This window comes from Pseudomonas sp. GM_Psu_1, assembly GCF_026544185.1.
GTDB classification, from domain to species: domain Bacteria; phylum Pseudomonadota; class Gammaproteobacteria; order Pseudomonadales; family Pseudomonadaceae; genus Chryseomonas; species Chryseomonas oryzihabitans.
In genome coordinates this window covers 115,020-172,425 of record NZ_JALNUX010000009.1, presented here as the reverse complement: position 1 = coordinate 172,425, position 57,406 = coordinate 115,020, and the positions used below count along the sequence as shown (strand labels likewise).

The window sequence follows — 57,406 nt, the reverse complement described above, 5'->3', positions numbered from 1 at the left end:
CTTTGATCCGAGCTGGCGCCTGGATGAAACCTACGTCAAGGTGCGGGGCAAGTGGACCTACCTGTACCGGGCAGTCGACAAGCGGGGCGACACGATCGATTTCTACCTGTCGCCGACCCGCAGCGCCAAGGCAGCGAAGCGGTTCCTGGGCAAGGCCCTGCGAGGCCTGAAGCACTGGGAAAAGCCTGCCACGCTCAATACCGACAAAGCGCCGAGCTATGGTGCAGCGATCACCGAATTGAAGCGCGAAGGAAAGCTGGACCGGGAGACGGCCCACCGGCAGGTGAAGTATCTCAATAACGTGATCGAGGCCGATCACGGAAAGCTCAAGATACTGATCAAGCCGGTGCGCGGTTTCAAATCGATCCCCACGGCCTATGCCACGATCAAGGGATTCGAAGTCATGCGAGCCCTGCGCAAAGGACAGGCTCGCCCCTGGTGCCTGCAGCCCGGCATCAGGGGCGAGGTGCGCCTTGTGGAGAGAGCTTTTGGCATTGGGCCCTCGGCGCTGACGGAGGCCATGGGCATGCTCAACCACCATTTCGCAGCAGCCGCCTGATCGGCGCAGAGCGACAGCCTACCTCTGACTGCCGCCAATCTTTGCAACAGAGCCCATGCCACCGATATTCAGAACCGCTTTGGCTATCGTCATTTCACCGATCCGGGCATCGGCTTTCGCTTGAGCCGCTGGCTGTATGCCCTCTGCTGGACGGGCACCGACCGGCCGGGAGTGCTGTTTGAGCGAGCCACCTCGTGGCTGTTCACACAGAAAGTCCTCCTGCCTGGTGTGTCTCAACTAGAGCGCTTTATCGCCCAGTTGCGCAGTCGGGTCGAAGAACGCCTCTGGTTTACGCTGGGCCGCAGCGTGACTGAGGAACAGCGATTGCAACTGCAAGACTTGCTGACGGTGGCCGAAGGCAACCGCAGCTCCCGGCTGGATCAATTGCGCTCCGGCCCGGTCATGGTCAGTGGCCCCGCGTTGATTCGGGCACTGCGCCGGCTCGATGACGTGCGCGGCATCGGCATCACCTTGCCGGCGGCGGCGCACATCCCTCCCAGCCGTATCGCCGCCCTGGCCCGCTTCGCCAACACGGCCAAGGTCACCGCGATTAATCGGCTGCCGGCGTCGCGGCGGATGGCGACACTGGTGGCCTTCGCACTCTGCCTGGAGGCGACTGCGCACGACGACGCACTGGAAGTCCTGGAGGCCTTGCTGCGCGACCTGTTCAGCAACGCGGAGAAGGCCGACAAGAAAGCCCGCATGCGCAGCCTGAAAGACCTGGATCGGTCGGCCGCGACGCTCGCCGCCGCGTGCAAGGTCGTGCTGGACAGCTCGATCAGCGATGACAACGTGCGCGCCCGGCTGTTCAACGACCTGCCGAGGACCACCCTGGAAAAGGCCCTGGAAGAGGTCAACGCGCTGATCCGCCCGGTAGATGACGTCTATTTTCTTGCATTGGAAGCGCGCTACCGCAGCGTGCGCCGCTTCCTGCCCGACCTGCTCAAGCACATCCGCTTCGGCTTCAGCCCGGCCGGCAAGGGCGTGGCGGCTAGTCTGGAGTGGCTGCAACTGAACCTGCCGCGCCGGAAGCCAGAGGATGACGCGCCGCAGGAGATCGTGGCCAAGGCTTGGCAGAAGCACATCACCCGCGAAGATGGCTCCCTCGACATGGGTGCCTATGTGTTCTGCACGCTCGATGCGCTGCGCACGGCCCTGCGCCGCCGCGATGTCTTCGTCTCGCCCAGTTGGCGCTATGCCGACCCGCGCCTTGGCCTGCTCGACGGTGCCGAATGGCTGGCGGCGCGACCGATCATCTGCCGGTCACTGGGCCTGACCATCGACGCCAAAACCACCCTGGACGCCTTGTCCGTCGAGCTGGATGCAACCTGGCTGGCAGTAGCCGCGCGCCTGCCCGACAACCCGGCGATTCAACTGAGCGAGAACACCGAGGGCAAGACCGAACTGTCGCTCGGGGCGCTGGACAAGCTGGACGAGCCCTGCTCGTTGCTGCAACTGCGGGCGGCCGTGTCTGACCTGATGCCGCGTGTCGATCTGCCGGAAATCCTCTTGGAAATCGCCGCCCGCACTGGCTTTTCCGAGGCCTTCACCCATGTCTCCGAACGCAATGCACGCGCCGACAACCTGGTCACCAGCCTCTGCGCGGTGCTGTTGGGCGGGGCCTGCAACACCGGCCTGGAGCCCTTGATCCGCACCGACAACCCGGCGCTGCGCCGTGACCGGCTGTCCTGGGTCAGCCAGAATTATATCCGCGACGACACCCTGTCAGCGGCTAACGCCATCCTGGTCGGAGCGCAAAGCCAACTGGAACTGGCCCAAGTCTGGGGTGGCGGCGAGGTCGCCTCCGCCGATGGCATGCGCTTCGTCGTACCGGTGCGCACCGTGCATGCCGGCCCCAATCCGAAGTATTTCGGCACCGGCCGGGGTGTCACCTGGTACAACCTGATTTCCGACCAATTCTCCGGCCTCAACGCCATCACCGTGCCCGGCACGCTGCGCGACAGCCTGGTGTTGCTGGCGGTCGTGCTGGAACAGCAGACCGAGTTGCAGCCGACGCAAATCATGACCGACACCGGGGCCTACAGCGATGTGGTGTTCGGGCTCTTCCGCCTACTTGGCTACCACTTCAGTCCGCGGCTGGCCGATGTCGGCGGTACCCGCTTCTGGCGCACGCGCCCGGACGCGGACTACGGCAAGCTCAACGGGCTGGCCCGCCAGTCGGTCAAACTCGACCTGATCGCCGAGCACTGGGACGACCTGCTGCGCCTGGCCGGCTCGCTCAAACTCGGCCGGGTGCCGGCGACTGGCATCATGCGCACGCTGCAAACGGGAGATAGACCCACCCGGCTGGCCCAGGCGCTGGCCGAATTCGGGCGGATCGAAAAGACTCTGCACACGTTGACCTATATCGACGACGAGTCCAAGCGCCGCGCCACCCTGACCCAGTTGAACCGAGGCGAAGGCCGGCACAGCCTGGCCCGCGCCGTGTTCCACGGCAAACGCGGCGAGCTCCGCCAGCGCTACCGCGAAGGCCAGGAAGACCAGCTCGGTGCTCTGGGCCTGGTGGTGAACATCATCGTGCTGTGGAACACCCTCTACATGACGGCGGCCGTGGAACGGCTCAAGCAGCACGGCTATCCAGTGCTGGAAGAGGATTTGGCCCGGCTATCGCCGCTGATCTACGAGCACATCAACATGCTCGGGCGGTATTCCTTTGCGGTACCGGAAGAAGTTGCGCGCGGCGAGCTGCGGCCACTGCGTAATCCAGACGACGACCTGTGATCCCCCTAAACGCTATGAGCAACACCCAAGCTGCTGCTGGATCGGCGGGCACTTCACCGAGCCGAACGAACAGAAAACGCAGCAATCCCCTGGGTTGGGGCGCAGCAGCGCCTTGCAGTTGCTGCACTCGTAATAGAACTGGCAGGCGTCCGTGGGCATGGTTTCCGGCTTGGCGAAGCCGCAGCGCGGGCAAGTCAGCACGGACTCAAGGACAATGGCGCTCATCGTGACCTCACTTCTGCACTGTGGAGGGGTATCCCGCGTTCGCGGTCGCCTCAGTCAGTGCCTCGGGCTGGGCCTTATCGGGATCGTAGGTGACGGTCGCCGTCTTCTGGTCGAAATTGACCTGGACGTCACTCACGCCGGACACCTTCTCCAGCGACTTCTTGACCGTGATCGGACAGAGTCCGCACGTCATGTTCTGCACGTCGAGCGTGACGGTTTTCGGGGGAGCCGCCAGCGCCACGAAGGGCAAGGCGAAAAGCACGGCGATCAGCAGTTTGCGCATGGTTAATCTCCTTCAGTAGAACAGCGGGGCGAGCCACGGCACGGCCAATAGGCCGAGCAGCAGCACGCTGACGATCCAGAACACGAGTCGCTGTCGCACGAGCGTGCGCGGATCGGCGCAGGGTGTACCTGGCGTACAAACCTGTGGCACCAGGTAGAGCTTGCGGAATGCCAATCCCAGGAACAGTAGAGTCAACCCGATGAAGAGGGGGCGTAGTGGCTCCATCATGGTCAGAGCGCCCACCCACGTACCGCCGACACCGAGTGCCAACAGCACCAGTGGCCCGACACAGCACACCGACGCACCGATGGCGGTCAGCGAACTCGCGACCAGCGAGCCTTTCCCGGTGAGTTGCATCCCCATTCCCATCTCCTGAGCCTGATTGCCTAGGTGCTATTCTAAACTCCGTACCAAAGTACGGAATCAAGGAGAAAGTGATGGCCACAGAGCTGACCATTGGCAAGCTGGCAGACGCCGCCGGGGTGAACGTCGAGACGATCCGCTACTACCAGCGACGCGGGCTGCTGGATGAACCAGCCAAACCCTTGGGTGGCCATCGGCGCTATCCGGTGGACATGGTGAAGCGACTGCGTTTCATCAAGCGGGCTCAGGCGCTGGGTTTCACGCTCTCGGAAGTCGGTGGACTGCTGACGCTGGATGAGTCGTGCGCCTGTGCCGAAACGCGAGCACGGGCTGCACGCAAGCTCGCGTTGATCGAGCAGAAGATGGCCGACTTGGTCGTCATGCAGCAACTGTTAGGCGAACTGGTGCAGCAATGTGATGCGGGAGACGGCGGAACGATCTGCCCGATCATCGAGGCACTGATCAGAGAGTAATGCCTGGCGGGTGAGCTGGAGATCGGAAAGCCCCTTTACGGTGGGATTCAGAGCTTACGTTGGTTTTTGGTTCCATTGCTCCCCAAACCCCATGGTCAACGACCTGCTGCGCAGCTACATCGGTCGCGACGGCGATCGGGTGTTCACCGCGCTGGAGCTTTCCCGCCCGGGCGAGACCTCAGTCTTCGGCATGCTCCCGGACGGTGGCCACGCCACGGTCGAGGAGGCCGAGCTGTGCCTGGCCCACCGCGTCAGCCACGCCATCCTGAGCCAACCGGTGGCACCGCTGCTGCTGGCCAACCTGCGCGATCTGCAGATGGTGCGCTTCAGCCAGCCGGCCGAAGGTGACGCCTGGTTCGCCGAGCAGTGCCGCATCGATCCGGAGACGGGCCTAGCGCGCTGGATGACGGTACCACTGCACAGCCGTTACGCCTTCGCCGGCTGGCAGGGAGTCCTTGCCGCGCAGCACCTGGTGCGCGCCGGCGGCTTCGAGGCCTACCACTACACGGTCGATCAGCTGCTGCAGTTCACCGCCAATCTCACCGTGCGCCTGATCGATCTGTCGGACTTGGCCACGGGCGCCGACGCGGCGCGCATTGCCATGTACGCGGCCAAGCGCGTGGCGCGTGAGATGGTCGCGCCGCCAGAGCGGTCGCTACCGGAGTTGTTCGCCCTGGGCGCCGACGCGCCCAGCCGAATACTCAACCATTCCCAGCAGGTCGAGGTGCAACGCGTCGTTGGTGCTGCAGCGCGCAATCGGTACCCACTCACCGGAGGCTTGGTGTGCCTGAAGAACGACGGCGCGGCCGCGGGCGCTTATGGCGAGCTTATAGCCACCGTCCTGCTGCAGATGCCGGCCGTGCTGAACAACATCGGTGAGCTGTCTGCCCAGGCCGCCGCCGGCGTGATCGACGCGCTCCAGGCGCAAGCCTGCGATCGGGGCCGCCTGCAGGTCCCGATCGGGCCGTTCGACGCCGGCGCTGACATCACCCAGGCCATCTCGCGGATCCAGGAGATGGCTAAGCCCGACGACCCCTTTGACGTCAGCGCCGGCGCCCTGGCGCAGCTGCGCGTTGGCCAACGTGTGTTTGTCGGCGACGCCGGCCCGTCTGCGCCCTGGAACGACAGCTTCCAGTGGGCAGAGGTGGTGTCTTGCGAGGCGCAAGGCGTCATCCTGCGCGAGCACGGACTCTATGTGAGCGATCTGCTGATCACCGATCGGGACGGCTATCTCGACGAGCGCCGCCGGCGAATCATCGGTCACGACCTGACGCCGGCATGGGCATCCGCCAGCGAAGCCTTCGCGCGGTTCCGATCGGAAGCGGAGTACCGGCGGCCGGCGCTGCGTCTCGAGGCGGGCGATCGCGTGTTCTACCGGATCCTGTCGGGTAAAGGTTGGGGTGAGGTGGTGGCCAGCGAGCCTGGCTACTACGAGGTGCAGCCGCTGCTGACGCCTGGCCAGCCTATTCGCTTCACCTTGCGGGGTGCCGCCTTCCAGGGCTCGGGCTTCATCGTCGGCGTCGACTTCCAGCTGTTCGACCAAGCGCGGATTCTAGAAGACTTTCCACGCGCCTTCGCAGAGCGCGAGATGCTGAGCCTGACGGCGCTACGTGCATCTGCACCTCGTATGGATCCAGGGTTATGTCATAGGACTGTGCTACGGGACCTTGAAAGCCCGATGCAATTGAGGAGTGCCTGTCCAAAGCGGTAACCGCACGCTTCTCAGACTTAATGCAATGATCCGCTGGCTGGTGATGCCGGCCAGCCGAGCCCCGGGACCTAACACTTAATCAATCGGTATTGTCGTTTTGAATCCTTCGAAGCTAACCCACAAAAAGCCATTTTTGAAATTTAAATGTGCTGTAACCTCGGAATTGCCGTCATATCCCTCAGCTTTAAGTACCTGCTCGATTGGGTCAATTTGCGCGTAAATTTGCTTTTGCAATCCATTGACCAACTGCCTCTCACGATCAGCTTCAATAACTCCATTAATCCATATTCCATTTGCAGCGTAACCTCCCCCCACTGGGAACAAAAGAGTACCGTCGGACAGTGATGTGATCACATTCAAACCAGCAGCTCTTAGCTTCGCTCGATCTTCGTCACTGTACGTATGAGCTAGGGATATATTTTCTCCCTGCACCTGCGCCCGTTGAGTAAGATGCGGCCAATTGGAATGCATAATTTCAATGACTGAGCTGTCAGACCAAGCGCCATGCTCGTAGATGCCTATAGCATGGAATGCCTCAGCGGTAGGAAATCCAAAAACAACTGGCCCGGTCCGCTCTATGAAGTTAGGGTTTTTTGGATGGGGCGCTTGCCCGAGATGAAGATGATAGACTCCCCAGTCTAATAACAGCGGGTCTTTACCCATAACATCTTCAATCCTCAGACTTAAATGCGGAGAGAGATCGATGCCGCTTTCAATCTTGGTTACGAGTGCGGCCCAACCCGCTTGATATTTAGCCGGGCATGCGAACGACGAAGAAAGTTCTACTGTGCGTGGTCGGGGCTCAATACGACGTTTACCAGCGTGAAAAAAAAGTATAGCAAGCTTTTCAGGCTCTACGGCAGAAATATCCATAGCCCAATCATCCTGCATTATGCGCCGCAATTCAGCAGTCCAATCTGCCTCAAAATCTGCTTTGATTATCATTGTCGCATAGCTCCAAAATTAAACTAACCTTCGACAAAAAATTCGATACCATTATTATATTAACACTCTATCAGTGCTAAAAACGGAACGTTTGCTAGGCTTGCAAAAACCCAACGAATGCATTTTCCTGAGGGTGCCGACCTTAAGCTCACGATGCTATTAAGCTAGCAGCAACTTTAGTAATTAACGAGTGCATTGGGCCGATCAGGATCTGAAAGTGTGAAGCTCCCGCCCAAGAATAGTGAGCGCTAGTGCAAAAACCGACAAAGCTATCGAGAAGCCGGGGTTAGAAATGACATCCTACCCCCAGCCGATGAGCGCTGAGCCCGCGTTAGATTTCCCACATGAACGGTGGTATTTCTTCGTCGTGGAGAAAAGCAGCATTTTTCATCAGCGTATCCGCCGGCATGAGCCTGAAAAATAGGCCGCCGCTGAAGCTAATTGAGCGTTCGACAAGCGTGCGTAGGCGACCGAGATTTTCAACCTGAATTGCTGTAAAGCTACTCCGCCGTCGGGCGAGCTCCGTCATTGAATGCGAATTAAGATAGCGGAAGTAGCGTCCAAATATGCCTGCGATCACGTCTGATAGCTGCACGCCGATTTCCAGAGGGGATTTTATGAAGCTGTAGTCTAGGCGGCGATCACCATCGCGAATCTCGAATACTTTAAGATACTTCTGGATTTCGGTTTCTTCGTCGAAAACGTGGACAGCGTTCTTAAAAGTGTATATCGGGTGCATAAACCAGTTTCCGAGACCCTCTACAAGTTCGCCTGCCGCATTGTCGTGAAGGAAAACCAACTCTAGATCTCGACAACGTGCTGCTTTTCTCAAAGTATGTTTGAGAAGAAACGTTGCACCATTTCTGTTCGACGGCAAGTGACTTAAAACAAAGCTTTCCACGTCGACAAGAAAATCGCGGACGTCTTCGCGCTGGACATTCGGAAACCCATACCGATGCATTAATCCGAGAAATTTTGGTGTATCCTGCAGCACCGCGAAGTGCAACTCACCCTTTAGCTCCTGATGTATAGCATTTATGTCAAAGCTATGTTCAGCTTGGAGCGACTCGATGATGTCTAGGATAGAAAAATATAAAGGATCCAGAGCTGAGTGATGAATCATCATCTCCTGATCAATCAGCCACTGAAGCAAGGTCGAGACCTCAGATTGCGCGAGCGTAAACTCATAGCGGTCGCAATCTTTTTCGCCCTTCGCAAGGTGCTTCAACTTCACCTCAGGTGCGTTATCCTGAATGCCTAGGGCTTTCCTCAGATCGCGCCAGCCTTCAATTTTTACGCCAGTTTTTAGCGCGATGCCTCCCAGCACGAATGGATGGTTAGGCTCGTTTAACCCATCCTCGTCAAGCCGGAACTTGCGGAAATTGTTCGTTTCATCGTAGAAGAGCTGGAAGTGCGTGTCCTGGTTTTTCTCGGCAGGACGGCCCCGCCGCATTTTATCGGCTTGAAGAATATGTACCATGTGAGCTTTCCCTGCATTAGTTACTAGCGAGTTCTTAAATAGCGCACGTTTAAATTGGAAAATTAGTGCCGTAGAGACGCTACTTTGTTTCGACAGCCTAAGTCGGTGAAACCTGACGTGCGTTGAGATAGCAAAGACGGACGGAAGGTCCATTTCATCGTCGTATTCCTGCCGGCACTGGCCCTTGTCAGCCAGACGCTGCAGGCCTGGGTCAGCAACGCGCCGCTGGACCTGGCAAACGTCCTGTGCGTCTGCAGCGACGGGAGCGTGGCCACGGTAGAGGAGTCCGACGACTTCCTGGACAAGTTGCCAGTGCCAGTCACCACACAACCAGCGGAGATTACGTCCGCGGAGATGAGCTGCTGGTCTTCTGCACCTATGCAAGCGCCCCCACCCTCGCTGCCAGCCTGCCCCAGGGGTACACGTTCGACTTCGGCATCTTCGATGAGGCGCACAAGACCGCGGGCGAAGCAGGCCGCCGCAACAGCTTCGCAGGCCTCGACCATCCCACGCTGAGCATCCGCAAACGTCTGTTCATGAACGCTACGCCGCTGGCGATCGACAGGGGCATCATCTGCGACTTCAGGGTGATCATCTCTGTCGAGTCGACGACGACCTGCTGTCCCAAGCGCTTGACGATGAAGGGCGCCGCTACGTTGTGTATGCCCAGGAGCTGCTGCGTGCGATAGAGGAGGTCAGCGCTCGCAAGGCCTTCGTGTTCTATTCCCGCATCGCCCAGTCCAAACGGTTCGCGATAGCGCTGCGCGCGGTGGCGGCCGGCGGCGACTTCTGGGCCAACCATATCGACGGATCCCTACCGTCCTGGCAACGCACCCGCTTGCTGCACCAGTACGGTCGATCGACGAAGGGCGCGCTTTCCTGCGTACGATGCCTGGCCGAGGGCGTCGACGTGCCCGATACCGACCTCGCAGCTTTCATGCACCAGCGCGAAAGCCATATCGATATCGTCCAGGCACTAGGCCGCGTCGTGGGCAAGGCGCGAGGCGCGAGGCAAGCTTCACGACTATGTCTTCATCCCTTTGCGCTTGCGGCGCAAGAGCGGCGAGTTGTTGGTGCAGGCGTAGCGCGGAGCGACATGTCGACCATCTGGCGCACGCTCGCTGCGATCGCTGAGCAGGATGACGTCATGCTCAACGAGGTGCATCGCGCCGCTATCGAGAGCGGCGAGACTGGTGCCACTTCCCGCCCGGGGTGGTTCAGCAAGCTTCATGTGGTTGGCCCGGCGCCAACGGGTGGGCCGACTCACTCCGTGATGTGCTGTCGACCGAGATCGTTGGTCGCATAGCCGGTAGCTGGCCCCATTACTTCGGGCTGCTCAAGGCCTTCGCCGCCGACCGAGGGCACGCCAGGGTGCCGCGCTCCTATCGCACGCCGGCAGGGCATACCCTTGGGGCCTGGTGCTACCGCCAACGCGCCCTGCACCGACTCAACAGGTTGCCTCCGGAGCGTGTCGCTGAGCTCGAGGCTATCGGATTTGATTTCGACCCACGGGCCCGAGCGTGGGAGCAGGGCTTCAAGGCGCTCCAATCTTGGAAAGCGGAGACCGGTAACGCGAGCCCGGGCGGTGACGCAGTCGGTACCGACGGCTTCGCGGTAGGGCAGTGGTGCTCCGAGCAACGGCGTTCGCACCGCCTAAACCGGCTTTCTCGCGACCAGATCAAGCGGCTCGAGGCCCTGGGCTTCGTCTTCAACCTCCTGGACGAAGCATGGGAAAAGCGCTTCCGGGCGCTTGTTACGTTCAAGGACCAACACGGTCATCTGCGCGTTGGCCAGCAGCAGGTATTGGTCGATGGTACTGACCTGGCTGACTGGTGCCGGTACCAGCGCACGCGCCAGCTCGACCCTGATCGTCGATCGAGGCTTGAGGCGATCAGCTTTGACTTTGGCCAGGACCTCTTCGATTCGAGGCGGCAAGCAGCCTATGAAGCGCTGCAGCAATACAGCAGGACCCACGGAACCACCGATGTGCCGCTCAGCTTGGTGCTTGCCGACGGCACCGCGCTTGGCAATTGGGTCAGCCTGCAGCGGCTGCGCAAGGGGGAGAGGCGTCTCGACGCCCATCGCATCAAATTGCTCGATGATATCGGCTTTACCTGGGACACCTACGAAGCCGCGTTCGCGCAAGGAGTCGCTCACTTGGAGGCTTTCAAGGCTTCCAAAGGTCACTGCGACGTACCAGTCTCGTTCGTAGCTGAAGACGGGTACAAGCTCGGCCAGTGGTGCGCGCGCCAGCGTACACGGCTCAAGGCGGCAACCGAGTCTAATGAGCGACGGCGGCTGGTCAACCTCGGGCTCTCGATGGATCCGCTCGAGGACAGCTGGAGGGTGCATTTCGAGGAAGCGGCGAAATTCGTACGGGCGCGCGGAGCGTCGTCGATACCGGTGAAGCTCGCCGCCACGAATGGCCTGAAGGTGGGCGCATGGTGGTCACGACAGAAGACTCTTGCGCGGACCGGCAAGCTTGAGCCGGGTAAACGCGCGCAGCTCGAGTGTCTGGGCTTGAAGCTCGACGCCTAGACGCGCCGCGCGCAGGCACGCGTGCACATCCTGTCGATAGTCGGTGTTTATACGCCATTTAAGACTGCCGCGTGGACTGCCTACGGCCCTGGTAGTAACGTGCCCCGCTAAAGCCAGACTAAATACAGCGGAGGTAGGGATGGCGTCTGCAGCGCATGATTATCAGCACTTCGTGCATTGGTTGCATCGGGAGGGTGCTGGTACGCCAGAAGATGTCCGGCGGTTTGCCCGGCTGGTGTTAGAGAATTTTGATCGGGTAAGCGCCACTGTACGCAGCAGGAGCCAGCGCTCCGTGCTTTTAGCGGAGCTGGCGCGGCAAGCCCTATCTACCACCGACCCACGCCAACCGGAGTTGGAAGCTGTAGGGGGCAGATCCGAGTGGAGATGGCAGCGGCTATCGCAGCTTTCCCTTGGGCCTTTTCGAGGTTTTCGCAACAGCGAAGCCTTCGAAATAGCACGTCGGATAGTGCTGTTTTACGGTCCTAACGGCAGCGGCAAGACCAGTCTATGCGAGGCGCTTGAGTACGCGCTTCTCGGCGCTGTAGACGAAGGCACGCACAAGCGCATCGACGCTAACCGGTACCTTTGTAACATTCATGAAGGTCGGTTTGCGCCGCCCCTCCTAGAGGCTACAGGAATAGATGGCACACGCATTACCGTTGAGCCTGATGCTGACGCGTATCAGTTTTGTTTCATCGAAAAGAATAGGATCGACTCCTTTTCGAGGATCGCCGCAAAGACGCCAGGACAAAAGACTGAGCTGATCGCGGCGTTATTCGGTATGGATGATTTCGCCGAATTCGTAAGCCACTTTAACGACGCCATCGACGGTCAGCTTGCGCTGAACGCAGTACAGAGCGGCGAGCTAGCGCGAAAACGGCAGGCGATCGCACAAGATGAGCAAGTGCTCGCTGGTGAGATTCGACAAATCCTTGAGTTTGACGCAGAGGAACAGGAGTACGCACGGCTTTACGGAAGCGGACGCAGTTATGCGGAGTTGCAGCAAGCGGTGGGAAACGACGCTGTGCCAGGCCGGCTACAGACTGTAACCGAATTACTCGATCAGCCTGTCCCTCAATTGTACGGCATACGAGAACAAGATCTTCTGGGAGCATTTCATGCAGCGGATGAGGCTCACAATCTCGTTGAGCAGCTGACCAGAGAAATTGCGCAGTATCGAGATGGGTCAGCTTACCAAGACCTCTACAATGCCGTGCTTAATGTGCATAACCTATCGCCCGATTGCTGCCCCGCGTGCGATACCGCCATCGTCGGTGTCGGCCACGTCCAGACTAATCCCTTTGCAAAAGCCCAGCGAGAACTAGATCAGCTACGCGAGCTGACGGTCCTGCGCCAGCGCCACCAGGCGGCGCTCGAACAGCGGCGAGCAGCATCGGACAGACTGCTGACGTTTCTCACCAATTTCGCTCAACGGGTTGGAGCGAACGTCCACAGTGAGGTTGAGCTGTTTCGATATTTGGCTAACCCTGGTCATGTGCAGAACACGGCTTGGTGGCAGATCCAGTATACCCCGGTGCCAGGCGGTATCTCGCTGGCTCAGCAGGCGGTCAACTATGCACGTCAGCTGGAGCAACTGGATATTGCCACCCAGCAGAGGCTTCAACAGCGGCAGGAGCTGATAGCTGAGAGAAATGGTCTGTTAAATGCGCGGATCGTATTGACCGAGCACGCAACTCGACGCCAGCAAGCGAACGTCGTCATTACCCAAGCCCGGCAACGAGTCGCCCAGTTTGAGCAAGACAACGCTGGGCTGATCGCAGCGGTTGCGCAGGAGGAAGCCCGCATTGCTGCAGAACGGCAAATCCAAGAGGCATACAACGAATTTCTGAGGCTTTTACGTCAGTACCGGACAGAACTTCCCAGAACACTAATGGCCGGCCTGAACACCCTTGCTCTCGAGCTCTATAACGAATTCAACGTCCGCGATCCTGAGGCCGATAAGCTTGCGACGCTTGATCTGCCAGTAAGTGCGGAAGGGCGAATTATGCTGACGTTCCGAGGCAACCCGGGAAGCCCAGTCGACGCGCTTCAAGTATTGAGTGAGGGCCACGTCCGGTGCCTAGGCTTGGCCATCCTTCTGGCCAAAGCGCTCAACATTCGCGCCCCCGCAATCGTCTTTGACGACGCTATCAACGCCATCGATCACGAGCATAGACAGGGAATTCGTGAAGCGCTGTTCCAGAGCGAGCGGTTCGCCAATACCCAAGTCATCGTGACGTGCCACAGCAACGAGTTCATCAAAGACATTCAGAACCACGTCGATGGTAGCCAGTGGGTTTCCTATACGTTCCGCCATCACAGCGGCGATTATCACCCTCGCGTCGTGCGAGGTGGTCCTCCACTGGCCTATCTTATGAATGCTCGGGCAGCTGTAGACCGCGGCGACCACCGAGCGGCTTTGCAGCCCTGTAGACAGGCATGGGAGATGCTTGCCAACAGAATTTGGAGATGGCTCGGCCAGTGCGAGCTTGGATCAATCAGCGTCAAATTGGGATCTGCGACTGATCAACCGTCCCTACGTAACGTCAGCGAAGCCCTACGTGCGCGACTGAACGGGGCCGATACGTTCCAACATGACGACAAGGCGCCCGTTCTACACGCGCTTGGCGAACTTCTGGGCATACCCAGACCTACGCTGATGTGGCAGTACCTGAACAAAGGCACTCATGAAGAGCAGGACCGCGAAGACTTCGATGAACAGGTCGTCGAGCAACTGGTCCAGCTATTAGAAGGGGTCAACGCCTTGCGGCTGCGCGCCCGTTGATCACTCGTCGGCGCGCACCTGGTGACTAAGGCTCGTTCGTGCCAGGCACCACCCGGAAGGCACGGCGGCGCGCGTCGGCAAGCATATCGCTAGCCCTTTTGCTCAGATACTCGACGTCATCGGCGGCTTGTTTGGCGCCTGAGCCGTCGCCTTTGGGTAGATCCCTTTCTGCTAACCGAGCTATTGCATCCGCGCCTGCACGAAGCGCCTTCGCATGATCGAGATCGGGGTCACCAGTACCCATGCGACCCTTCCACTGCCTACGATGGTCAATTTCCTGCTGGGCGTCTGCAATAGCTTTCCGCATCTGCCGCCGCGCCTCATCGACTCCGGTTTGCTCACCAGCGTCGACACAGCTCTCGAAAGCTTTCGCCGATGCGATGAGCTCCTCGATCAGGGGGATGAGAAGGCCTCGATTTCTATCGGTCATTTAACTTCCGGGGGCATTGTATGAATGGAGATGCGGGTATCAGGCTTCGCGAACGAGCTCGCCAGCGTCCTCGTGCCGCAGCATGACCTGGTGCAGGCTGTTGATATGCTCGGCAGCCCGATCGCCCCGTGCCACGTGGCCAAGAACGATTTCGCTGGTACGGGTGAATCGATGGCCAATTCGGACGGTATAGGAGCGGAGGATCCAGCTGAAGAATCCTGGGTAGTAGGAGGCGGCTTCAACATCGCGCCATTTGACTCCCCAGATCGCACGCTGCCACGGGAGAACCCCACGGAACATCCAGACGCCGGCTTCATTCGTGTACAGGTGCACGCTGCGCAGATAGAGGATCTTGTAGATGGTAGCTCCGATCGCGAAAAGCAGGCCAGCGATGGCCAGCCCAATCACCGTGTGCCGACTCGGATCGGTCGACACGCTATTCCAGACCGAAGCGCTGACAACAAAGCCGGCCACCAGGATAGCGACAAAGGCTATCGCAGTCTTGGCGTAGGGCACCCATGACAGGCGATACACCTCATAGTCCATTGTGTCGCCGTAGGAGCGTTCGGTGCCTTCCATGTGAGTGCAGCTCCTCGTGTCGGAACATCAGAATGTTGGAACGTATTTTAGCTAGCCGACCTGGCGCGTGTAGCGATGGGGCGCGCTTTTCCGAACGTTGAAGTTTGAAGGCTTCTATCAGTCGGCGAGATGAACTCGCAGGCACGACGCGACTCACCGCAACATTGCCCATGGATCGCTGAGGCGAGCCGCACAGCTCCTGACACATGCTGATATCCGGTATTATGTTACTGTATCGGTCCATTCGCATATTTTTGCAGGACGCAGTCATGGTCGACTCACGCCGCGAAGCACCGCTGTTAGGGAAAGTTATCGTCCAGTGCGCACCTGAAAAAGCCTCCGGGTGCATGGTGCTTCAGGCGGGGCTTGTCCGGCGTAGTGCCACCGAGTCCTATCCCGCGTGGATGCCGATTGACGATGATGACCGCGTGGCAAAGGCAGCTATCGAGGGTCGCCGTTACTATTTCCTCACGGTGAAATCCCAGGCCGTCCGCATCGACTATCTCGCGTCGACGCTCAGCACCTGGGCGTCGAACTTGGCGGTTCAGCATTCGATACGCCACCCTGAGCTCACGCCCGATATCTGTGGCGTCTACGGCGCGCGAGATGCCTGCCAGCTGGCAGCGCGGTCACCGCGACTTTCGTTCCACGAGATGCAGCATCGCGGCGTGGAGCGCAATGGTCCCGGTCAGGCTGATGCGGAGGCGATGTTGGCGCTGGCGCAAGCCGGACGTGCCGACATAACTCCGGCTCACCTACAGCTGCTGCAGGAGCTCCGATATGGACTCAATGGCCACTCTCGGCCCGATGCAGCTACGGTGCTAGCAGATCTCGCCGCCAGCTACCCAGAGCTCACCACCTCGAGCGTCTGTTGGAAGCGTGAGGTTGCCGTCACGCGGGAACTTACCAGGCAGATCACCGAGCAGATGGCCCGGGCAAGCGACTGGGAGAGGTGCAGCGACAATGGTCGGTACCTGGCGCAGTGCGAGGCCGATACCCTTGGAGCCAAGCTCGCCGAGCGGGTGGCGGCGCTGCGCCTGGAAGGTGTCCAGAACGTCTACAGGACGGCCAAGGCAATCTGTGGCCCGAATGCCCATGTACCGCTGCCGCAATGCGGGCTGACCATCGAACGGAGCGCCAGCGCGACCTGCGTTTTCCTGACGCGCACTATCACCCTACCTGAGTACGGGGACCACCCAGTGTTGGTTTCGCACCAGGTGGCATGGATCCGCAATCCTTTCTCAAGGGACGCCCTCAGGCGCGATCTCCAGTCTACGATCGACGACCATAGTTGCCGGATCGTTGAAGAGATGTCTGCAGCAATTGAGCTTCTCGCCCAGCGTTGGCGTATCAGCTTCGACGCGGCTAGTCAGCTGCAGCGCAACAAGACCAGCGGGCAGAGGTTCGTGGTCGCTACGCTGCATCCAGCAGAGGGTGCCGAGGGCACGCCTCAACCACTCGCGCTGCAGGTGTTCCTCGACACTCCTCGAGCAGTTCTCTACGACGGCGACTTCTCGCCGGCAGCGCAACAACTGAAGACCATCGAGGCGCCGAGTTTCGCGGAGCTATTCATGCGCCTGCCTTCGGACGTTGGCCTGACACCTGCAGCCGCAGCGTCGACGCCCATCAAGATAGTGGGCGGCATCAGCTTGTCGATTGGCCAGGCCACGACAAGATCCTCGATGGCTTCCCACGTAACAGCAATGCCAAGACTTGGCTAAGGTTTCTCATGACCCAGTACACACACGGGATCATCGTGCAGGTAAAGGGCCTCGGGGTACCTGTGCTTGCACCATCCACCAGCAACCGCGAGGGTGTAGAGGTGCGCTGGTCCAGCGACCCGAGCGTGCCCAGGGACTGCCCGGCACACGTGCTGCTCGGTACTAAGACCGCAAGCAAATTCATCCAGCACACGATCGACCCCGACTACCACTCTGCCGATCACCTGACGCTAACGCCCGTCCGTATCCCCAATGGTCAAAAGTGGCTGACGAAAGCGGAATGCATCGAAGCGGGGGTCAGTGCTGAACACTGGTCAATCGTTCGGATGGCCATGGTGATCTCTGGCAAGTCCGCTACCGGTGCCATCCTCGCGGACTACGACTGGTTGGGTACCCGGGACGAATTCGACGCCGGCGGGTGCACGCGGGACGCTCACCGGCGAGCAAGAGAGCTTGGCATCTCTCAGCCCGCCTTTTTCTCGGTAGAGGAGAGCGGCCACGTGCTGCGTGCGGCGGAGTATTTCAATCGCTACAACCTCGAGATGAGGCCGTCCGCCCGCGTTGCGCACGTGGTCTGGAGCAAAACCGAGGACGCAATTCTTGGAACGGACTTCTCCGGTGTGACGCACGACCAGGCACTGCAGTATCTGGCGGATATCCAGCAGGCCTGCAGGCAAAGGCGCGACTTCGATCTCGCGATCTCTATGCCTGCCGCGGATATTCGGGCTCCCGAAAATCGGACCCTCCAGGTGAATCGGGCAGAACAGCGCTGGCATGGCGCGCAGGAGGAGCTGGAACCGGAGGCCGACCTTGCCGTGCGCCCGGCAGGGCCGCGGCTCCACTGACCACGACAGTACATCGCACAAGGAATCGCCCGGTGACAGCTGAAGCCCCACGCCTAACGGAGATCGACATTCCGAGCGCCGCATTGAGTCCGACTTCCGTGCTCTACCAGCGTCACGATGGCCAGCGCCGCCGTTGGATCGAAGCGCCGTCACCTCGCGACCGCGAGCTACTCAAGGCGGAGGGGTGGACCGAGGTACGCACACCGGTGTTCGCGTGGGGCGCAATAGGCCGCGCGGCCGGCCTAAGACCGGTCTTCGGCAGCCAGCATGGCCAGATCCAGCGCTCCTTCATAGACTCGCCGCCCACCTGGTGGCTGGAGGAGCGCGCAGCAACGCTCGGCCTGGACACCGACTCCGTCGAAACCGTAAGAGCGCTGATCGACGTCTGGGCCGTTGAACGTAGCTCCAGTGAGGAGATGGCACAGGTCCTGGTGCCTGCCTTGCGACGTGCGCGCCCGGATGAAGCATCCGTCCTGGGTGATGATGAAATCGCTGCTGCTATCCGCGGTTGGGCACCGGGCTTGCTCGATTATGCCCAGGGCCTGCACCCTGTACCTTCGGCCGGAAGCGCCATGCTTGGCCAGCAAGCCATCATGCACGCCGGCGAAGTACGTGCGCTCCTAGAACAGCGCTACGGTGCGCCAGTGATCGATGCTCTCGCCAGTGCGGGGCGCCTACGGATCGTGCAGACCACGGCGGATTTGCCTGAGTGGATCCGGAGCACTCATGACCGCGCTCAGTTGGATCTAGTGTCGGGCCTCACTACCGGTGGCCAGGTGACCTTGATCGCTGACAAGCTGACCCCCTCGAGCTGCAGTGGCGTCTTCCTCCATGAAATGGGCGAGCACGCGAGTCTTGAGACGATGCTGGGCCCGGACTATCTCCGTTTGGTTCGACACTTCAATCGGTTGCTGGCGCAGCAAGACAGCTACGCCACGTGGGCCGCGCTCCGGGTGCCGGCGTCCACTCCGCAGCGGCATATCCCCAGCGAGCGACTGGCCTACCTCATTGAACGAGTCGCAAACGAGCAGGAGCCGCCGGCGAGTGGTCGGGAGGGCTTTAACCTTGGCCAGCAGTGTCTGGCGCAGTTGCGATCATGGTTCTTCCAGACACCCGCCGCCCGCTGGCTGGATGAGCACGCGCCAGGATCGTTCACCCTCGCGCCGGCGGACTTCGCGAGTCTGGCCAATCAGGCTATTCGATTCGCGGCAGCCCAGGCTGACAGCACCATCACGAACGATGCCAATCCGTGGGCGTCTTCACTCGACGCCGGCCACCTCTCCGACCTCTTTAGCCTCCCAGCGGAGTCGCGAAGCGCTGCGCTGGAGGACATGGACGCCGCGCAGTCCGTTGGCTATCTCTACGTGCTGACCCTGGCCGGTGCGCCAGCTGTCATGGACAACTTCGAGGCCCTGTGGCCCCGCCTGGTAGCGATGGCAACGGATCCACACCACGAGCTGCTACACCAGACGATCACCGATCTGGTGATGCAGGTGGACGGCATGCGGGCACGCGCAGAGCGCCAGGCGACACTGGAGCGCACAGGGTCCGTCAGCTGGATCGATCCCGCGGCCGGTGCCGGACCGCGGCAGGCCCGGTTGCGCCAGGTAACGCTCAACGGGGCGGACAGCAACGTGATTCACCTGGCGACGGTGACCATTACGTCGGGCGAAGTGCGCCGGCAGCACGCTATTGAACCTGCAGCTGCACTTGCGAGCGGAAGTCGCTGGTCCGTCCCGCTGTCAGCTACGGCCGCCGAAGCGCTGATGGAGGCCACGACTGTCGCCGCTGGCGATCAACGTGATGTCAGCAGCGCTGAATTTCGCCAGTGGTTCGCGAACAGTCAGGTCGTAGACGCCCGTGGCCAGCCGCTGCGGCTATTCCACGGTACCGCAGCGCGCTTCGAGACGTTCTCAGCAGCGGCAATTCGTACTGAGCTCAATGACCGATACCATGGCGAAGGCTTCTTCTTCACCGCTCAGCCCGATATCGCCGGCCAGTACGCCACCGCCAGCCGGAATCAGACCATGCGCCAGGACCAGGCCTTCGCGGCGGTAGCGCGCGAGTATCCCCCGGAGATCTCGCAGCTGTTCCAGCGCTGCGTCCACGTCGGTCGGTGGGATTGCTGGCCGGAAGATTTCGAGCGAACCCAGGAGCTGCTGCAGCTAGCTCGCCGACACCATCTGGATCTGGACTCGCTGCTGGATGTCGCGGCCTACGTCGAGGGGGCACGGGACGACGACCAGGACGCCGGCCAGGAGGTATTCAAGCTGCTCACCGGGCAACACGACGAGATGCCGGAGTGGGTCAGGGATGAGGCGGTGAAGCTTCGCATTGCGGACGCGCTGCCGAATCCCAGCATCGTCCCCGTGTATCTGCGAGCTGAGCGTGTTCTGCATACCTCCAGTTCGGACGATGCCAGGATGGCACGGGCGCGGGGATACGACGCCGTGTGCTACACCGGCCCCGATACCGTTGGCGGCGAGCCTGAGTGGATCGTCTATGAGCCTGACCAGATTCGCTCCGCTATCCAGTATCCGGACGCCGCGAAGCGGCAGACGGTGCTCACCCGCGCGAAGCAGGATCGCGAGGATGCCTTAGCGTATCTGCGGTCCGGCGCACTGAAGAGCCGCCAGGATCACTTCGATGCGTGGTTCCGCAACAGCAAGGTCCGTGGCGATGACGGCAAGCCTCTGGTGGTCTATCACGGCACTACGCCTTGGGAACACGAGGGCAGGAGCCTCGGCGACATCTTCGCCTTCGACAGAATGGCCTCGGTCAATATCGTGCGCCGGGCGCATAGCATCGATACGGTGGGGAGTTGGTTCTCAACGAACCCTGGGAAGGGCGGGGCGGAGATGTACGGCCGAGCAATCTATCCGGTCCATCTCTCGATCCAGAACCCCCAGGAGACCACCTTCCACCTCATGCTCCGCCGTGCGCGGCTGCTGCACAACGGTGTGGATGACGGCCGACGGGTTGGCCAAGCCGAGGTCGCGGCCTACCGAGCCTGGCTGAAGGAATGCGGTAAGGACGGGATCAAGATCGTCCACGACGCCGGCTCGCACTCAACCGAGTTTGCCGATCAGGATGCCTGGATCGCGCTAGAGCCCGAGCAAATCAAATCGGCGATCGGTAACGTAGGGCTCTACAGCTCGACGGACCCGGATATCCGCTTCCGCCAGGCCTATCACGGGTCGCCCCACCTCTTCGACTCCTTCAGCCTGGATAAAATGGGGAGCGGGGAGGGGTCGCAGGCGTTTGGCTGGGGACTGTACTTCGCCGAGGAGCGTGCGGTAGCGGAGTTCTATCGAAACGTGCTCACGCTGGAGCGCGGCTTCACCTACCGCGGCGAAGCAGGCCTGCGCCGCGATGAGGTCTTGGATAGAGTCACCCGCGACTATCGCAAAGGCTATTTCGATAGTGTTATCACCGCTGCGGGCATCGCCGATCGCGTAATGGACCAACTCGTCTGGGCACCGAATGAAGGGGCGCCTAGACGTTACACTGAAGGATCGGAGCGGCTGGCCTGCTACCGCGCGCTCGTCAACGACATCACCCGCCCGCCGGGGGCGGGGTATTTGTATGAGGTGCAGATCCCGGACGATGATGAGCTGCTGCTCGGAGATCAGCCGCTAGCCCTGCAGTCGGCGCAGGTGCTGGCTGCGTTTGCTAGGCCCGATGGAAGCCTGGGTGCCTATGAAGGCCTCACCGGGCTCGAGGCTTACCGCCGGCTTGCAGCATCCGTTGGCGGGCCGCGCGCGGCGTCTGAAATGCTCAATAGCCTCGGGGTCCGCGGTCTCAAGTATCTTGACGCTGTGCACCGGGGCCTGAACGCTGGCACCAGCAACTTCGTCATTTGGGATGAGTCGGCGATAGCGATCACCCGGCACGCGTTGGAAAACCTGTCAGCGTCTGGAAGCCATGTGTCGGAAGCTACGCCGGCGGATGGTATCTCTCTCACCGCACCTATCGCGTCGACGTATGCTTCAATAGCTGGCGCAGCGCTGCCTTATCTGCAGACTACACAGCCACCTTATGATGGGCAGGCCTCAAGTAGGTGTGATACGGGCACCCAGCTAGCACCTTGATCTACGACCGGATTGGAACGACTGAACATGAGTGAACCAGGGATCCACCTCTTTCGGGAGCTTACGCTTACGTCACCAGCCGGTGTCGGCGCGCTGAAAGAGGCCCTTGTTGCGAGCGCAGAGCGGCCGTGGAAACACGCAATCAAGGACGAAGATCAGCTTTACCGCGCGTACCCCCGTGATATCACCGTAGCCCTCTTCACGCGCGAAGAGTCCGAAGGCGTTGAGCCGTGCATGTTGACGCTTCTTCAGGATCTCGACAGCCTGAAGCTTACGAACATCCTCCCGCGCAAAATTCCTGAGCTAGGTCCAGCTAGGTACAACCGTCTAATCGACGACTTCGTGGTGAAAGTCGTCATACCTGCTCGGGAAAAATTCAGTATTCAGGTGAAGCTTGGCGATGAGTTTTTGTCGCTAGAAACGTTATTGGGCGAGGGACCAGCATCTGCACTCAGAGCGTTCTCAAGTGGAGCTAATAAGTCGACAGGGTCTACACACCCGCTTGATCGGAAGCGTTGGTTCGACTTCCTGCTGGCTGTGCACCGATCGCCCACGACTCCGGATCTTGAGCAGATTCTGAGGTGGCTGGTTGAATCGGAAGGTTGGCCTGACGAGACCGCCGTTGAACTGATACGTGAATGCCAGTTCGGATTGGACCTACTAAAGCATCGGACCAAGCGCATCTCATGAGCCTGACCGAAGAGCAGGTTTCTGATATCGCCAAATCGGGGAAGCCGGTGCTATGCGTAGACACCTGCATACTGCTGGACATCATTCGCGACCTTACCGCGGACACCACTACCGCTAGCAATGCGAACGCAGCCAAAAGCCTTCTTTGCTCCGCATCCGGACACGGCCTGGTTGTACTCCTCGCCGAACGTGTCTGGCTTGAGCTAAGCCGGAATCGCCCTGGCGTTGAAGAGCTGGCGAACAAGACGCTGAAGAGGTTCATCAAGGCTGCGAAGCGCATGCACGAGGTTGCACAGATATTCGGTGCGCAAGGCCTTTTGCAAGCATCTCACCTGCAGGGTCATGTAGAGCGAACTCAAACTGTGCTGGACGGATGGATCCAAGCAGCAGTTCTGATCCCGGAAACTGCCGGCGTTATGGCACGCGGAGCTGTCCGAAGTACGACTCGGCGTACCCCAGCCAAGATCGGAAAAGACTCGATCTCAGATTGTGTCGTTATTGAAGCGTACCTAGAGGCAGCTAGCATGTTGCGGCAAGCTGGCCAGATCCAGCCCATCGTCTTTGTGTCATCAAATACCACGGACTTCACCGACAGATCCGGTGCAGTGCCTTACGACCTCGCGCAGGACCTGAGCGCGGTACGGCTGGAATACCAGCCAAATCTAGGCGCGGCTAAGCATGCCTTAGGGCTGTAAACAGGATATTGCGGTGGGTTTCTCTACATTGGGGCTCGCCTTCCCATAGGCGAGTTCCAGCTATCAACCACCGGCATCACCGCATGTTCTTGACGACCGATTTCTTGAATTCCTCGCCCCGCATATCGTAGATCGCCGTGGTCGATAGGCTGGCGTGGCCAAGCACCTTCTGCGCAGCGATGTCGCCGTGCTCAGCGATCACCGAGGTGCCGACGGTGCGCCGGGCATCGTGTGGCTTGACCAGGAACGGCAAGCCGGCTGCCTCAGACCGTTGCCGCAGCAGGAAATAGACCGAGCGGCCGGTGAGGGCGGTCTCGCCTACCTTGCCAGCCTTGCTGATGCGACTGAACAGATAGCCGGTCCGGGAGCGTAGCCTTGCGTAGCGGGCTGCTTGCCACTGCTCGAGATAGGGAAGCGACCAGGCGGCAAGGTACTTCCGGACGCGTAGGTTCCCCTTGGCCACCACGTCGACATAGCCCTCGTCCAAGTTCAGGTCCTCGCACCGGATCACAGCCGCCTCCGCCCGCCGCATCCCGCTACCGAATAGCACGGCAATAAGGGCGGCATCACGGACGCCTTGCAGACGCTCGTCGTCCAGGCAATTCTTGATCAGCTGCTCGCGGTACCGCAGCTCGACGAAGCGGCCCCGGCCAATCATGTTCTTGCCGCGGGGCAGCTTGACCGCCTTGATTCGCATCATGTCTTTCTCGGAGATCAACTCGGAGAGAAAGCACGCATTGCACATGGCACGCATGGCGTGCATGTAGAGCACGATGGTGTTTCGCGCGAGACCCTGCCCAGTCCACACGTCCCTAGCGATACCGAGGTGAACGTCTCGCAGGACCTCCCAGGGAAGCTCGTCCAGTGGCTCATCTTCCGGGAACCCAACGGCCGCTGCGACCTGCGCCAACGCATAGCGCATCGTCACGGCGCTGCTGCCCTGAAAGCCGCTCATGAAGCGCCGATAGGGCGTGAGCATGTTCGCCCGCGCAATAGAGGAGGCGGGAGGTACCGCTACCAGTTCAGTCATGACTTCTCCTTAAGGAACTCGCGCGCGATCCGGCGCTTAAGCAGGTCGATGTCACCGCCAAGTGCGCGCAGCGATAGATGCCCCTCTTGCTCCAACACCTCCCCATCATCGGCAGCCTCGGCCCCGTCCGAAATGTCCACGCTTAGAAAGGTTCGGTCGTCTGCGAGCTCGAGGCTCCCACCGCCAAATAGGTGCCGCCGCATCACCACCGTTCGCTCCTTGCTTCTATGCAGCCAGCGGATGATCTTGACGACCTCGCCCATGGCCTCACGATCCGTCGGACCAGCAATAGGCATCATGTGGCCGTTCGACAACACGGGTACGACCGCCACATCGGCTAGCTCGTAAAATCTCGAGTCAGGCCCCGGTGTCGCGAGCGTCGCCAACGCCAGACAGGGTCCAGATGGTTCACCCCAGGCCTGCATCCGACCAAAAAAGCGATGCGTTTCTTCGCGCTCGTCTTTTTCCACTACGAGGTGATGGGCGCCCCATGATTTGGGTCGGCATAGCAGAAGACCATAACGACGACGATCGCCGAAGACGTCAGCAGATTTAAGGGCCATCGCAAGGCTCACAACCGTGGGCTTGTCGACGGTCAGTCGAGCGTAGTCAATCGCGCTGATGCCAGGTGCGATCTCGAAAGAAGCCAGTGCGACTCGGAGCGAATCGAATTGGCCCCTCAACCTGGCCTCGGCAGACGGATCATACCGATCAAGCCCGGCTTTCTCGCACAGCGCCAGAAGAAGCGACAGTAGCCGCTCCTTTTTGACCCGGGGCGCCTGCGGCTCAGTCGGCGTTCCTGAACGTGAGGGCGGTGTCGCGCGAGCAGGGGCAAACTCAGGCAGCAATTTCAGCACCTGGGTATCGTCCGGCCGAACGACCTCACCGCCGACGCGTTCGCGGGGCTGCGAGCTTGATCGCTCCTGTTTGATGAGGCCGCAGTCGACGTGGTGCGCTTGACTGGTGTGGTTGTTCCGCAGAACCAGGCGACCATTTCCGCGCAGCTGGACGTTCAGCAGTGGATGTGGCGATGCGCATTCGCAGGCGAACCAGCGGCCTTCCGCGCGGACAGCGCGTAAGAGTCGAGCTGCCATCGGTACCTCATCGGGCTTGAGCGTCCCGGCGACATGACCGAAAACCAGGTCGCGCTCGAAGGCTGCCAGCTTACGGACAGGCCGGCCGTTTTTTTCCACAATCCACATGCCGCTCGATCTCCAAACCAGGGCCGATGCCGCGCGCCGCGCCGCCGGCAACTCCGTCAGCACCCCAAGATGCAAGCCTGCCACCCTGCTCCGCTGCTGTCCAGGTTACTTCCCCAAACATACATTTAGGGAAGTAATGTGGATGTGGATTCTGTCTAAATGCCTAGGCCTAACGTCACTGCATTGGAAGCTCCGATCTCGAACCTTTTTGTCCAGCTGCATCCAGCAACAGCCATCTGAGATTCCTCCAGCTCCTGGCAGCGGACGGAGGTTGCCCCCCAGAGATACAACGAGCAATAGTTGACGGTTCTAGCAGAGATAGACCAGCGCGCCGCATCGCGCTGCGATCTGATACCAATCCGATAACTAACCCGCATCGCTCGATAAGGTACAAACCCGAGTGACGGATATCGAAGTCAGTCGAATTCAAGCGCTTCACCATTTCCGCTATAGGTGATTACCAGCGCATGAGAAGCGACGGCAAGTTCATCAGTTAATGCATTGTACTCGCTTATTACAAATTTCCTCCCATGCGTACAAGCGCACATTGACTGCATCACATCACCTATAGTTAGGGGGCCTACAGCTTCTAAAAGGCTTATCAGATGGCTATTATTCCAAGTTATCGAACTCCGAACGTTTGCCCGCATGAACCGGTAAGCGTCATCGTGCCATACGCAGGCGGAGACTTCATCTGGCATGCATGATGGCTGTGCAAAATATGGGTATTCGCTATAAAACATTTCCCAGATAGCAAAATCTGGCCAGTATCTATTCTGCCTCTGCAGTTGAGAACTAAAACGCGAAGAACTAATGAATTTTTTAAAGCTATCCCAATACTTTTTGCCTAGCGAAAGAGAAGGCCACTTTGCCTCGAAAATGCCTATTTTGAAATGCGTATCACTTTTTAAAATGATGCATGCATCAGCCCCAAAGTGACGTTCAGGCCTTGGCTTTAGAACCTGAATCTGAGCACTCAGGCCGGGAATATTCCGTGACTCTATATCTCTACGAAAAATGCCCGTAAACTGAGATGTATAGTCATTTTCTCCAGCGATCAATCCCCTCACTAATTCGCCACGGACATGCTTGTCGGCTGCCATACCGCAGTCCGATATGATTTTTGTAATCTGCCTGGGAAACAGCATTTAATTTATCCTTCTATAGTACCCACTAACATGACCTACACAGTGCTGAGTGAACATTGACACAGTGCGCTACGATGTAGAAAATAGCAACCCATTGATTATGACTAGAGTAAGCTATGACGATATGTTCTGCGCTTGTCAAATAATGGCTATTGCTGGTGTTAGCTGATCATCGTAGATCACAGTAATGAGCCCAAGACGTAGGAATTTGGCGCTGCTTTAGCATACTGCAGCAATGGTCAGCATCCCCACCTACAATCGGGTCTAACAGCATCTTGGCAGCAGCAACGATAGCCTTATCTACGCGCACATAATAATCACGCGCAATTATCATAGCAACGCGGTGTACGACTTCAGCGCCGCCCGCTGATAATTGCGTCATAAAATAATAATCAAAGTCATCATTGCGGTAGCACACCGCGCAATCTATAACAGCTAGATCCTCCAGGTTAAGTTGATTACCGTAACTTGCCCCTGTCAACCTTGCCTGAGTGGATTTCGAAGAGCCTGGTGTGCAGGACTGCGAGAGTTTCTTGAGAGAGAATGCTCCCCACGCAAGATCGCCAACTTTAGTATCTATTAAGGCAGAGTGCGATGGTGATAGCACCCCCTGAGATTTAGATAGTGAATAAACGTGCGATTGACGGGAATTTAAAGTCTGTCCAATAGCGATTTTCTGCGCTGGTTCAGAGATAAATCTCTGCACATCTATCTTAAATTTTTCCCCAGAACTTCGTCTCATAGTCTCAGTCGCATCAGCGCATGCGCCTATGTCTACATCGAATTCTGTTAACGCCTGCTTCATTGCGAGAAAATATTGGTGACCCTCTGTGCTGTTAGCGGCCAAAATCTGCTGCCTGCGCCTACGAAGTGAAGAGTCGACAAACAATGACGCACGTCTTATTCTCGTTAACGCATTTTTCAAAATCAGCTCTTTTTGGAAACTTTCAGCAAGCATATTTAGGCCGTCTTCGTTAGCGTCTCGATAAATCGTTCGGCTTCAGCCAGGTAGTTTTTCAGCTGTGACCACGAAGAGCTGCTGTCTATTTGCGAAGCTTCATCTTTGTCAAACCATGCTTGCACACTAAGCGCGTTCGTATGGATCTCGCTTAGTTGAACAGCGAGTTGCAATGCCAAGTCAGTTGGGAGGCCTTGCCAGATGTCGTGAGTTGGCGCTGACAACAGGTTCGCCTGCTCCACCAAGCGCGAGCATCGCGTGTGCAGGTCTGGGGCGTCCTTCATCGGCGTGCTCGAGGTGGAAAATCCGCTCACAGGAAGTCTCTGGTCAGTTCTCAGGGCGAACCGCCGACGAACGCGCACCGGCCCGGAAGCCGTTTTGCGGTGGCATCGCGACCTGCCCAAAGCGGAGTTTCGCAGGACTCTGGGCGGCGATTCCCGCAGTTCGGCTTGTCGTCGTACCAGCAGCAGTGGCGCTAGAGTACACGGTAAAATATCATCTATAAATACCGTTTCTTCCCAGGTTAGACCAATGGCTTTCGACCCAAACGACCCAGCTGTACAGAAGGCGCTCAAAGCCATGGAGGTGGGCCGCATCTACTTCCAGCAGCACCTCAAGGACGCGCCGGCGCAGGACTACCTGGGCACCCGGGATCTTTCCGTTGGAACGTGCCGAATCTTCGAGCTGGGCTTTGCGCCGGCGGCGTGGCGCGGCCTCGTCGATCACTACACGCATCAAACCGTCCGTGCAGCCGCGGTGGATGCCGGCCTGCTTCACCGAGCCGACTCAGGCATGTTGAACGACTTTTTCCGCGGCCGTCTGATGTTCCCCGTCCGCAATACAGCCGGTCAGCTGGTCGGCTACGGTGGGCGGGTCCTAGATCAAGCTACCGGGTCCGGCCCGAAGTACATCAACACACCGGAGACGGTCCTCTTCGACAAGAGCGCCCTCCTCTACGGCGCCTACCAGAACCAGGGCGAGATTCGGCGCTCAGGCGAGGCCCTGATCGTCGAGGGGTACATGGACGTAATCCGGCTGGCCAGCGCCGGCCTGCAGCTCGGCCTTGCACCCATGGGTACCGCGCTGACCGACCAACAACTAGAGCTGGCAAAGGAGCTTGGCGCGAAGCGTCTTTGGTTATGTTTCGACGGCGACAAAGCCGGCACCCGGGCAGCGGTCCGGGCCGTCCAGGTCGTCATGGATAGCCAAGATTCCGAGCTGGAAGTGCGCGTAATGCAGTTGCCGCCCGGAGAGGATCCGGACAGCTACGTGCGCCAACACGGTCCAGAGCGCTTCCGAGCCGAGATGAATCGTGCCCATGACCTGGCCATGTTCATCCACCAGGTATGCATGACTGGATTGTCGGAAAAACCTGGCATTGAGGATCGCGCCCTCTATCTGCATAAGCTCGAGGAGTACACCAGCAAAGCGCAGCCCGCGCTGCTGCTGAAGCTGCTCTCCAAGGCGAGCACCTTTTCCGGGCTGCCTATCTCATCGATGAATCTCACCGACGCCACTCGTGCCAAGCTCGCAGCCATAAGCGAATGGGATCCTCTGGTAGCCCACGCGGCTCGATGGATGGCGCACTCCCCTAACGCCGTGCAGATCGCACAGCGCTTTGCCACGCTACGCCTGGAAAGCGCTGGCTTGGGCGAGCTCAGGACCATGGCAGGTGCCCTGGCCGAACAGCGCCGGTCGGACACGATGCTGGAGGCATTCGCCCGGGCGAGCGGGCCCCTGCTGAAGCGTGAGATGGCAGACCTCCAAAGCCGGTGGACTACCTGGTTGCAGGAGAAACACGCAGAAGCGCGGTTTTCCAACGGGCAGTTGCAACGGACCATCACGGGAGTGTCGGCCAGCGAGACTGTCTCGGCCAAGCAAAGGCCTGGGCTATCCGCACCGTAGGCTCGTCTGAGGCCCCAGCTCCGCTCGCAACGCTAAGGCGTCCTTTCTCTGCAGTAGCCAAGGAGAAGAAGGTAGCGTCCCGGGCCGAATGCTGAACTCGAGGACCTCATGTCGCGGGTTTCCCTGGTAATTCATGCCCAGCTCGACAAGGCAGCGAGCCTTCGAGTGGCCATAGTTCGGCATCTCGCTGTATAGGAAGAGCAGGCCGTCATCGGTGTCTATCAGCGCCCTCCTCCAGATCACCACGTCTCTATGCAGGGCCACGTGACACGGCGCTGCAGAGCTCGGCACCGGTTGGCCGAGAGAACCTAGCAACTCATCCAAGAGAATTGTGCCGAGCGAGCCCCGCCGGCACGCGACTCGGAACGCTCCCATGCGTCGCACCCACTCCAAGCGCACCGTAGTCCGTCCGTCGCTGGCGCCCACGCTGACCTGGACCGGGTGTGTGCAGTTCTGCCTCGCGTGCTCCACCAGGCTGCGAACTTCACGGTCGTGGAGAGCCATCTCTAGCAGACGCGGGGGATGGTCGCGGTCTCCCGCGTCGAGAAGGTTTGCGCAAAACATGCGACGCCCTTAAAATTATCCGTACAAGCACATTATATCGGATATTTTTCCGCTACTCCCAGGGGCCCGTATGCACCAGTATCCCGGAGACTCGTTCTCCAAGGTGTCAGCCATGCTGGAGATGGCCGCCTACCACCATGGCGCTATCGCCTTTTCCGTCGATGAACGCGTATGGCCGCTCAGCGCCGCGCTCGATTCGGCCGGCCCTCTCACCTGGGCCCTGCTCCTGCACAGCTACGCGCTGCTGAACCTGATTGAGCCGAACCAGAACACCGGTGGCATGGACGGGCTACCGCTGACCATCGTCGACGACGAAGACGCGCCGCTCGGAAAGGACGTAATGCTCCAGCCTGGCGGCAAGCCCATGGCGTACACGATCTACCTGCTGGATAGCTGCCTGGAGCACTGCATCCATGTGGGCATGCGTGATCTCGGCTACTCGCCCCAGGAATGGAGCGCGCTGCCCGAGGAGCAAAAGATCATTCCGATGATGCCCTACTTCGCCGACCTCCAGAATCGCTGGATCAATGAGCGCTTGGAGACGGGGTCAGCCGCCGAGCGCGTGCAGGTCTGGCCCCATCTGCTCGACGCCGAGACGCTCCAGCACGAAATGAAGCATCAACCCACCGAGGAACAAAGCCATGTCCTCCGATTCCCTTCGGCGCGGTAACCAACGTCCGCAGTCGATCGCGTTGGACGATTTCCTTCGCGATGGCGCAGCGTTCCCAAGCGGCTCCCTTACCGACGACGAGCTGGCCACCCGCCTCGCACCAGGTCCCCAAACCGACTACCCACGCTCGGTTTCGGTTGAGGAGACGCTGGCGCGCCACCTGCCGCCGAATGATCCCAACGCGCCAGAGCGCTCGAGCGTCGACACCGCAGTGAAGACCGCGGCCCACAGCGTCAAGGTGCTGGCCCCGATCCTTTCGCGCGTGCTGCAGTGGGTTGACCCGGGCGATACCGATCAACTGACCAAGGTCATGGGTACCGTACTCGGTCGTATCCGTGACGATGCACAAGTCATCACCCGTGCGTTCGGCGTGCCGGACGAAGAGTGTCCGGCCTGGCTGACATCGCAGATCAGTGGCGCCCTGCTCCCGTGCATGTTGAATGCCCTGGAGCGGAACAATGGGCTGATCCTCGACGCCGGCGATAAGCGTTACCTCGCGCCCCTGCAAGCTCTTGCTGAACGTGCGCAGGAGGCTGGGCTGGCCTCGCCGCTGATGCCGGTATCGACCGACTGGAAGATCATCCAAGGCCTGTCTCTGGCCACCGCTGACGTCATGACCGAGTACCACGCCTTCTCGTACTTCCACGAGGATCCGGCGAGCGTCGCTCAGATGGTCACCGACTACCTCTCAGAGCGTGTCGTGGATGGCACCCTTGCGGAGGCGACGGCCAGGTGGTCGCTGACCGAGGAGGAGCGCGGGTACCTCGGCACAACCCTGCTTTCGCAGGCGGGCAAGATGCTCGCCCGCTGCTGGACCCAGGGTATGGCCGAGACCATGGAATACGTCCGCCAGCTGCCGGCGGCCCAGCGCCGAGAGATCATCGTCAGCGGCTACCCCCTGGACCCGGTCTTCGATTCCTTTGAGCGCCTTTATCGCGGCCTTGAGGTATCGACGGACAGCGCTCTCCGCGCACAGAGCCCACACCGCGAAGTCGCGCCTGAGGCAGTGGAGACCAAGACCCATGCTCCGCGGCCGTATTAGCACTGGCGCGTTGGTACGGCGTTGCCTGGTGCTCGCCCTGGGCCTGCTTACGGTGCCATTAGCCTGGTCGTCCTCCACTGCGCCCAGGGCGGGGCTTGTGCCGCTCTCCGCCTCGTGCCTGCTCGACGTGTCCAGGGCCTTTCGAGTGCATCCGGATATCCTACTGGCCGTGCTGATCGTCGAGGGCGGCACGGTAGGCAAGGACAGCCGCCCGAACCAGAACGGGTCGACCGACATTGGGCCGTTCCAGATCAATACGGTGCATCTGCAACGCCTGGCGGCGATGGGTATCTCCCGCGAAGAGCTCCGCAACAACGGATGCACAAACGCCAAGGTCGCAGCTTGGCTCGTCACTCAGGCGGTCGCCGATCAGCCCATCTCCACGCCGGAGGAATATCTCACCGCTCTGGCGAACTATCACTCGCGTTCACAAGACAAGAACGCGATATATCGACGCAAACTCGAAAAGGCGTTTGAACTACTTTACTCTGCGGATACGCGCCGATGAACGATTCGGATAAGCCAAGTAACTTTCTGCAAGACCTGTTCGTCTTCACCTTCGCCACGAGCATTATAGTATTTGGCCTATGGTGGATAGCGCGGCCAGCGATAATGTGGGCCAGCTTCTGGACTTCATACCATCTCTTCGGCGTATATCAGCACCTCTCGTTCTTGATGACCAGCAATGAGCTACAGAGCATTGTGGTCGCACGTAATGCAATCAAGACGATCAATCCCTCGCAATATGGCATCAAGGCGCTGATCATGCTCATGGAGCAGCACGGCTATGTCTGGCGCGCGGTTGCGATTCCGTTGATGCTCGCGCTGGGATTCAGGGAAAGTCGCAAAATCGTCCGTTTCAAGTACAACAGAAACATCAAGGACGTGTACGACCTGATAGCAATTCAGGCCAAGCATTTCCCCGCATCCGCCATTGTTCACAAAAAGAACATCCTGAAGATGCATCCCCATATCGGGCCGTGGGCGACCTATGTATTGCCAATCGATTTCGCCCTCGACAATAAAATACTCTGGACAAGGAAGGCACTGGTCGACCCGGACGAAACACCGGATGAGACGAAGATGATTGCAATCCCAGCGTTTTCTCCCGATGAGAAACTGCTGAAGATCACCGCCAAGCGCTCGAAGCTTCCGCACTATCGCTATGTCGCTTTCAGCCTGGATCGCGCTGAGAAAGCGTTCACTGCTCAACTGGGGCCGCTGTGGCGGGGTGTCGACGCGCTTCCTCCGCTTGAGAAGGCGCTATACGCAATCTTTATCACGCAGGGAAACGGTGAGCTGGCGGAGGCCTGGGCGATGATCGAGCAGGTCGCCTTCAGTTGGGTAGAGGGCAGCTACGATGGCAACGGCAAGCTGGTCACTCCTCACAGGGCCAACACCGCCGGCGTCGACAAGCTCATCGCCAAGTACGGTGCGCACCCAAGGATCACCGAGATCACCCAGCGCCACGCCCACACCTACAACGTCCTTGCCGAACTGATGACCTGGGCACGGTCAGCCGGCCGCCTGATGCACGCCAACCTCCTGTGGATGCGTCCGGTCAACAAGGACCTCTATTTCCTGCTCGCAAGCCAGGACGGCCAGTGCCCATTCTGGGAAGTGGCGGGCCTATGGGCACACTCCCAGATCGAGAAGCTGCAGGGGAAAGCGATCACGGTCCCGATGGTGGCCGGTGCGGTCATCGAGTTCCGCAAGGTCATGTCCATCGAGCATTGGATAGATCCCGGCGAACACTCAGAGGAAGCCCAGAAACGTCGCGTTCGTGAAGCGAATGACCTGCTCCGAGCGGAGCAGGAGGAAGCGGCCCGCGGCAACAAGCCAGGCCCGCCCCGCAAAGCCGCGCAGGCGACGCAGCCGCCAGTTCAGACCCCGTATGAGCGGGTAGGCAAAGACGATGAGACCTAACGTGAAACCGCGCCTGTCCTGTCGAAGCGGGGCTGCCCGCCGTCCTCAACAAACGCTTGCCGTGCTGGCAGCTATCCCCATGCCGCGTTGTGCAGGTGTCTATGAGTAGGATCGTTGATTCCCGGTTTGAGATCGACACGCAAAGGACGGTCATCGACCCGCGTTCGTTATGGCGCAAGGGATGGGATGGACTTGCCCACCCCCGGATCCTTCCTGCCTGGTCCGTCGTGTCCACGGCGTCGATCCTGGTGTGGCCGGCCACAATTGCGCCTTGCGCTGCGGTGTTTTCCATTCTGTGGGCGGCATTGGTAATTCCCAAGGACGTGCTGCCCATTCATCTCCCACTGGCGGCCAACAAACCCGACTTGAATGACCCGAAACCCGGGCTCAACAACGGCTACTACAAGGCGCGCGGGAGCTTCTACGCAGGCAGGCTGCTGAAAGGCGGCATCGAAGTGTGGATGAGCTTTAAGACGCTCACGCAGCATTGGTGGCTGCTCGGCACCACGGGGGCCGGTAAGACCGAGCGGATCGTCTCCTGGGTCGTCAACTTCCTTGCGGTCGGGTCAGCGGTTGCTTTCCAGGACGCCAAGGCAGCACCGAAAGCGATGATCCAGATGGCCACACACTGCCGGATCTTCGGTCGAGATCTGGATTTCCGCGTGACGAACTACATCACCGGCCTGCAGGAAGGTAAGGGCGATCCTGCCGAACGACGTTCGAATGACGCGGCCATCTTCTCCAAGGGCAGTGCTGAGTCGAAGACGCAGCTGCTGGTCTCGCTGATGCCGCCTTCGCAGGGCGATAACAAGCTGTTCCAGGAGCGAGCCATCGCCCTGGTCGCCAGCATCATGCCGGCGCTGACAGACCTGGCAATGCTGGGCCGCATCCAGATCGACCCAGGCGTTGTTCGCGACTATCTCGCCTTCAACAAATTCGTCGAGCTATTCACCGACAACCACATCGGCAAGCGCAGTCGGGACGCGCTGAAGGCATACCTGGAGTCCCTCGCCGGCTACGATCGCAAAAAGCCGGTGAGCCAGCAGCCTGATGAGGTGACGCGCCAGTTCGGCTTTGCCCAGGCCTACTTCACCCGCTCTCTCGCCTCGCTGTCGGACACCTACGGGCACATCTACCTGGTTGGCCAGGGCGAGATCGAGTACCAGGACGCCGTGCTCAATGGTCGGATCCTACTCACCCTCCTGCCCTCGATGGAAAAGTCGGGCGAGGAGCTCGCGAACCTGGGCAAGATCGTCCAGACCGCGGCGCGCAACGGCATGGTGGTTGGCCTGGGCACCGTCTTCGAAGGCTCGGTGAACGACATCGTGCATCGCCTGCCGACGAACTCCGAGATCCCCTACGGCATCGCGAACGACGAAAACGCCTACATGGTCGCGGAAGGCCAGGAGATGGCAAATGCCCAAGGGCGCGGGTTGGGTTTCGCAATCCTGACCGGAACGCAGGATCTTCCCGGTATGCTGGAGCGTGAGAAGAAAACGACGCTGCAGATTATCGCGAACTCCGCGACCAAGGAGTTCATGTACCTCGATGACGAAGAAACCACCGAATTCGCCATCAAGATGGGCGGCAAGGCCCGCTTCATCGCCCGAAGCCAGTACGAGCGTTACGGCGACTTGGGAAACATCTATGCCACCGGCAAGGGCACCCTTGAGGAGCGCGATCGGCTGACCCGAACGGCGCTGCAGAGCCAGGAAATGGGCCAGGCGATGATGCTGTACAAGGGCAAGCTGAGGGAGACGCAGGTTTTTAACCACGGCATCGCGGAGAAGCATAAGGACCCGCTATACCGGTACCTCGATGACTGGTTCATGATGCGGCTCGCGAAGGTCAAGATCCCGACCGAGGACGAGATGGCCTATCTCATGAAGCATTCACCCCGGCGTGAGTGGGAAGACCTCGCACTGATGCTGCGCGACGATGCCCGCCACATGCTGAGGGAGATGAACCTCTACTTCTCCTCTCAGCTCGCTATCAGGCGGATTGCCGAACACTACGTTGCCGACGCAGAGATGACAGCGCTATTGGGTCCCAACCTGGTGGCAAGCGAGCTACTTTCAGACGTGATCGAACCGGCCGAAGGCCTGCTGGCCATCGCAACCGAACAGCCGATCCGGAACACCCGCGACACCCTCGCGGCCTTTGCCGCTATTGCGAGGATGAGCCGGTCGGGCGAAGTCGCCGTTGCCAAGCTTGGCGATCTCGCCGGGCTGGACGCGTTCGCTATGGATCCTGATCCGGTCGGCCGTGATGACCACGGCACGGACGACAGCTACCAGGGCGGCGGCTCCAGCGGGCGCGGTGGTTCGCAGCCGGCGACGCCGATGCCCGCGGAGGAGGAGGACATTCTCGCGGCCTTCCTCGACACACCTGATCCCTGGCCGGTAGAGCCGGCGGGCAGTCCAGCACCAGTTGCGCCGATCGGATACGAAACCGAGACGTCCTTCATCGAGCCCGAGCACCGCGCTGCTCCCCAGCCGGCACGACCGATGTCCGACGTCGCTATGGCTGTCGCCGCGAACCTCGAGAACATGCCGTGGATGGCGACCGCGATCGAGTATGGCGAAGTCAGGCAGACGTTCCTGCAGGCGGAAACCCTGTTCAACGGCGGGGATGAGCGCCTTGCGGCCGAAGTCGCTGATCGGGAGATGGCAGCCCTGTCGAAGGCCCTGGTCTACCCGCAGACTCAGCTTCAGCCCAAGAGCAAGGCGATGGATGTGCTCAAGGGCCTTTTGGAGTGAGCCAAGGGCCACGCCACATGGCCTTCCACTTGATGTCCGTTGCGCGGTAGGTCGGCCTGCGTAGCGAGCCTCGAGAGCGGCCTTGCGTCCAGCAGAGCGACGCGCCGTCTGGTGACTCCAGGCTCGAGCTGCGGGGCCTAAATCTTGTGATGACGGCCCCTGCCCCCTCATGCCACCTTTCAGCGAAAAATGAAGCTGAAGACCGTCATCGCTATCAGGCCGCCCAGCAACACCAGCACCTGTTTGATCAGGCGGCGATTGCTGAGCATTTTTACGAGGCCCTGGACGCCACGCTCTGCCCAGGGCGCTGGCGAGCGGCCTTGGGTGATGACATTGGCGAACTGCACAGCGCCCGCCACGGTACCCAGCGCTAACGCCGGCCCCAGTAAGGGTAGCCCCCGAGCCCAGATGTAGACCAGCGAAGCGGGCAACAGACTGGGAAAGATGTGGCGGAGCACCAAGACACCACTTCCTCTGCGCCTCATCCACTTTGGTAACAGCCAGGCACTCAGCCTGACGTCCACATGAGTGGCAGCGCGGGAGATCAAAGTCCATACGCGCATCAACCAGTAGCCAGGTATCGCGACCAAAGCGAGCATGAACAGCGGTGCGAAGAACAGGAATCCGGTGTCGAAAGATGCCCTGTGTGGATCCAACGCTGTGGCCAGGCAGATCGCGCAGGACAACAGCGCCCACACGTAGAGATAACCCCAGCCCCAGTACCCTTTCGGCATCCAGGCACGCCAGCCCGTGAAATAATCACGCTCAAGCATGGCGGGCAGTATCGGGTACCTGGCGATGTCGTACGCGAGATCCGCACAGGCTTGCCAATCGTCCGGCGTGAAACGGTCCGCCCATTGCCGCCGGTGGCAATCATCAAGGTCACCGAGCAGGAACCAGGCCGCCCGCTGGCTCGTTGTTTCTGCAGGCTGAGCAAGCTGCTCCCGCACGGTGGCTTCCAGAGCGTATGCGTGGCATCGATCATCCAGCGCCACCCAACGCCCGGCGCTGCAGGGCAGATGCCCGCGGCCATCGTTCCAACCGCATAGTGCACATATCCGATCGAAGAAAGCGGGTGTCCAGTCCCAACTCTCCTCGAGCAGATCAAACAGTCGGGCCTGGAACTGGCTGCGGCGGTCGAGCGGCTTCAACCACTCGCTGTCCATTTCGGCGCTGAGCTGCCGATATGCCTCGATTTCTTGGCCTTGGGCCAGCAACTGTTCAACCAGACCCATTACCTCGCCCGTCACCTGCTCGGCGAGCAGCATGGCTTCCCGCGCCTGTAGATAGGACGGCTGCGCCAGCGTCAACCAATGTAGGTTGGTCCGCGCCCAGTTGAGGCTTTGCAGGTCTCGGCTTGCCAGGCAGTGCTGGAGCAGCTGAAGCTGGAAGGCACTGTCGATACCCTGGCGCCGGGCCGTTTCCCAACCCTCGTCCAGATCACCCTTCAACAGCGCCGCAACACGCGAGTGGGGCTCGGGCGCGCCAGCGGCTGGCTGGAGCGCCCTGGGTACGACCGCTGTATCCGCCATCCCAGGCTGGTCGATCGACGCAGGGGCGGTAGGGCCACCTTCCACTGGAAGAACCGCTGGTTCCTCTGCCGGACCGTCCTCATCTCCTTCGAGCCAGTCTGGTCGGCGGACCTCCTCCAGGGCATGCTCGTACGCCTGTCGCAGACACTGGAACGCCTCGGGATCGGTATCCGGGCGATGGGTCTTCAGCAGCTTTGCATAGGCGCGCTTGATCTCGCGCTCAGTGACGGCCTGGGTAAGCTCCGAGAGGTCGAGTTGCATGGTCGGTTTCAGCGTTGTCGTTCAAGGTGGTCAAGGCGCTCCAGCAACGCCCCTCGCGCTTCACGAATGGCGCGCTCATCCTGCCCATCCAGCACGCGTTGGAACTCCTGCGCGAGACTGCCGACGTAGCTCCGCAGGTCTCCCAGGCTTTCCTGATACAGGCGCTCCAGCCTCGCCACCAGGAGGCTGTTGGCCTGCTGATCGCGCGGATGCACCTTCAAAGCGGATAGCACCTTCAGGCGCTCCGCGATCTCCTCTGCACTCAGAACACCAGGATTGTTCTCGATCACCAGGCTATGGCGGGCTCCCGTGAGCGGGATGTGCGCTTCGGCTTCCAGAATGCCGTTGTTGTCATAGGTGAATCGCACTTCGACACTGACCTCCCCAGCTCGACGCGGCGGAATGGGCACGTCGAGCTCACCCAGGAAAATGTTGTGCTTCACCAGGCGGGCCTCGCCTTGGAAAATACGCAGCGTCACGTGAGTCTGTTCGTTCTCGATGGTACCGACCGTCTTGACCCGGCTGACCGGCACCACGCTGTTGCGCTCGATGATGGGCAGATAGATCCCATAGTCGCGGCGCAGCTCGTCTCCCGAGGTCGTCTCGATACCCAACGTATAGGGACAGACGTCGGTGAGCACTACCTCTTCCAGCGAGGCATGCCGCGCCTTGAGCGCCGCCTGGATAGCAGCACCCTGGGCCACGACCTCGTCTGGATTCAACTGCATCGCCGGAATGCGCCCGAACAGGCCGGCCACCAGCCGGCGCACCACCGGCATGCGTGTGGTACCGCCCACCAGCAGGACCTCATCCAGGTCGGCCGCGTGGATGCGCGCATCGCGCAACGCCCGCTCGATGGGGGCGCGTAGGCGCTCCAGCAGCGGCTGATAAAGGGCCGCAGCGCTGTCCTGGTGGAATTCTAAAGCCCACTCGCGCTCGTTCTCTCGCACGGAGAAGGTCGCCCGCGGCTGTTGCCCGAGCTGATGACGGATCCGTTGCGCCTCACGACGAAGGCGCTGCGCCAGCGCCCCGCTGAAAGCATCGGGCAATCCCTCGGCCGCCGGCGACGCAAGGAAGTGGGTCACCACGAGGTCGTCGAAATCCTCCCCACCCAGGAAGTTGTCGCCGGCGCTGGCGCGGACTTCCATCACGCCTTCGAACAGCTCGAGGACCGACACGTCGAAGGTCCCGCCGCCTAGGTCAAATACCAGGAAGGTGGTTTCCTGCTTGTGGTGCAGGCCATACGCGAGTGCCGCCGCGGTCGGCTCGTTGATCAGCTTTTCCACCTTGAGGCCTGCCAGCTCGCCGGCAATGCGGGTAGCTTTGCGCTGAGCATCGCTGAAGTAGGCCGGGACGCTGATCACCGCTTCGGTAACCGACTCACCCAGGAAACGCTCGGCGTCCTCCTTGAGACTGCGAAGCACCAGCGCAGAAAGCTCTTCGGCGCGATAGGGTCGATGACCCAGCAAGGTCTCTTGAGCACTGCCCATGTAGCGCTTGAATAGCGCGGTGGTCATCTGCGGGTGCGTCTGCAGGCGCTCGCGAGCGATGTCACCGACCACAAGTTGGCCACTGTCGTCCAAGCCAACGACACTCGGTGTCAGCACCTTACCCAAGGCATTGGGGATCAGTTGGGCGGTCTCACCGCGCCAGACTGCCGCAAGGCTATTGGTGGTCCCAAGGTCAATGCCGATGATCATGCTCGCTCCTTGCGCTGCGCGCCCCGTTACCCAAGCGTTGCGAAGCGCGTATTAGACCGACTACGGGTGGGAGCGTAAAGAATCACATGGCCGTAGTGGGGGCTGCCTTGCCCCACGGTGCCTGGAAATACTGCAGGGTATCCTGGTCAAACAGAGTGCCGCGAGACTCGTGGCCACATCCGGTAGGTTGATACAGGGGGCCCTTAGCTATGTGCAGTCACTACGAGGCGCCATCTCCGGCGCGGCTGAAGAGCGCATTTGCCGCCACGCCACCTGACCAGTACCAGACCGACCTGTGGCCGCTCTACATGGGGCCGTTCATTCGCCTCAACACTGCGGAAGCGCAAGACGAGGGTGCTGGTGAATACGACCTCGCGGTCGGGCAATTCGGCCTGCTGCCCGGCTGGGCAAAGGACCGGAAGCTTGGGCGTCACACCTACAACTGCCGATCAGAAACAGCGGCGACGAAGAACTCGTTTCGGTCAGCCTGGAAGAACGCGCAACACTGCATCATCCCGGCAGCGGCGATCTATGAACCGGACTGGCGCAGCGGCAAGGCGGTACCGACACGAATAGAGCGGGCCGATGGCGGCCTGATGGCCATTGCCGGGCTGTGGGAGGAATGGAGTGACTCTGATGGCAAGGGCCGCTTCAGCTTCACGATGCTCACGGTGAACGCCGATGATCACCCCTTCATGCGTAACTACCATCGCCCGGAAGATGAGAAGCGCATGCTCGCGATTTTGCCCAACGGCGCGATCAAGGATTGGCTCACCGCGCCGGCGGACACGGCCATGAGCTTCATGCGGCAGTACCCGGCCGACCGGCTCACCCAGCGCTAGCACTACGTGCCACTCCCGTTGACGACAGCATGCCCGATCAGCCGCTGCGCTTTATTGCAGCACGCTGATGGACGGCTGTAGAGCGGGCGCCCTAGCCCCAAAGTCCAGCGGCTAGTGTCCCTCTCCGATTAGGCTGACCATGCGTTGTCCGGCAGCGCCGCGCCGGATGCTGACGCAGTGCAAAAGGTACGCCCCACACCACTGATCAATTAAGCGCGCGATAAGCGATAAGGCGGTCTACTGCGCACTATTGGCGGTATTTGTCTGGCGAGCTATCCCTTCATCGGATCAGCCGAACGAATGACACGCCGTCCGCATCTGGTGATGCATGCGTTTCCTCAAGCGGTGGCCGCGATGTGCCTGGTAGTGATTGCTGAAGATGAGCCGCTTCTCGTGGAGATGCTGACGGAGATATTCGAATCCGAAGGCCTCGACGTCACTGCCTTCGCGTCGGCGGACGATGCCTGGCGGCATCTGCAAACAGTGGGGCAGGCGCCGGATCTATTGTTCACCGATGTGCGAATGCCTGGAGCCATGGATGGGTTGGCCCTGGCCAAGCAGGTGATGGCGCGCTGGCCAGCCGCTCTGATTGTTGTGTCGTCCGGCAATGTGTCGGCGGCACCGGAGCTACCGAAGGCCTCGTTCCTCCCTAAGCCGTGGTCGTTCAATCAGCTGACCACCCTGTGTCGCAACGTCCAGGCTCTCCACCAGCGCGGGGACTAGCCTGCGTGCTGAACAGCTCGGAGTCCTACGGAACCGGGGCCGTGGAGCGTCGACAGCAGTTGCTTGACCGTCTGGCCTGGCTGCCGCGTAGTGCCTATCGCCGCGCGCCACCGCTGACGAGGGTGACCCAGGCTCTGACAGGCGCTCCATGCCCACGCCTGCTGCTGCAGATCGTCAAGCTCAGACCAAGCTACATCGTGGCCGTCGGCCGAGTCGGCGTGCAGCCGCTTTGCCTGGGCGGTCACGGCAAGCAAAAACTGAATGTGCTGCTCCGGAGAGAACGTCATGCCGGCGGGCCCTTATTTTTGCGGTGATGACGCCTACTACCGGACTGGCGGCCGAACCGAGACGGTCTACAGTAGTACGATGACCTTAAGGAGGCGTTATGGCAGACCTTGAGTTTCTTCCCCAGCAAGCCCGGCTGCGCTGGGTCGCGCTGATCGAGCAGATGGCCGTCATGGGCCTTGGCCACCTGGTTCGCCTCTATGGGCAGCTGGAGGGATACATCCTGGCTCTGCTCGATGTCGGTTCGATTACCGCGCCACAGCACCGGCATCTCGCCCACCTGGCTGGAGAGTGGTTCGTACAGTGCCGGGCCGAATTCCTCAAGCGCAAGCAGAAGCCGCGGCGGCGCATAGCGGGAGCGGTTCGTGCTAGGATCGATGACAGCCAAAGTAGGCTCGAACACGCCTGAGCCGACCTATTTGCTGGGCAGTACAGGGGCGAAAGCAGCCCTTCGAAAGCGGTGCAGATTGATTTGGGGCAGGTGTTCTTCGCGCAGCGACCTGCTATCAGGCGCTCGTATGCGGAATGCCTCTTTCGGTACCGCTCAGCTCAGATCTAGCCGTCAGCGCCGGTGCGTAGACTCGAACGCCATCCGAGCAATTCTCCTTCCAGCTTTCCACGACCCGACTTCCATACTGCAGCCGCCACGCCGCCAGGCGCGCAGCGCTGTCACCGATGTCTTCCAAGACTTCGCCCGTGCTGGGATGGCGATACTGGACCGCGATTCGCCGGCGTGCCGCAAGGTTGGTGGACCGTACGATGCCCAGGGCTTCAACCCGGCCTATCTTGTACTCGGCCAAGAGTTGCAGCAGGCGCTGCTCGAACTCGAGATCCCGCTGGAGCGCCGGATCCTCGGCGAGGCGCTTTCGCTGCTCCAGCAGCGTCACCAGCTGCGCCTCCGCTTGCCGGTACCGCTGTAGCAACGTCATTGCGGCAGCTCCAAGGACACCCGCGCGCAGCGCTGGCTCAGCCCCAGGTGCTCGAGGTATTCGTTGAATACCTCCGGGTTGGCTGCCTTAAGCCCACTCACGTTACGGCTGATCATCGTCGGCAATGCCTTGGCTAGGTAGAGATTGCACTCATAGAGAAACTGGCTCGCCAGATCCGCGCTGTTGCGCAGCGACCTCGGCTTTCCGGAAAGCCCGGCGCGCCACCATTGGATGAGCCCCAGGTCCTCAGGGCATAGCATCCACAGCTGATGACGAGCGCGAGTCATGCCGACGTAGAACAGCCGGCGCTCGTCCTCGATACGCGCTTCTTCGCGCTCAGGCGGTGGTGGACGTTTGGGCTGGTGGGGAAATCCGCCCTGGTAGAGCCCGATCATGATCACCACCGGCCACTCGAGGCCTTTCGATCTGTGTAGCGTCGTGATCAGCAGCGCGTCGGTGGCCTCCTTGGCGCGGTCTGAGAAGGACTGCAGGTCGGCGATGTGCTGCAGGAAGCCATCGACTCCCCGGCTCTCGTTTGCGCCCACATACCGCAGGAAGGCATCGAGCAGTTCCTGCTGGTCTTCGGCGTCGCTATCGTTCTTGGCGAACTTCTTGATCGCCCCGATCAGGCCGAGGCTGTCGACCAGCTCCGTTGCCAGGTCGAGCGGCGACAGCGCACGCCCATGCTGCGCCGAACCTCGCACGCGCCGGTACAGCTTCCCCCGGTTCAGGATCCGCTCGCTCAAGATGCCCTCTTGCTGTTGCAGCCCGGTACGCACGAAGTGCATGAACCCCTCCATGCCGTCGGGGGCCTGCAGCACCGCCTTGCATAGGGCTTTGCATCCCTCAAAGGACAGGCCGATCGGCGGGACGTCCAGGGTACGCCGCAGCTCCATCACCGACCCCATATCCGGCTCGCCGGCGTAGGGCCTGGCTACGAGCTGCCCGGCGGCCACCCGCATCCAGCCAAGGAGCCCAGCCACCCACCGGTTGTTGAGGACCGACTTGTCGTCGCCGCCCTCGAGGCGAAACGGTACCCCTGCTCGCAGCAGCGCGAATTGGCTGGCTGCCGACCGGGCGTAGGTCCGCACGAGTACGGCAACATCGTTGAGCTGGTAGCCTCGCTCTCGCGCCACGCCGGCGAGCTTCAGCAGCGAAGAGCCGTCGGATCGCTCCCACTCAACATCCACGCAGGTATCAGGCGTTTGCTCGTGTGAGATACAAAACTTGGCGGTCCGATCCAGGTTGTGGGAGATGACGTAATTGGCGGCGCAGCTAAGCATCGCGCCGTATCGCCGCGTACGGGTGAGGCGATAGTGAAGCCCGCCGGGAAAATCCCGATCGAAGTCCTTGATGATGTAGCTCGGCTTGGCACCGCGCCAGGTGAAGATCGTCTGGTCGTCGTCGCCGACGCACATGACGCGCGCCCGGGTACCGGCGATGAAGCGGATCAGCGCCTGCTGACTCTCCCCGATGTCCTGGTACTCATCCAGGATCACGTGCTGATACTTGCCGGCGATGAAGTTGGCCGCCTCATCGTTCGTCTTCAAAATCATCACAGGGTCGTAGATCAGATCGGAAAAGAATCTGAGCTTCTTTGCGGTCCGGACCTTTTCATAGACCGCGAACATTGGGACGAACCAGCTGTAGTGGGCCTCCCAGTCACCGGCGGCCCAGACCTCTTCTGGCGGCAACAAGTCGCCCTTCACCCGATCGACAAACTGCAGGAAGACATCGGCTACCAGGCGCGGGTACTTGTAGCCATGTTGCTTGCAGCTGTCCCAGACGACGTTCGTCGCCAGCTTCTGCGCATCGTAGGCGTTCGCGGAGAACGTCCAGCGTTCGGCAAAGCCGCGCTTGGCCAGGCGCGCCAGCGTCTCGGTACCGAGCCCGTGAAAGGTGAGCGATGCAGGACTATTCCTTCTTCCCAGTCGAGTGATCAGCCGCCGCTGAAACTCTTTCGACGCCTCGCTCCCAAACATCACTGCGCAGATGTCACTGGGGTTCGTGCGCTTCGCCTCGACGAGAAAGGCAATGCGCTCGACCAGGGTGTACGACTTGCCGGAACCGGCGACCGCCACGACGTTGGCATGTCGGTCGACCGGGTGGTTGATGATTGCGGCCTGCTCTGGAGACGCGGACACAGCGTTACCCTCTTCAGCCGGCCGGGCTTATTGGCACATCGTGGTGACTTGGATGCGACCACAGTCGGTGTTGTCCAGCACGCGCCAGCCATAGCCTTGGAAGTACGCGGCGACGTGGGGGGTCCAGGTCGTAGACGACGTGTTGTCGGCATAGGCGTTGAAGGCCGACATTGCACTGCCTTCGTTGTAGTTGCAGACGGTCACCGGCGCGACGTAGATAGCGGGCGCTTTGGTGCTCGGGCAATTGGGTTTGGTCACCGCGGTGCCGCCCCGGACAATGTCCATCTTGATCGCGGCCTCGACGACCATCAGCGGGCTTTGCACACTGGTGGATCCGAACAGGGGCGCAGTATTGCCGCCGCTGAAGCGCTGGTAGTTCGAGGAGACACCCAGGTCGTCGCGGAGCTGCACCTGCCCTTGATAGCTGGAGTTGCCGAAGCGCTCCCAATGCCACTCTTCTGCTTTTGCGTGAGCAACGTCGATGATGGCCACCAGGGTCAGCACTGCGCCGATGAATCGCTTCATGGTCATTCCACCTTCGGGCATAGCGAGAGAAAGTTCGGACGACGTTTGGGCTTCATGTCGTTGTAAGCCTTGAGCGGCGGAGCGCACTCAGCCAGGTCCTTGCCCATCGGGTTACTGAGGCAGATCAACATCTGGCACGCGAGCGCCGGATCACCGGACATGATCGAGCTGGAGTCGCCCTCGTTCGAGTTGCCGGACGAGCTGCTGTCCTCATCGGCTGCGATCGCGATCGATGCTCCGAATATCAGGACGAATGCCAGAGACGCTTCAAATTTCATTGCAGACTTCCGCTCTTTAACCACGTCGTGAAGGGCCCGCTGATCCGCGCGATCGAGTCATGCACCTTCTTCGCGTACTTGCGCTGGCGCTCTAGCTGAGCAGGCGTCTTGGGGTTTTCGCCGGTGTGGTAGCACCCGACCGCAAGCCAAAACGACTGATCGAACTTGTTCATGCACCGGCGGATGATCCATCCAGCGGTCCAGATGTTTTTACAGGCGTCTGTACGCAACGCTTCCGCGTCCACGCCGACGGCCTTGGTCTTGTCCAGCCAGGCTGAATTGATCTGGCTGACGCCGTAATCACGCGACCCGTTGGCATTGAGGTTGGCCATTCCGTTGCGGCCTCCTTCAACCATCAGCACACCGCCGAGCAACAGCGGCGGTAGCTGGTAGGAATTGGCTGTAACCACCAGGCAAGACACTGGGATCTCGCCGTGCTGAATCGCCGGGGGTAAATCTATCATATAGTGATACTCTACCGTATACCCTGCGAGTATCAGTTAGCCGAACCGTTCTTGGCAAGGCCCCAGTAGTACTGGGCAAAAATCTGATTCACGACGGTTGTTGGCGGGTTCTTCTCAGGCAGAGCGATCCCCTGCTCTACCGTCTCCACGTTGAGCGGGGCGCGCCGGTACCAGAGCACCACCCCCCACACGTCATGGCCGCTGACCTTGTCGATCGGCCGGTAGAAGTCCAGGGCGACACCCTTCAACAGATATGGGTTTGCCCAGGCGGCAAAGGCTTCCTTGTCCTTGACTATCACGTTGGCCAGCTTCACCAGCCGGCGCAGCCGCTGCCCATTGTCGTAGCAGGAGACGATGAGTACGTCCCCCACCACCTGCTCAATGCTGCAGCTGAGCGAAACCGGCTTGATGTCCATTCCGACAGCCCCTTCGGTACTGCGGGTGCTCCACAGGACGGCGTAGTAGGCCGCGGTGGCGCGCTCACGCAAGGCGGCTAGGCCCGTAACCTGGCCGAGGCTCGATGGTGCGATCACCCACGCACCAACAGCCGTAGTGAGCAACAGCAACGCAATCGCACAGCCGCGGAGCAGTAGCGCTTTGCCCGGGTTCTCATAGCGCCACTGGCTGTAGTTGGAAGCGAGGGCCACCGCATTATCGATCGCTCCCGTTTTTCCGTTCGGCGCAGCTCCTAACGCCCGTGCCTTTTCTTCCAGGGTCTCGACGTCGCGCAGCAGTTCCTCCAGCTCGGACGACATCAGTTGACTCCGAACACGGGCAGCGTCAGCGTCTGGCCCTGGATCTCCACCGCGACGCCTCGCGGCGATACCTGCACGATCTTGGGATAGACGATCTGTCCATCCGTAGCGCGCAGCGGCATCGCACGGATCGGCTCCCCTACGCTCCAGAATTGGCCCCGGACGAACGCTCCGTGGCCGGCAACGCCCTGAACAGTAGGCCGGTAGGTCATGAAAAACTGCTGTGACAGCGTAGGAGGTGCGACCTCGGGCTCTTTGGTGTACTCAGGCACCTTCAGCTGTTGGGAAAACGCCGACTCGATCTGCTGATCGTCCGATTGGCCAGCGGCAACCTCTTCAGCGCTAAGCGACGCTTCCACCACTGGCAGGGCAAGCGCCTTGGCGCTGATTGGTGCAATAGGGGCGTCAGCCTGCTCGCCATAGACGGTCTGGAAGCGCATGTTGTTGACAGCGTCATTTAGAGCATTCGAAAGCAGGTAGCACGCCATGAGGCCTGCGGCGATCAACGCAGAGCTGGCCAGCCGAGGAGAGAGATCGACCTTCATAGCGCAGCTCCAGTTTTGACGGCCGTCGCGCCGTCGTTGCTATCTGTTCCTGTCCGCACTAGCACACACAGCGGCTGGATCCTCGCCTTGGCGATGCCAGAGGCGGCGTCCAAGGACAGCTCGATGCTGCCGAGGACCAGGTCCCGTCGCTTGGCCAACTCGCGCAGGCCAGCACGCAGCGCTGTCACGCCACCGGCTGTCACTTCGAAGCTATCTCCGGCTGTGGCCAGGCAAAGGCGTTGCAGACCGATCTGTTGCCCATTCACCGAAACCGCACTCGACGCGGACTGGCGCACTTTGTCGACGTTGGCGCTCAAGCCATGCCGTTCGACATTTGCGTAGCGAAACAGCTTGAGTAGGTCGGTAGCATCCGCTTCCGAAATGAACGAGTTCGTCCAGGCAACCTTCACCGGCTGGAGCGCCTGGTACTGGTTCTTCCACTCGATGAGCCGCTCATTGGCCGTGATCTGGCGGTTCTTTATCGCGCCCAGGGTTTCGACTGCCTTGGGTGTGTAGATCAGGAAAACCGCCGCAATGGCGCAGCTGCAGCCGATGACGATCCGCTTCTTAGATAGCATCAGATTGCCCCCCTGGCGCGTTCCATTGTTCCTGTGAGTCGGTATTGCCAGAAGGCGACCGAGCCTGACCCGCTACCTTCCTTTCGCTCGCTATGGTCGATCAGTCGGAAGGTCATGCCGGTGGTGTGGTTGAGTTGGGCGAGCAGCGGTTCAGCCTGGTCACGAGCGGAGGTGCCGGATTCCTGCGGTACCGAGATCTCAAGACGGAAATCCGCGAGGCCTGTTCCGTCGCCATTGTCTCCCTGGACGACCTGATGAGAGTCTGCCGCGGCACGGTCGAACATCTCGATCCGGGAGATCTGCACGCCAGGAATATGGGCCACCTGCGCGAGCAGGCTATCGAGGTCCCGGATACGCGCGAGGTGCGCCGGCGGCGTATTGAGGAACGTATCCCGGTGCCGGAGCAGATCGAGTGATTGCGCCCGAGTGCTGTACACCTTCTCGAAGCCGGCGACTTCCTTCTGGTAGATTCCTCGTTCGCGATCGATACCGCTGAACTCCCACGCCGTCACACCGGCGAAGATCGCGCCGGACAAGCAAACGATCGCGATCGCAGGTACCCAGCCAGAGGACTCATCCACGTCCTGCTGCTTCGCAAAGACCTTCTTGCGGATGATCGACTTGATCGGCGCGGTGCCAACCTCGACGAAGTTCTCGCTCTGGCTGAGGTCGCAGATAGGCGGATCGGACAGCGGACAGCACCAATGCACGGAGTGCGCCGGATAGGCCTCCAGCACGTCGCGGACCGCCAGGTCGAGCTGCAGCGAGGAAAGCTCCGCGCGTCGCTCGACGGTCTCGACCAGGCGCTTCCCGGAAAAGACCATGATCTCGAGCGTGACCGCCCCGGAGCCCTCAGCACTGCCACCAATGACGATGGTGTCAGATGACTGCGCCAGGCCATACGCCAGGTAGTGATCAGCAAGAAACGCCACAGGGCCGAAGTCGGCGAGCAAATTCGCCGCCTCGTCCTGTACGGAGACGAAGAGGCTTGTTTTGGCCTGTTCGAACAGCCGACCCCGGGAAGCGGGCCGGGGCGGCTGCATGACGTAATTGCCGTCAGCGACCATACCCTCGGCCGTGGCCTTATCTTGCGTGGCATAGACGAGAGCGCCGCCGATCATCAACGTGCTTTTCTCGCCGCTGCTGATGATCGTGCGCAATTCGGAGAGGCTAGTAATAATCTTCATGTTCTTTCCTACATGGCGCGAAAGCGCGCCATCAGCATCTCGCCCATACTCGAATACATCAGGGTTACCGGGATCAGGATCAGTACGCCTGCGATCACCAGGGAAAGGTTGGTCAAGGTGCTGACGAGCAGCTGGGTACGCTCTTTCCCATCCTCGATCATGACGTCTCCGTATTCGGCCATCGGTTCGGCAATGTCGCCGGTCTCAGAGCCTTGGGATAACGCGAGGCGGAAGTAGACGGGCCAAAGCACTGGATCGAGCCTTGGGTCGGTTGCCGCACGCCGTTCGATGGAGGCGGCTGCGGTAATACCGTTGGCTTCCATCTCCGTTCTGAATTGCAACATCGCTGCTCGTAGCGGCGGTGGGAGCATCTCGTTCACCAGCCGCATACGAACATCAATATTTACTCCCGCCTCACTGACAATCTGCAGATACTTCGCAACCAAGCCGAACTTCAGATTGGAATACGCGTAACCAAAGGGTTTGAACTTGATCGCGAGCGCCAATAGTCCGTCGACGAAGCTGTCTCTCGCTTGCGGGCGGGAAAAGTATGCAGCGATACCGAAGAAAACTAGCGTCAGGATTCCACTAATGATCATCCAATGTTCGACGATCCACTTCTGCGAATTCACCGCATTCTGAATAAGACTTCCTGCAGAAGCGCCTGGCGAACTTTGAAGAGTCGAAACCAGAGTGGGAATTAGAAAAAGATAGAAGCCGACCGATACCAGCAGGGACAGCACGATAATTGCAACGGGGGTCTGAAGACCCTTCATTGCCTTATTTATATCTCCCTGAATTTTCGACGCGCGCCAAATTTGATCGAACACCTTCGGAATCCCGCCGGCGTGTTCGCCGGCACGAATAGCTGCAAGTTCAGTCGGGGGAAAGATCGGAGCCACAGCTTCGGCGAACGATTCGCCCTTGCTCTTGATCCTCTCGGCTCCAGCAAGAAGCGGTTCTCTGAAATCCGGCGCCATGTTGGCTACTTCGGCCAGGACTTGCGACGACGGCAGCCTCCCAGACCACATCAGGTTTCTAAACGCAAAGCTCAAGTCCCGCATCTGACGGTTCGTACGAATAGCCGCAACCTGGATTACAGGGTTTGCACTTTGCATTGTCTGGTTGGATGAAGAATGCGTAGCCATCCTGGGCTCCTTACATCAAGAGATCTTCGATGGCTATCTGCTGATCGCGAAACAGCTTGAATGCGGCATCGAAGATGGAAATATTGGGCTTACTGTGCTGCTGCGCCTTCATCCAGTCCTTACCGTCATCGGATAACAGGAGCTCCCGGACTTGCGGATTCATCATCAGCAGACCGTGAATCGGAACCATGTTGCTGTAGCCGTCGCTGCACTTGTCACAGCCTTTACCGGGACGCCTGTAAGTTGCAGGTAGATCTTCCCCCTGCAAGTCAATGCCGTTAGCGTCGCAGTACCGCTTGACTAGCGCTTCCTCTCTTTCATCAAAAACCATCTCTTCGCTGCAGTTCGGACAAACGATGGCAACGAGTCGCTGGACCAATACACCGGACAACACGTTTATCAGATCAAAGTGCTTCGATTTAGGCACCATGTCGGCAAGCCGCCGAATACCCATGACTGGGGTATTCGCATGCGTAGTAGCGTATACAAAGTGACCAGTGTTGGAGGCGGCCACCGAAACTTCGCAGCTTTCTTTGTCTCGGATCTCTCCAATAAAGACAATATCCGGGTCGTGGCGCAAAATGTATTTCAAGGCGCGCGGCATATTCTCGGCGCCCTCATTCGTACCGGAGCCGAAGTTGTACTGGCTCGCGTCGATAGCACGAACGCCGCGGATCTTACGTTCTACCGGATTTTCAATACTGATACGCTTTTTAGATGAGCCGTACAGTTTGTAGTTGGCCTCAAGCATACCAGCGATGGTTGTTGATTTGCCGCTATTGGTTGGGCCGCATACCAGGAAGAATCCATACTTGAGCTCAGAGACATATAGCAGCTCTTCAATGATCTCCTGACTGATGTTGAGACTATGCAGCTCGACCGGCTTCGAGTCGCGGGGCAACATACGCAGTGACGAACTTATCTTTTCACCATTGGAGTTTTCCAATGGTATGAATGACGCCCGGCAGAACGCATCACCATTCTTCAACTCGAACATCATATTGCCGTCGACAGGATGCTGCAGACGGCCTGAGTGAGGATTAGCCTTCGAGCGGCTCATCAGAATGTTGATGATTCTGTTCGCTTCAGCCGTCTGGAGCACCATGCCGGTCGGGCGCAACTTTTGACGAATTCGGAAGTTTACCGAATATGCCGTGGCATCATGCGTCGGCTCAAAGTCGACGTCGCTAGCGCCTACTTGCAGCGCAAGGTTCACGATGTCGATGATCCGTTGAATCAAGGGGTCACTATCACCCATCGCCTGGTCAATGGTTTGCAGGTGCTGCGTGGCGGCAACGGCCGGGTCATTGTTATCTAGCCGGGACCGGTAATGACCGAAACGCTCTCCCGACAGTAGGACGTAGTGAACCTGTGGGGGATCGGCTTCGTGGTAGGCGTCGAATTCCTTAAAAAAGATGCTTCGTGCTTTGGTCGGCCGATCCATTTGGACAAACTGGATCAGCTTCATCAAGTCCGAGAACGCAACAAAGGCTTTGCCCTTGTAGATCAAGGGCAGCGCCTGCAGCCGTTCCAGCTCTTCCTTCAGACCACGCTTTTCATTGACCTTGTCGAGCACCGGGTGCAGTCGTAAGTCAGGGATAACCGCGGAGACGAAGGCCCTGCCCTCCTTGATTGCCAGAATTTCATCGTAGCGCGCCGCGATCTGGCTCTTCTGGCCCTTGATGTATTCGAGTGTTTTCGCAGTCGCCGGCTTCGCCGCCAGCCAGGCCTCAATTTCGGCCGGAGTAGCAAGATCGATCTGCACCAGGATCTCGCCAGTCTTGAGCTCTCGGCAGTTCAGAACGGTTTGGGCGTGCTTGAAGAGTTGGTCATGCACAGCGCCGTCAAAGCCCCAGCTCTGCAGAAGTTCGAGCGCCGGGTTTAGATCGATAGGGATAGTCATCGTTACTCCAGAGTCACTTCTTCGGCAATGCGCACGGCTTGGCCGCTGCTAACAGTTATCCCGGTGCGATTAACAAGCGCCAGCCGCTTTACGGTAGGCTGGTTCACCGCAATGGGAATGCCCCATGAGTTGAATAAATCATCACAAGTAAACGGGATTCCGGAGTAAACCCAAACGCCGCTGCAAGCGATCGCTGTCCCGTTGTAGCCAACCAAACTGGCAAGTGTCTGTACTGAGCCTTCCGGCATAGAGGTAAATATGCTGTCGGCGCTATATCGCTGCAGAAACTTCCGCATGGTTCGATAAAGGCGCTGCTTTTCGGAGAGAAGCATCGTCGTGTATGACGCCTTAGTTTCCAGGCGCAACCAGGCGGACATACTGGGACCGCACCAGCTTTCACCACCTGTAAACCCACTCGAGCCGCAGCCGTTATTTGATCCGGCTAGATAGTCCTGCGGCGTCAGGAGCGATCCGGGGTATTGAAAGTAGATAGCCACCCGGGAGAAGCGCCAGGCGGTGTCGTTGAGGTTGTCTGCCTTGGCGGTCTGGAACATTGCCGGCTTAAAGCTTCCGACGTACTGATAGCCGTCTGCCTGGGCAACCGCTGTTGGCGTCAGGAAGCCCCCATTTGGGACCTCCAGGTAGTGCTGCTGGATCGCATCGCCGATCACGGCGATGCGCTCTGTAACGACTTGCCCTTGGTAGGCACGCGTGAGCTCTTCCAGCGGCTGCACGAGCGTATTGACGACTCCGATGAGCATCAAACCGATGGCGACCACGAAGAAGGGGATCACGCGCGGTCCTCAGGGCATCAGCTGCAGGGTGACGGAGTGCTGGCCACTGCTGTCCGCTGCGGTGTACTGCGTCGAGCCTGTGGTTTGCGCGGTACCCGGCGCGAAGTTAGTGATCCCGGCTTTCGCCGCCAACTCTTGAACGGTGCTGCTAGGCACGTTATCGAAGCGCGTGCACACATAGCCTGTGGCGCAAGAGACGAAAGAGATCGGGTAGGAATTGACCGTGTACGACCCAGGCGTCTGACCATTCGGGCGCGAGACCACACGAATGTTGCCTTCCAGAGTCCTTACGCCAATACGGCTGAAGGCGTTTTGATAGGTGGAGTTCACCGAGCTAACGCCCATTACCAGTACATCCAGCATTGTCTGCCCACTTACGGGCAATGCATTGGTCGTCGCGGAGAGGCCAGTCCCGAGGTTGGCATGGATATACCCGATCGCGTGAGTCAGGTCCTGGCCGACGCTGCGGACGGCAGTTGCGTTCGCAGGATCCGAAGTTCCCTTGAGCGAGGTCGCAGCAATCAGCGCGAGAATGCCCACGATGACGACCACCACCATCAGCTCGATGAGGGTGAAGCCGCTCTGCCTGTTTTTTGCGGTTCGGGTAAAACGATCGACCACCGCGATATCTTGGAACGCCATTTGAATGCTCCTGGTGTGCTTAGTGTTAAAACGTCACGATGACGCTATTTGTGGCCGTCGCTGTACCAGCCGAGGTCAAATTCTTGTTAAACCGCAAAGCGGCATAGTGCGGTGCCTTGTTCGCTCCGGCCTGAGTTGGATCGAAGTCTTGGCAGTATTCAATTGGCCCGCCCCATGCGGTAACACCGAACTCCGCCTTATCCAAGCCGAGTTGAGGCAAGATGTTCACGTTAGTAGCGTCAAGCCGGTACCAGCCGTTGTAGCAAAAACTTGCAGACTCACCGCCTGATAAGTTAGGAGCGCCAGCGTTGGTAGGTAGCGGATAGAAGTTATTTGCACTGTCGGCGGCAGACAGGCGCTGGCGGGTGTAAAACTCACTAGCCAGGCGATCGGTCAGCCGGTTGATGCGGCCGATCGTCATCCGCAGCATTTCTTTCTGGTCGGGAAGCGTGCTGAAGGTCACCGCTGCGTAGTCCGAACCGCTTGCATCCCACGTCGCAGCATTTGCATCGGTAAGTGCAACAGAGTCGCCCGGAATCCCTTTGTTGCAGGCGTTACCTTGAGCGCAGGTAGTTTGAACGAGGGTGCCCACGTCATAGGTGAGCGTCACCGGCGTCCCAGTCGTGAAGTACAGCGGAACGGTATAGGTGAGCCCCTGCACTACACGATAGGCCTTCACATTCTTCAACAGGGAACTATCACTGTTGATCTGCGAAAGCGGCACCGACGTATTTCGCAATTCGAACGCCAAGGCCTGGCCTGTAGTCGAGGTATCCTCGGGGTTGTAAACGGCCGAGAACAATCCATTTCCGGTATAGGGCATGGGCAGGCGCCCACCATTGCTATTTCTAGCGAAGGCCTTCAAGGCTGACGCGAGGCGCAAGTTGTAGACCTGCGCTTCCGCCCTCTTCGTACCCTCATACAAGGCCAAGGCCATTGAGATCATTTGGGCAGTCACCAAAGCAATGATGCCGAGGATCAATACGCCAATGAACAGCTCGACCAGAGTAAAGCCGCGCTGACGGGACTTCATCACGGCTTCACTACTTTCAAGGTGAGGGCTAGGTAGTAGGTGCTGGTTTCGTCGGATGCAGTCTTGTTACCCATCAGACCGGACAGCCAGTTACCTTGAGAGTTGTAACCGGGGATACCCGAACCACTCGCCGAGTTGCTCTCGGACACCTGGCCGCCCAGGATGATCATATCGCCATCCTTCATCAGGACTTCGCCGGAGTAGTTGCTGTCCCGAATGATGGGTACTTCGCTGGGTACCTGCTGATTGCTACCGTTCGCACCGGTCACGATCTGAATGTTGGTGAACGACCCGGTCTTTACCGATTGGGAGAAGGTGATAGGGCTGCGGACCTCGCCAGTCTGGGCGTCGTAGTAGGGAACGATGCGCAGCGTCGAGCCGACTTTGAACGTCACAAGCTGGTTAGTGGTGCCCACAGCCGAACCACCAGAAAGACTGGAAGTCGAGTTCTGGGAGTACTGGGTGTAATACAGGTTGTCGTACTGGGCGAATTCGCCCGGGACACCGTTGGTCACCGACACCCGCGGCCGCTGCTTGATGCTGTATTCCCCGTTCGCTTCCAGGTAGGCGAGGAAGGCCTGGGCGGGGTTGCTGCCAAATTTGCGCAGGCCCACCAGAGTATTGGCGACTGCAGTTCCGCCGGTGGAAACGGTAGGCGGTACGTTCCCGCCACCGCTGATCGTGACGCCGCCCAGCGCATTATTGGACACAACCAGGCCCAGCTTGCCGCTTGCGAAAGACGCGAACCCTGCCAGGTCGATGCCTTCGCTGTGGGACTTCGTGGATCTGACGGAGATCAAGACGCCTTCGTAGTTGAGCGTGACGTTGTTGTCGCGCTTCACCCCGTCGAGGTATTTGGCGATCGGCTCGATCACCCAGTGAGGTGCCTGAACAGTGACCGCGCCAGTGCTGGGGTTCGTAGAGACGGTGCCAACGCTCTGCTTGGTGCAGACTGCGGTGTTGGACGGTGTTGCGCCGGGCGCCTGAGCGATATTTACCGGCATCGTGAACGGCCGCGGTGCGGTCGGCGCACCAGAGATTTCCGCCGGTAGGGGCGGCAGTTCGGCACTGGTCGTGACCACGGGCATGCTCGTGGCAGCCGGCACACACTGCTGCAGCATCGAGTCCAGCTCGGACTTCAGGTTTTTCCAAAAGTCACCGGCGATGTCGACTTTGCCGGTACCGGTATCCAGGCCAGTGTTTACGCCGCCGGAGGTGGTGGTGCTGCCGCCGGAACCGCCGCTGGCCGGCGAGCCGATGCCGCCACCCAGACCACCCGAGGTGGACGTCGTGGATCCGGAGCTACCCACGTTGCCGGCGAGCGTGCCGCTCTTGTAGGTCGTGGTGCGCTCGCCCAGCTTCAGATAGAAGGTCCGCGCACGGTTCGGCAGGATCGCCACGTACTGGCCTTCGTCGTTCACGTCGTAGTCGAGGCCCATCGGCCCGAACAGCATGCGCAGCGCGGTCTCGCCATCTACGCCGGTCACGTCGTAGCCGGTGTAGGTGTAACCGTCCAGCGGCAGCGACGACATGATATTGATGCCCTTCGCCCGCAGGGACTGGGCGATCGCGTTTGCCGTGACAGGACTGCCGTCGCGCGAGAATTGCAGGGTGATCTTCTTGTCACGCAGCCACTGGTGCTCGCGAAGCTCCACGCGCTTGCCCGGGGTCGGGAAGTCAGTGATGCGCACGCGACTATCACGCGGCGCGTTCTGTTCGGACATCCACTGCTGGATTTCTTTGTTCAACTCCTGCTTGCGAGGAGAGTTGCCAATGGGAGTAGTGCATGCGCTCAGCGCGACACAGGCGGCAAGGATCGCGACGGGAAAGCGCATCACTGGGACTCCTTCAGGACGTAGATTTTGTGCTCGCCAACGTTCACGTTGGCTTCGATGGGGTGGATGATCAGCAGCTTGCTGATCGCCTCCTCGAACGTTTTGCCGGTCAAGGTGAAGTTCGAGCCGAGCATGTAGTCGGCATTGATGTTCCAAGCGGGCGCTTCCCAGCCATGCTCGGCGGATAGCCGTCTGATGTTTTCCTGGAGAGAGCCCTTACGCACCTGCAGGGTCACGATCTGCGGTACAGGCGGTGCAGGCGCTCTCACCGCAGCAGGTGCGGCCGGCGGCACCGTTTTAGGCGTCACTGGCGGTGCGATGGTGGGCACTGGCTGCTTGGCCGACGCAGTAGTGGGCACCAGCGCATGCTGACCTGGCGCGGTGCCTGAAATCGGCTTGGCCGCAGGTACCGCGGTGGCGACGGCAGCCGTTGCCGGCGCGGCGGGCGACGGCGCGCTGGCTGCTGTCCGGGGCACTGGCGCTTTCTCCGCCGGCCGTGGCGGCTCGGGGATGATCTTGATCCGGCTGGCAGCCGACACCGCGGACTCGCGGCCCTTGTTCAGCATCACCGTCCGCTGGTTCCAATCGATATGAAACGCCAGGGCATAGCGCTCCCCCAGCTGATTCAGGATTTCCGGCCAACGCACGCCGCCGCGGTAGCTGACGGTTTCCGGCACCTCGCTTTTTCCGAGCGACTTGCCGCGGTAGAGCTGCCAGCCATCAGGCAGGATCATGGACATAGCAGCGTTGAAAGGGACGTCATCGGCGAAGCCCGGTACTACGTCCGCAGGGCCGCTGCCCGTCTGGGTGACCGGACGGTAGGCGAGGTCCACCATGAGCTCTGCATCCTGGTACCGCGCCTGTTTGGCCTCGTAGCCCGCAGTGGGCTGGCGGAAGGACGCGTTGCCCCTCTGTTCGTATGGCTGAAACTGGGCACTTGGCGT

At 60.0% G+C, this 57,406-nt stretch carries 51 protein-coding genes and 1 pseudogene (2 of these 52 only partly in view); 22 read left to right on the top strand and 30 right to left on the bottom strand.

Going from position 1 to position 57,406, the window contains the following annotated elements:
• Both OXS31_RS16580 and OXS31_RS16575 read left to right on the top strand, forming a co-directional pair.
• A protein-coding gene (locus tag OXS31_RS16580) for an IS6-like element IS6100 family transposase (RefSeq protein WP_001389365.1) crosses the window boundary here: on the top strand, nt 1–559 show its 3' portion. The gene continues 206 nt to the left of window position 1, outside the view; the window shows 559 of its 765 coding nt (coding positions 207–765); its start codon lies beyond the left edge, outside the window; the stop codon is at nt 557–559.
• Between the two features lie 54 nt (nt 560–613).
• A pseudogene (locus OXS31_RS16575) lies at nt 614–3,301 on the top strand (Tn3 family transposase); the annotation flags it as partial.
• A gap of 12 nt (nt 3,302–3,313) precedes the next feature.
• Here the strand turns inward: OXS31_RS16575 and OXS31_RS16570 are convergent.
• Genes OXS31_RS16570 through OXS31_RS16560 form a run of 3 tightly spaced genes read right to left on the bottom strand, consistent with a single transcriptional unit; the run spans nt 3,314 to nt 4,172 of the window.
• Entirely contained in the window at nt 3,314–3,526 is a 213-nt protein-coding gene (locus OXS31_RS16570) for a GDCCVxC domain-containing (seleno)protein (RefSeq protein ID WP_003089113.1), read from the bottom strand.
• Between the two features lie 7 nt (nt 3,527–3,533).
• Nucleotides 3,534–3,809 (bottom strand): mercury resistance system periplasmic binding protein MerP, encoded by a 276-nt coding sequence (gene merP, locus OXS31_RS16565; protein ID WP_003150552.1) that lies wholly within the window; start codon nt 3,807–3,809, stop codon nt 3,534–3,536.
• A 12-nt stretch (nt 3,810–3,821) separates the two neighbouring features.
• Nucleotides 3,822–4,172, bottom strand: coding sequence for a mercuric transporter MerT family protein (locus OXS31_RS16560; RefSeq protein WP_003089115.1), 351 nt, complete (start codon nt 4,170–4,172; stop codon nt 3,822–3,824).
• A gap of 74 nt (nt 4,173–4,246) precedes the next feature.
• On the opposite strand from OXS31_RS16560, the gene merR reads away from it, so the two are divergent.
• Nucleotides 4,247–4,645 carry an Hg(II)-responsive transcriptional regulator gene (gene merR, locus OXS31_RS16555; protein WP_003089120.1) on the top strand — a complete coding sequence of 133 codons (399 nt, stop codon included), beginning with the start codon at nt 4,247–4,249 and terminating at the stop codon, nt 4,643–4,645.
• 91 nt (nt 4,646–4,736) lie between these two features.
• On the top strand, nt 4,737–6,356 hold the full coding sequence (locus tag OXS31_RS16550; RefSeq protein WP_267400521.1) for a hypothetical protein: 1,620 nt from the start codon (nt 4,737–4,739) through the stop codon (nt 6,354–6,356).
• Nucleotides 6,357–6,431: 75 nt separating this feature from the next.
• On the opposite strand, the gene OXS31_RS16545 is transcribed toward OXS31_RS16550, so the two are convergent.
• Together OXS31_RS16545 and OXS31_RS16540 are read right to left on the bottom strand one after the other, a co-directional pair.
• Entirely contained in the window at nt 6,432–7,301 is an 870-nt protein-coding gene (locus tag OXS31_RS16545; RefSeq protein ID WP_267400520.1) for a hypothetical protein, read from the bottom strand.
• A 331-nt stretch (nt 7,302–7,632) separates the two neighbouring features.
• Complete coding sequence (locus tag OXS31_RS16540; protein WP_267400519.1) at nt 7,633–8,781, bottom strand: DUF3800 domain-containing protein; 1,149 nt, start codon at nt 8,779–8,781, stop codon at nt 7,633–7,635.
• 658 nt (nt 8,782–9,439) lie between these two features.
• Here OXS31_RS16540 and OXS31_RS16535 point away from each other — a divergent pair.
• The 3 genes from OXS31_RS16535 to OXS31_RS16525 all read left to right on the top strand — a co-directional run bounded on the left by OXS31_RS16535 (nt 9,440) and on the right by OXS31_RS16525 (nt 14,104).
• Nucleotides 9,440–10,087: a helicase-related protein gene (locus OXS31_RS16535; RefSeq protein WP_267400518.1), complete on the top strand. Its 648-nt coding sequence runs from the start codon at nt 9,440–9,442 to the stop codon at nt 10,085–10,087.
• Nucleotides 10,057–11,319: a helicase associated domain-containing protein gene (locus OXS31_RS16530; protein ID WP_267400517.1), complete on the top strand. Its 1,263-nt coding sequence runs from the start codon at nt 10,057–10,059 to the stop codon at nt 11,317–11,319. The genes OXS31_RS16535 and OXS31_RS16530 overlap by 31 nt, the downstream gene beginning before the upstream one ends.
• Nucleotides 11,320–11,458: 139 nt before the next feature.
• On the top strand, nt 11,459–14,104 hold the full coding sequence (locus tag OXS31_RS16525) for an AAA family ATPase (RefSeq protein WP_267400516.1): 2,646 nt from the start codon (nt 11,459–11,461) through the stop codon (nt 14,102–14,104).
• A gap of 25 nt (nt 14,105–14,129) precedes the next feature.
• Here OXS31_RS16525 and OXS31_RS16520 read toward each other — a convergent pair whose 3' ends face one another.
• Together OXS31_RS16520 and OXS31_RS16515 are read right to left on the bottom strand one after the other, a co-directional pair.
• A complete protein-coding gene (locus OXS31_RS16520) occupies nt 14,130–14,534 on the bottom strand; it encodes a hypothetical protein (protein WP_267400515.1) in 405 nt (134 codons plus the stop codon).
• 39 nt (nt 14,535–14,573) lie between these two features.
• Nucleotides 14,574–15,113: a hypothetical protein gene (locus tag OXS31_RS16515; RefSeq protein WP_267400514.1), complete on the bottom strand. Its 540-nt coding sequence runs from the start codon at nt 15,111–15,113 to the stop codon at nt 14,574–14,576.
• Between the two features lie 269 nt (nt 15,114–15,382).
• On the opposite strand from OXS31_RS16515, the gene OXS31_RS16510 reads away from it, so the two are divergent.
• The 5 genes from OXS31_RS16510 to OXS31_RS16490 are packed head-to-tail and all read left to right on the top strand — an operon-like array spanning nt 15,383 to nt 23,155.
• Nucleotides 15,383–16,834, top strand: a complete 1,452-nt coding sequence (locus OXS31_RS16510) for a hypothetical protein (protein WP_267400513.1) — start codon at nt 15,383–15,385, stop codon at nt 16,832–16,834.
• A gap of 8 nt (nt 16,835–16,842) precedes the next feature.
• Nucleotides 16,843–17,679, top strand: a complete 837-nt coding sequence (locus tag OXS31_RS16505; protein WP_267400512.1) for a hypothetical protein — start codon at nt 16,843–16,845, stop codon at nt 17,677–17,679.
• Between the two features lie 32 nt (nt 17,680–17,711).
• Nucleotides 17,712–21,770 (top strand): hypothetical protein, encoded by a 4,059-nt coding sequence (locus tag OXS31_RS23480; protein ID WP_267400511.1) that lies wholly within the window; start codon nt 17,712–17,714, stop codon nt 21,768–21,770.
• 27 nt (nt 21,771–21,797) lie between these two features.
• The gene (locus OXS31_RS16495) at nt 21,798–22,460 is read left to right on the top strand and encodes a hypothetical protein (RefSeq protein ID WP_267400510.1); all 663 of its coding nucleotides are present in this window, start codon (nt 21,798–21,800) and stop codon (nt 22,458–22,460) included.
• Nucleotides 22,457–23,155 carry a PIN domain-containing protein gene (locus OXS31_RS16490; protein ID WP_267400509.1) on the top strand — a complete coding sequence of 233 codons (699 nt, stop codon included), beginning with the start codon at nt 22,457–22,459 and terminating at the stop codon, nt 23,153–23,155. The genes OXS31_RS16495 and OXS31_RS16490 overlap by 4 nt, the downstream gene beginning before the upstream one ends.
• Before the next feature lie 76 nt (nt 23,156–23,231).
• Here the strand turns inward: OXS31_RS16490 and OXS31_RS16485 are convergent, their stop codons facing one another.
• The 5 genes from OXS31_RS16485 to OXS31_RS16465 form a co-directional block, all read right to left on the bottom strand.
• Nucleotides 23,232–24,185 carry a tyrosine-type recombinase/integrase gene (locus OXS31_RS16485; RefSeq protein WP_267400508.1) on the bottom strand — a complete coding sequence of 318 codons (954 nt, stop codon included), beginning with the start codon at nt 24,183–24,185 and terminating at the stop codon, nt 23,232–23,234.
• Nucleotides 24,182–25,471: a hypothetical protein gene (locus OXS31_RS16480; protein ID WP_267400507.1), complete on the bottom strand. Its 1,290-nt coding sequence runs from the start codon at nt 25,469–25,471 to the stop codon at nt 24,182–24,184. Before OXS31_RS16480 ends, OXS31_RS16485 begins: the two co-directional genes overlap by 4 nt.
• A 332-nt stretch (nt 25,472–25,803) precedes the next feature.
• Nucleotides 25,804–26,490: a hypothetical protein gene (locus tag OXS31_RS16475; RefSeq protein WP_267400506.1), complete on the bottom strand. Its 687-nt coding sequence runs from the start codon at nt 26,488–26,490 to the stop codon at nt 25,804–25,806.
• 214 nt (nt 26,491–26,704) lie between these two features.
• Nucleotides 26,705–27,493 carry a hypothetical protein gene (locus OXS31_RS16470; protein ID WP_267400505.1) on the bottom strand — a complete coding sequence of 263 codons (789 nt, stop codon included), beginning with the start codon at nt 27,491–27,493 and terminating at the stop codon, nt 26,705–26,707.
• A gap of 2 nt (nt 27,494–27,495) precedes the next feature.
• Nucleotides 27,496–27,807: a hypothetical protein gene (locus OXS31_RS16465; RefSeq protein WP_267400504.1), complete on the bottom strand. Its 312-nt coding sequence runs from the start codon at nt 27,805–27,807 to the stop codon at nt 27,496–27,498.
• A gap of 217 nt (nt 27,808–28,024) precedes the next feature.
• On the opposite strand from OXS31_RS16465, the gene OXS31_RS16460 reads away from it, so the two are divergent.
• From OXS31_RS16460 to OXS31_RS16435, 6 genes are all read left to right on the top strand, one after another.
• Complete coding sequence (locus OXS31_RS16460) at nt 28,025–29,398, top strand: toprim domain-containing protein (protein ID WP_267400503.1); 1,374 nt, start codon at nt 28,025–28,027, stop codon at nt 29,396–29,398.
• 676 nt (nt 29,399–30,074) lie between these two features.
• Nucleotides 30,075–30,632 carry a hypothetical protein gene (locus OXS31_RS16455; RefSeq protein WP_267400502.1) on the top strand — a complete coding sequence of 186 codons (558 nt, stop codon included), beginning with the start codon at nt 30,075–30,077 and terminating at the stop codon, nt 30,630–30,632.
• Nucleotides 30,604–31,674: a hypothetical protein gene (locus OXS31_RS16450; RefSeq protein ID WP_267400501.1), complete on the top strand. Its 1,071-nt coding sequence runs from the start codon at nt 30,604–30,606 to the stop codon at nt 31,672–31,674. The genes OXS31_RS16455 and OXS31_RS16450 overlap by 29 nt, the downstream gene beginning before the upstream one ends.
• Nucleotides 31,655–32,182, top strand: a complete 528-nt coding sequence (locus tag OXS31_RS16445) for a lytic transglycosylase domain-containing protein (protein ID WP_267400500.1) — start codon at nt 31,655–31,657, stop codon at nt 32,180–32,182. Before OXS31_RS16450 ends, OXS31_RS16445 begins: the two co-directional genes overlap by 20 nt.
• Nucleotides 32,179–33,600: a hypothetical protein gene (locus OXS31_RS16440; protein ID WP_267400499.1), complete on the top strand. Its 1,422-nt coding sequence runs from the start codon at nt 32,179–32,181 to the stop codon at nt 33,598–33,600. The genes OXS31_RS16445 and OXS31_RS16440 overlap by 4 nt, the downstream gene beginning before the upstream one ends.
• A 101-nt stretch (nt 33,601–33,701) precedes the next feature.
• Nucleotides 33,702–36,359, top strand: a complete 2,658-nt coding sequence (locus tag OXS31_RS16435; RefSeq protein WP_267400498.1) for a hypothetical protein — start codon at nt 33,702–33,704, stop codon at nt 36,357–36,359.
• Between the two features lie 179 nt (nt 36,360–36,538).
• Here the strand turns inward: OXS31_RS16435 and OXS31_RS16430 are convergent, their stop codons facing one another.
• Both OXS31_RS16430 and OXS31_RS16425 read right to left on the bottom strand, forming a co-directional pair.
• On the bottom strand, nt 36,539–38,152 hold the full coding sequence (locus tag OXS31_RS16430) for a hypothetical protein (RefSeq protein ID WP_267400497.1): 1,614 nt from the start codon (nt 38,150–38,152) through the stop codon (nt 36,539–36,541).
• A gap of 8 nt (nt 38,153–38,160) precedes the next feature.
• The gene (locus OXS31_RS16425) at nt 38,161–39,852 is read right to left on the bottom strand and encodes a molecular chaperone HscC (protein WP_267400496.1); all 1,692 of its coding nucleotides are present in this window, start codon (nt 39,850–39,852) and stop codon (nt 38,161–38,163) included.
• Between the two features lie 209 nt (nt 39,853–40,061).
• Between OXS31_RS16425 and OXS31_RS16420 the strand changes: the two genes are divergently transcribed.
• The 4 genes from OXS31_RS16420 (at nt 40,062) to OXS31_RS16405 (ending at nt 42,111) form a co-directional block, all read left to right on the top strand.
• A complete protein-coding gene (locus tag OXS31_RS16420; protein ID WP_267400494.1) occupies nt 40,062–40,694 on the top strand; it encodes an SOS response-associated peptidase family protein in 633 nt (210 codons plus the stop codon).
• Between the two features lie 300 nt (nt 40,695–40,994).
• Nucleotides 40,995–41,417: a response regulator gene (locus OXS31_RS16415; RefSeq protein WP_267400492.1), complete on the top strand. Its 423-nt coding sequence runs from the start codon at nt 40,995–40,997 to the stop codon at nt 41,415–41,417.
• A gap of 5 nt (nt 41,418–41,422) precedes the next feature.
• Nucleotides 41,423–41,731 (top strand): hypothetical protein, encoded by a 309-nt coding sequence (locus tag OXS31_RS16410; protein WP_267400490.1) that lies wholly within the window; start codon nt 41,423–41,425, stop codon nt 41,729–41,731.
• A 71-nt stretch (nt 41,732–41,802) separates the two neighbouring features.
• Nucleotides 41,803–42,111 (top strand): hypothetical protein, encoded by a 309-nt coding sequence (locus OXS31_RS16405; RefSeq protein WP_267400488.1) that lies wholly within the window; start codon nt 41,803–41,805, stop codon nt 42,109–42,111.
• A gap of 97 nt (nt 42,112–42,208) precedes the next feature.
• On the opposite strand, the gene OXS31_RS16400 is transcribed toward OXS31_RS16405, so the two are convergent.
• The 16 genes in view from OXS31_RS16400 to OXS31_RS16325 are tightly spaced (at most 32 nt apart) and all read right to left on the bottom strand, a layout consistent with a single transcriptional unit that may run on beyond the window.
• Nucleotides 42,209–42,631: a hypothetical protein gene (locus OXS31_RS16400; protein ID WP_267400486.1), complete on the bottom strand. Its 423-nt coding sequence runs from the start codon at nt 42,629–42,631 to the stop codon at nt 42,209–42,211.
• Nucleotides 42,628–44,775, bottom strand: a complete 2,148-nt coding sequence (locus OXS31_RS23475; RefSeq protein ID WP_267400484.1) for an ATP-dependent helicase — start codon at nt 44,773–44,775, stop codon at nt 42,628–42,630. The genes OXS31_RS16400 and OXS31_RS23475 overlap by 4 nt, the downstream gene beginning before the upstream one ends.
• Before the next feature lie 27 nt (nt 44,776–44,802).
• Nucleotides 44,803–45,300, bottom strand: coding sequence for a hypothetical protein (locus OXS31_RS16390; RefSeq protein ID WP_145156144.1), 498 nt, complete (start codon nt 45,298–45,300; stop codon nt 44,803–44,805).
• A gap of 2 nt (nt 45,301–45,302) precedes the next feature.
• Nucleotides 45,303–45,578: a TrbM/KikA/MpfK family conjugal transfer protein gene (locus tag OXS31_RS16385; RefSeq protein WP_145156145.1), complete on the bottom strand. Its 276-nt coding sequence runs from the start codon at nt 45,576–45,578 to the stop codon at nt 45,303–45,305.
• Nucleotides 45,575–46,042, bottom strand: coding sequence for a lytic transglycosylase domain-containing protein (locus OXS31_RS16380; protein WP_145156146.1), 468 nt, complete (start codon nt 46,040–46,042; stop codon nt 45,575–45,577). Before OXS31_RS16380 ends, OXS31_RS16385 begins: the two co-directional genes overlap by 4 nt.
• Nucleotides 46,043–46,074: 32 nt before the next feature.
• Nucleotides 46,075–46,797 carry a hypothetical protein gene (locus tag OXS31_RS16375; protein ID WP_267400479.1) on the bottom strand — a complete coding sequence of 241 codons (723 nt, stop codon included), beginning with the start codon at nt 46,795–46,797 and terminating at the stop codon, nt 46,075–46,077.
• A complete protein-coding gene (locus OXS31_RS16370; RefSeq protein WP_267400477.1) occupies nt 46,797–47,342 on the bottom strand; it encodes a hypothetical protein in 546 nt (181 codons plus the stop codon). Before OXS31_RS16370 ends, OXS31_RS16375 begins: the two co-directional genes overlap by 1 nt.
• Complete coding sequence (locus OXS31_RS16365) at nt 47,339–47,920, bottom strand: hypothetical protein (RefSeq protein ID WP_267400475.1); 582 nt, start codon at nt 47,918–47,920, stop codon at nt 47,339–47,341. Before OXS31_RS16365 ends, OXS31_RS16370 begins: the two co-directional genes overlap by 4 nt.
• On the bottom strand, nt 47,920–49,107 hold the full coding sequence (locus tag OXS31_RS16360; RefSeq protein WP_267400474.1) for a hypothetical protein: 1,188 nt from the start codon (nt 49,105–49,107) through the stop codon (nt 47,920–47,922). The genes OXS31_RS16365 and OXS31_RS16360 overlap by 1 nt, the downstream gene beginning before the upstream one ends.
• Nucleotides 49,108–49,115: 8 nt before the next feature.
• Complete coding sequence (locus OXS31_RS16355; protein ID WP_267400472.1) at nt 49,116–50,255, bottom strand: type II secretion system F family protein; 1,140 nt, start codon at nt 50,253–50,255, stop codon at nt 49,116–49,118.
• Between the two features lie 10 nt (nt 50,256–50,265).
• Nucleotides 50,266–52,158 (bottom strand): ATPase, T2SS/T4P/T4SS family, encoded by a 1,893-nt coding sequence (locus tag OXS31_RS16350; protein ID WP_267400470.1) that lies wholly within the window; start codon nt 52,156–52,158, stop codon nt 50,266–50,268.
• Nucleotides 52,159–52,160: 2 nt separating this feature from the next.
• Nucleotides 52,161–52,952, bottom strand: coding sequence for a hypothetical protein (locus OXS31_RS16345; RefSeq protein ID WP_267400468.1), 792 nt, complete (start codon nt 52,950–52,952; stop codon nt 52,161–52,163).
• A gap of 9 nt (nt 52,953–52,961) precedes the next feature.
• Nucleotides 52,962–53,594 (bottom strand): prepilin-type N-terminal cleavage/methylation domain-containing protein, encoded by a 633-nt coding sequence (locus OXS31_RS16340; RefSeq protein WP_267400467.1) that lies wholly within the window; start codon nt 53,592–53,594, stop codon nt 52,962–52,964.
• A 25-nt stretch (nt 53,595–53,619) separates the two neighbouring features.
• Nucleotides 53,620–54,627 carry a type II secretion system protein gene (locus tag OXS31_RS16335; RefSeq protein ID WP_267400698.1) on the bottom strand — a complete coding sequence of 336 codons (1,008 nt, stop codon included), beginning with the start codon at nt 54,625–54,627 and terminating at the stop codon, nt 53,620–53,622.
• Complete coding sequence (locus tag OXS31_RS16330) at nt 54,627–56,462, bottom strand: hypothetical protein (RefSeq protein WP_267400466.1); 1,836 nt, start codon at nt 56,460–56,462, stop codon at nt 54,627–54,629. The genes OXS31_RS16335 and OXS31_RS16330 overlap by 1 nt, the downstream gene beginning before the upstream one ends.
• Nucleotides 56,462–57,406: the 3' portion of a hypothetical protein gene (locus OXS31_RS16325; RefSeq protein WP_267400465.1), read on the bottom strand. It continues 117 nt past the right edge of the window; 945 of the gene's 1,062 nt are visible here — the last part of the coding sequence; the start codon falls outside the window, past its right edge; it ends in the stop codon at nt 56,462–56,464. Before OXS31_RS16325 ends, OXS31_RS16330 begins: the two co-directional genes overlap by 1 nt.

Bases quoted from the DNA above. Each gene is read 5' to 3' on its own strand.
- OXS31_RS16560 (WP_003089115.1), bottom strand. From the start codon at position 4,172: ATGGGGATGCAACTCACCGGGAAAGGCTCGCTGGTCGCGAGTTCGCTG.
- merP (WP_003150552.1), bottom strand. From the start codon at position 3,809: ATGCGCAAACTGCTGATCGCCGTGCTTTTCGCCTTGCCCTTCGTGGCG.
- OXS31_RS16435 (WP_267400498.1), top strand. From the start codon at position 33,702: ATGAGTAGGATCGTTGATTCCCGGTTTGAGATCGACACGCAAAGGACG.
- OXS31_RS16430 (WP_267400497.1), bottom strand. From the start codon at position 38,152: ATGCAACTCGACCTCTCGGAGCTTACCCAGGCCGTCACTGAGCGCGAG.
- OXS31_RS16460 (WP_267400503.1), top strand. From the start codon at position 28,025: ATGGCTTTCGACCCAAACGACCCAGCTGTACAGAAGGCGCTCAAAGCC.
- OXS31_RS16340 (WP_267400467.1), bottom strand. From the start codon at position 53,594: ATGGCGTTCCAAGATATCGCGGTGGTCGATCGTTTTACCCGAACCGCA.
- OXS31_RS16470 (WP_267400505.1), bottom strand. From the start codon at position 27,493: ATGCTTGCTGAAAGTTTCCAAAAAGAGCTGATTTTGAAAAATGCGTTA.
- OXS31_RS16515 (WP_267400514.1), bottom strand. From the start codon at position 15,113: ATGGAAGGCACCGAACGCTCCTACGGCGACACAATGGACTATGAGGTG.
- OXS31_RS16520 (WP_267400515.1), bottom strand. From the start codon at position 14,534: ATGACCGATAGAAATCGAGGCCTTCTCATCCCCCTGATCGAGGAGCTC.
- OXS31_RS16330 (WP_267400466.1), bottom strand. From the start codon at position 56,462: ATGCGCTTTCCCGTCGCGATCCTTGCCGCCTGTGTCGCGCTGAGCGCA.
- OXS31_RS16570 (WP_003089113.1), bottom strand. From the start codon at position 3,526: ATGAGCGCCATTGTCCTTGAGTCCGTGCTGACTTGCCCGCGCTGCGGC.
- OXS31_RS16390 (WP_145156144.1), bottom strand. From the start codon at position 45,300: ATGAAGCGATTCATCGGCGCAGTGCTGACCCTGGTGGCCATCATCGAC.
- OXS31_RS16445 (WP_267400500.1), top strand. From the start codon at position 31,655: ATGCTCCGCGGCCGTATTAGCACTGGCGCGTTGGTACGGCGTTGCCTG.
- OXS31_RS16475 (WP_267400506.1), bottom strand. From the start codon at position 26,490: ATGGCAGCCGACAAGCATGTCCGTGGCGAATTAGTGAGGGGATTGATC.
- OXS31_RS16420 (WP_267400494.1), top strand. From the start codon at position 40,062: ATGTGCAGTCACTACGAGGCGCCATCTCCGGCGCGGCTGAAGAGCGCA.
- OXS31_RS16455 (WP_267400502.1), top strand. From the start codon at position 30,075: ATGCTGGAGATGGCCGCCTACCACCATGGCGCTATCGCCTTTTCCGTC.
- OXS31_RS16405 (WP_267400488.1), top strand. From the start codon at position 41,803: ATGGCAGACCTTGAGTTTCTTCCCCAGCAAGCCCGGCTGCGCTGGGTC.
- OXS31_RS16335 (WP_267400698.1), bottom strand. From the start codon at position 54,627: ATGAAGTCCCGTCAGCGCGGCTTTACTCTGGTCGAGCTGTTCATTGGC.
- OXS31_RS16350 (WP_267400470.1), bottom strand. From the start codon at position 52,158: ATGACTATCCCTATCGATCTAAACCCGGCGCTCGAACTTCTGCAGAGC.
- OXS31_RS16365 (WP_267400475.1), bottom strand. From the start codon at position 47,920: ATGCTATCTAAGAAGCGGATCGTCATCGGCTGCAGCTGCGCCATTGCG.
- OXS31_RS16485 (WP_267400508.1), bottom strand. From the start codon at position 24,185: ATGACTGAACTGGTAGCGGTACCTCCCGCCTCCTCTATTGCGCGGGCG.
- OXS31_RS16355 (WP_267400472.1), bottom strand. From the start codon at position 50,255: ATGGCTACGCATTCTTCATCCAACCAGACAATGCAAAGTGCAAACCCT.
- OXS31_RS16375 (WP_267400479.1), bottom strand. From the start codon at position 46,797: ATGTCGTCCGAGCTGGAGGAACTGCTGCGCGACGTCGAGACCCTGGAA.
- OXS31_RS16540 (WP_267400519.1), bottom strand. From the start codon at position 8,781: ATGGTACATATTCTTCAAGCCGATAAAATGCGGCGGGGCCGTCCTGCC.
- OXS31_RS16440 (WP_267400499.1), top strand. From the start codon at position 32,179: ATGAACGATTCGGATAAGCCAAGTAACTTTCTGCAAGACCTGTTCGTC.
- OXS31_RS16495 (WP_267400510.1), top strand. From the start codon at position 21,798: ATGAGTGAACCAGGGATCCACCTCTTTCGGGAGCTTACGCTTACGTCA.
- OXS31_RS16545 (WP_267400520.1), bottom strand. From the start codon at position 7,301: ATGATAATCAAAGCAGATTTTGAGGCAGATTGGACTGCTGAATTGCGG.
- OXS31_RS16370 (WP_267400477.1), bottom strand. From the start codon at position 47,342: ATGAAGGTCGATCTCTCTCCTCGGCTGGCCAGCTCTGCGTTGATCGCC.
- OXS31_RS16380 (WP_145156146.1), bottom strand. From the start codon at position 46,042: ATGATAGATTTACCCCCGGCGATTCAGCACGGCGAGATCCCAGTGTCT.
- OXS31_RS16415 (WP_267400492.1), top strand. From the start codon at position 40,995: ATGACACGCCGTCCGCATCTGGTGATGCATGCGTTTCCTCAAGCGGTG.
- OXS31_RS16385 (WP_145156145.1), bottom strand. From the start codon at position 45,578: ATGAAATTTGAAGCGTCTCTGGCATTCGTCCTGATATTCGGAGCATCG.
- OXS31_RS16450 (WP_267400501.1), top strand. From the start codon at position 30,604: ATGTCCTCCGATTCCCTTCGGCGCGGTAACCAACGTCCGCAGTCGATC.
- OXS31_RS16525 (WP_267400516.1), top strand. From the start codon at position 11,459: ATGGCGTCTGCAGCGCATGATTATCAGCACTTCGTGCATTGGTTGCAT.
- OXS31_RS16505 (WP_267400512.1), top strand. From the start codon at position 16,843: ATGACCCAGTACACACACGGGATCATCGTGCAGGTAAAGGGCCTCGGG.
- OXS31_RS16360 (WP_267400474.1), bottom strand. From the start codon at position 49,107: ATGAAGATTATTACTAGCCTCTCCGAATTGCGCACGATCATCAGCAGC.
- merR (WP_003089120.1), top strand. From the start codon at position 4,247: ATGGCCACAGAGCTGACCATTGGCAAGCTGGCAGACGCCGCCGGGGTG.
- OXS31_RS16425 (WP_267400496.1), bottom strand. From the start codon at position 39,852: ATGATCATCGGCATTGACCTTGGGACCACCAATAGCCTTGCGGCAGTC.
- OXS31_RS16550 (WP_267400521.1), top strand. From the start codon at position 4,737: ATGGTCAACGACCTGCTGCGCAGCTACATCGGTCGCGACGGCGATCGG.
- OXS31_RS16510 (WP_267400513.1), top strand. From the start codon at position 15,383: ATGGTCGACTCACGCCGCGAAGCACCGCTGTTAGGGAAAGTTATCGTC.
- OXS31_RS16490 (WP_267400509.1), top strand. From the start codon at position 22,457: ATGAGCCTGACCGAAGAGCAGGTTTCTGATATCGCCAAATCGGGGAAG.
- OXS31_RS16400 (WP_267400486.1), bottom strand. From the start codon at position 42,631: ATGACGTTGCTACAGCGGTACCGGCAAGCGGAGGCGCAGCTGGTGACG.